General features: G+C 71.2%; 64 protein-coding genes (2 of these 64 cut by a window edge). 33 read left to right on the plus strand and 31 right to left on the minus strand.

Translation table 11 applies throughout. The features are described from left to right. From fliF to ACZ6S4_RS23940, 23 genes are all read left to right on the plus strand, one after another. A protein-coding gene (gene fliF, locus ACZ6S4_RS23830) for a flagellar basal-body MS-ring/collar protein FliF (protein WP_465477017.1) crosses the window boundary here: on the plus strand, positions 1-182 show its end. The gene continues 1,420 nt to the left of window position 1, outside the view; only the last 182 of its 1,602 coding nucleotides appear in the window; its start codon lies beyond the left edge, outside the window; the stop codon is at positions 180-182. Between the two features lie 42 nt (positions 183-224). Next, complete coding sequence (gene fliG, locus ACZ6S4_RS23835; protein ID WP_360545739.1) at positions 225-1,250, plus strand: flagellar motor switch protein FliG; 1,026 nt, start codon at positions 225-227, stop codon at positions 1,248-1,250. Next, entirely contained in the window at positions 1,234-1,908 is a 675-nt protein-coding gene (locus tag ACZ6S4_RS23840; protein ID WP_465477018.1) for a FliH/SctL family protein, read from the plus strand. The genes fliG and ACZ6S4_RS23840 overlap by 17 nt, the downstream gene beginning before the upstream one ends. A 13-nt stretch (positions 1,909-1,921) precedes the next feature. Beyond that, the gene (locus tag ACZ6S4_RS23845; protein WP_465477019.1) at positions 1,922-3,229 is read left to right on the plus strand and encodes a FliI/YscN family ATPase; all 1,308 of its coding nucleotides are present in this window, start codon (positions 1,922-1,924) and stop codon (positions 3,227-3,229) included. Positions 3,230-3,318: 89 nt separating this feature from the next. Next, positions 3,319-3,993 (plus strand): flagellar export protein FliJ, encoded by a 675-nt coding sequence (locus ACZ6S4_RS23850; protein WP_465477020.1) that lies wholly within the window; start codon positions 3,319-3,321, stop codon positions 3,991-3,993. Further along, entirely contained in the window at positions 3,990-4,943 is a 954-nt protein-coding gene (locus ACZ6S4_RS23855; RefSeq protein ID WP_465477021.1) for a transglycosylase SLT domain-containing protein, read from the plus strand. The genes ACZ6S4_RS23850 and ACZ6S4_RS23855 overlap by 4 nt, the downstream gene beginning before the upstream one ends. A gap of 27 nt (positions 4,944-4,970) precedes the next feature. Further along, positions 4,971-6,947 carry a flagellar hook-length control protein FliK gene (locus ACZ6S4_RS23860; protein WP_465477022.1) on the plus strand — a complete coding sequence of 659 codons (1,977 nt, stop codon included), beginning with the start codon at positions 4,971-4,973 and terminating at the stop codon, positions 6,945-6,947. 84 nt (positions 6,948-7,031) lie between these two features. Continuing rightward, on the plus strand, positions 7,032-7,523 hold the full coding sequence (locus tag ACZ6S4_RS23865) for a flagellar hook assembly protein FlgD (RefSeq protein ID WP_465477023.1): 492 nt from the start codon (positions 7,032-7,034) through the stop codon (positions 7,521-7,523). Between the two features lie 3 nt (positions 7,524-7,526). Continuing rightward, positions 7,527-8,753 (plus strand): flagellar hook protein FlgE, encoded by a 1,227-nt coding sequence (locus ACZ6S4_RS23870; protein WP_465477024.1) that lies wholly within the window; start codon positions 7,527-7,529, stop codon positions 8,751-8,753. Between the two features lie 248 nt (positions 8,754-9,001). Further along, entirely contained in the window at positions 9,002-9,295 is a 294-nt protein-coding gene (locus ACZ6S4_RS23875; protein WP_451913470.1) for a flagellar FlbD family protein, read from the plus strand. Beyond that, a complete protein-coding gene (locus ACZ6S4_RS23880) occupies positions 9,295-10,083 on the plus strand; it encodes a flagellar motor protein (protein WP_360545757.1) in 789 nt (262 codons plus the stop codon). The genes ACZ6S4_RS23875 and ACZ6S4_RS23880 overlap by 1 nt, the downstream gene beginning before the upstream one ends. 91 nt (positions 10,084-10,174) lie before the next feature. Beyond that, positions 10,175-11,191 (plus strand): flagellar motor protein MotB, encoded by a 1,017-nt coding sequence (locus ACZ6S4_RS23885; protein ID WP_465477025.1) that lies wholly within the window; start codon positions 10,175-10,177, stop codon positions 11,189-11,191. A gap of 20 nt (positions 11,192-11,211) precedes the next feature. After that, positions 11,212-11,676 (plus strand): flagellar basal body-associated FliL family protein, encoded by a 465-nt coding sequence (locus ACZ6S4_RS23890; RefSeq protein ID WP_465477026.1) that lies wholly within the window; start codon positions 11,212-11,214, stop codon positions 11,674-11,676. A gap of 109 nt (positions 11,677-11,785) precedes the next feature. Further along, positions 11,786-12,718: a flagellar motor switch protein FliM gene (locus ACZ6S4_RS23895; protein ID WP_465477027.1), complete on the plus strand. Its 933-nt coding sequence runs from the start codon at positions 11,786-11,788 to the stop codon at positions 12,716-12,718. Then, complete coding sequence (fliN, locus tag ACZ6S4_RS23900) at positions 12,715-13,467, plus strand: flagellar motor switch protein FliN (RefSeq protein WP_465477028.1); 753 nt, start codon at positions 12,715-12,717, stop codon at positions 13,465-13,467. Before ACZ6S4_RS23895 ends, fliN begins: the two co-directional genes overlap by 4 nt. A 3-nt stretch (positions 13,468-13,470) precedes the next feature. Then, on the plus strand, positions 13,471-13,893 hold the full coding sequence (fliO, locus tag ACZ6S4_RS23905; protein WP_465477029.1) for a flagellar biosynthetic protein FliO: 423 nt from the start codon (positions 13,471-13,473) through the stop codon (positions 13,891-13,893). A gap of 1 nt (position 13,894) precedes the next feature. After that, a complete protein-coding gene (fliP, locus tag ACZ6S4_RS23910; protein ID WP_465477030.1) occupies positions 13,895-14,746 on the plus strand; it encodes a flagellar type III secretion system pore protein FliP in 852 nt (283 codons plus the stop codon). Continuing rightward, complete coding sequence (locus ACZ6S4_RS23915; protein WP_465477031.1) at positions 14,743-15,507, plus strand: flagellar biosynthetic protein FliR; 765 nt, start codon at positions 14,743-14,745, stop codon at positions 15,505-15,507. Before fliP ends, ACZ6S4_RS23915 begins: the two co-directional genes overlap by 4 nt. 3 nt (positions 15,508-15,510) lie before the next feature. Next, positions 15,511-16,602 (plus strand): EscU/YscU/HrcU family type III secretion system export apparatus switch protein, encoded by a 1,092-nt coding sequence (locus ACZ6S4_RS23920; protein ID WP_465477032.1) that lies wholly within the window; start codon positions 15,511-15,513, stop codon positions 16,600-16,602. Between the two features lie 77 nt (positions 16,603-16,679). Further along, positions 16,680-18,722 (plus strand): flagellar biosynthesis protein FlhA, encoded by a 2,043-nt coding sequence (flhA, locus tag ACZ6S4_RS23925; protein ID WP_465477033.1) that lies wholly within the window; start codon positions 16,680-16,682, stop codon positions 18,720-18,722. Continuing rightward, entirely contained in the window at positions 18,700-20,286 is a 1,587-nt protein-coding gene (locus ACZ6S4_RS23930; RefSeq protein ID WP_465477034.1) for a hypothetical protein, read from the plus strand. Before flhA ends, ACZ6S4_RS23930 begins: the two co-directional genes overlap by 23 nt. 3 nt (positions 20,287-20,289) lie before the next feature. Then, positions 20,290-20,547 carry a hypothetical protein gene (locus tag ACZ6S4_RS23935; protein WP_465477035.1) on the plus strand — a complete coding sequence of 86 codons (258 nt, stop codon included), beginning with the start codon at positions 20,290-20,292 and terminating at the stop codon, positions 20,545-20,547. 71 nt (positions 20,548-20,618) lie between these two features. Continuing rightward, complete coding sequence (locus ACZ6S4_RS23940) at positions 20,619-21,668, plus strand: sulfotransferase family protein (protein ID WP_465477036.1); 1,050 nt, start codon at positions 20,619-20,621, stop codon at positions 21,666-21,668. Here ACZ6S4_RS23940 and ACZ6S4_RS23945 read toward each other — a convergent pair. The 11 genes from ACZ6S4_RS23945 to ACZ6S4_RS23995 all read right to left on the minus strand — a co-directional run bounded on the left by ACZ6S4_RS23945 (position 21,621) and on the right by ACZ6S4_RS23995 (position 30,975). After that, positions 21,621-22,679, minus strand: coding sequence for a winged helix DNA-binding domain-containing protein (locus ACZ6S4_RS23945; RefSeq protein ID WP_465477037.1), 1,059 nt, complete (start codon positions 22,677-22,679; stop codon positions 21,621-21,623). The genes ACZ6S4_RS23940 and ACZ6S4_RS23945 overlap by 48 nt on opposite strands. Positions 22,680-22,775: 96 nt before the next feature. Beyond that, entirely contained in the window at positions 22,776-23,261 is a 486-nt protein-coding gene (locus ACZ6S4_RS23950) for a hypothetical protein (RefSeq protein WP_433722563.1), read from the minus strand. Between the two features lie 7 nt (positions 23,262-23,268). Beyond that, complete coding sequence (locus ACZ6S4_RS23955) at positions 23,269-23,631, minus strand: response regulator (RefSeq protein WP_433722565.1); 363 nt, start codon at positions 23,629-23,631, stop codon at positions 23,269-23,271. Further along, the gene (locus tag ACZ6S4_RS23960; protein ID WP_465477038.1) at positions 23,628-24,104 is read right to left on the minus strand and encodes a chemotaxis protein CheX; all 477 of its coding nucleotides are present in this window, start codon (positions 24,102-24,104) and stop codon (positions 23,628-23,630) included. Before ACZ6S4_RS23960 ends, ACZ6S4_RS23955 begins: the two co-directional genes overlap by 4 nt. Further along, a complete protein-coding gene (locus tag ACZ6S4_RS23965) occupies positions 24,101-24,478 on the minus strand; it encodes a response regulator (protein WP_246595167.1) in 378 nt (125 codons plus the stop codon). Before ACZ6S4_RS23965 ends, ACZ6S4_RS23960 begins: the two co-directional genes overlap by 4 nt. 15 nt (positions 24,479-24,493) lie before the next feature. Further along, positions 24,494-25,339: a CheR family methyltransferase gene (locus ACZ6S4_RS23970; RefSeq protein WP_465477039.1), complete on the minus strand. Its 846-nt coding sequence runs from the start codon at positions 25,337-25,339 to the stop codon at positions 24,494-24,496. Beyond that, positions 25,336-26,517, minus strand: a complete 1,182-nt coding sequence (locus ACZ6S4_RS23975) for a protein-glutamate methylesterase/protein-glutamine glutaminase (protein WP_465477040.1) — start codon at positions 26,515-26,517, stop codon at positions 25,336-25,338. The genes ACZ6S4_RS23970 and ACZ6S4_RS23975 overlap by 4 nt, the downstream gene beginning before the upstream one ends. Before the next feature lie 16 nt (positions 26,518-26,533). After that, on the minus strand, positions 26,534-27,406 hold the full coding sequence (locus tag ACZ6S4_RS23980) for a hypothetical protein (RefSeq protein ID WP_465477041.1): 873 nt from the start codon (positions 27,404-27,406) through the stop codon (positions 26,534-26,536). Further along, on the minus strand, positions 27,406-27,843 hold the full coding sequence (locus tag ACZ6S4_RS23985; RefSeq protein WP_125812421.1) for a chemotaxis protein CheW: 438 nt from the start codon (positions 27,841-27,843) through the stop codon (positions 27,406-27,408). The genes ACZ6S4_RS23980 and ACZ6S4_RS23985 overlap by 1 nt, the downstream gene beginning before the upstream one ends. A gap of 1 nt (position 27,844) precedes the next feature. Then, positions 27,845-30,187 (minus strand): chemotaxis protein CheW, encoded by a 2,343-nt coding sequence (locus ACZ6S4_RS23990; RefSeq protein WP_465477042.1) that lies wholly within the window; start codon positions 30,185-30,187, stop codon positions 27,845-27,847. 89 nt (positions 30,188-30,276) lie between these two features. Continuing rightward, entirely contained in the window at positions 30,277-30,975 is a 699-nt protein-coding gene (locus ACZ6S4_RS23995) for a response regulator transcription factor (protein ID WP_465477043.1), read from the minus strand. Between the two features lie 223 nt (positions 30,976-31,198). Between ACZ6S4_RS23995 and ACZ6S4_RS24000 the strand changes: the two genes are divergently transcribed. Both ACZ6S4_RS24000 and ACZ6S4_RS24005 read left to right on the plus strand, forming a co-directional pair. Then, positions 31,199-31,912: a sensor histidine kinase gene (locus ACZ6S4_RS24000; RefSeq protein WP_465477044.1), complete on the plus strand. Its 714-nt coding sequence runs from the start codon at positions 31,199-31,201 to the stop codon at positions 31,910-31,912. Between the two features lie 119 nt (positions 31,913-32,031). Next, positions 32,032-32,544, plus strand: a complete 513-nt coding sequence (locus ACZ6S4_RS24005) for a CAP domain-containing protein (RefSeq protein ID WP_465477045.1) — start codon at positions 32,032-32,034, stop codon at positions 32,542-32,544. Positions 32,545-32,548: 4 nt separating this feature from the next. Here the strand turns inward: ACZ6S4_RS24005 and ACZ6S4_RS24010 are convergent, their stop codons facing one another. Continuing rightward, on the minus strand, positions 32,549-33,634 hold the full coding sequence (locus tag ACZ6S4_RS24010; RefSeq protein ID WP_465477046.1) for a UDP-N-acetylmuramate dehydrogenase: 1,086 nt from the start codon (positions 33,632-33,634) through the stop codon (positions 32,549-32,551). 66 nt (positions 33,635-33,700) lie between these two features. Here ACZ6S4_RS24010 and ACZ6S4_RS24015 point away from each other — a divergent pair, with 66 nt between their 5' ends. The 3 genes from ACZ6S4_RS24015 (at position 33,701) to ACZ6S4_RS24025 (ending at position 37,091) form a co-directional block, all read left to right on the plus strand. Beyond that, entirely contained in the window at positions 33,701-34,462 is a 762-nt protein-coding gene (locus ACZ6S4_RS24015) for a maleylpyruvate isomerase family mycothiol-dependent enzyme (RefSeq protein WP_465477047.1), read from the plus strand. A 180-nt stretch (positions 34,463-34,642) separates the two neighbouring features. Then, positions 34,643-36,070 carry a GH1 family beta-glucosidase gene (locus ACZ6S4_RS24020; RefSeq protein ID WP_465477048.1) on the plus strand — a complete coding sequence of 476 codons (1,428 nt, stop codon included), beginning with the start codon at positions 34,643-34,645 and terminating at the stop codon, positions 36,068-36,070. A 4-nt stretch (positions 36,071-36,074) separates the two neighbouring features. Next, entirely contained in the window at positions 36,075-37,091 is a 1,017-nt protein-coding gene (locus tag ACZ6S4_RS24025) for a LacI family DNA-binding transcriptional regulator (RefSeq protein WP_465477049.1), read from the plus strand. A gap of 6 nt (positions 37,092-37,097) precedes the next feature. Here the strand turns inward: ACZ6S4_RS24025 and ACZ6S4_RS24030 are convergent, their stop codons facing one another. After that, positions 37,098-37,907 carry an EI24 domain-containing protein gene (locus tag ACZ6S4_RS24030; protein ID WP_465477050.1) on the minus strand — a complete coding sequence of 270 codons (810 nt, stop codon included), beginning with the start codon at positions 37,905-37,907 and terminating at the stop codon, positions 37,098-37,100. Between the two features lie 11 nt (positions 37,908-37,918). Then, complete coding sequence (locus tag ACZ6S4_RS24035) at positions 37,919-38,341, minus strand: hypothetical protein (protein ID WP_465477051.1); 423 nt, start codon at positions 38,339-38,341, stop codon at positions 37,919-37,921. A 189-nt stretch (positions 38,342-38,530) separates the two neighbouring features. On the opposite strand from ACZ6S4_RS24035, the gene ACZ6S4_RS24040 reads away from it, so the two are divergent. After that, positions 38,531-39,565, plus strand: a complete 1,035-nt coding sequence (locus ACZ6S4_RS24040) for a PKD domain-containing protein (protein WP_465477052.1) — start codon at positions 38,531-38,533, stop codon at positions 39,563-39,565. Here ACZ6S4_RS24040 and ACZ6S4_RS24045 read toward each other — a convergent pair. From ACZ6S4_RS24045 to ACZ6S4_RS24080, 8 genes are all read right to left on the minus strand, one after another. Next, positions 39,555-40,454 (minus strand): alpha/beta fold hydrolase, encoded by a 900-nt coding sequence (locus tag ACZ6S4_RS24045; protein ID WP_465477053.1) that lies wholly within the window; start codon positions 40,452-40,454, stop codon positions 39,555-39,557. The two genes, ACZ6S4_RS24040 and ACZ6S4_RS24045, sit on opposite strands and share 11 nt — an antisense overlap. After that, the gene (locus tag ACZ6S4_RS24050; protein WP_360545822.1) at positions 40,451-40,774 is read right to left on the minus strand and encodes a DUF2516 family protein; all 324 of its coding nucleotides are present in this window, start codon (positions 40,772-40,774) and stop codon (positions 40,451-40,453) included. The genes ACZ6S4_RS24045 and ACZ6S4_RS24050 overlap by 4 nt, the downstream gene beginning before the upstream one ends. 70 nt (positions 40,775-40,844) lie before the next feature. Further along, positions 40,845-41,297, minus strand: coding sequence for a hypothetical protein (locus ACZ6S4_RS24055; protein ID WP_465477054.1), 453 nt, complete (start codon positions 41,295-41,297; stop codon positions 40,845-40,847). Beyond that, positions 41,294-41,836 (minus strand): helix-turn-helix domain-containing protein, encoded by a 543-nt coding sequence (locus ACZ6S4_RS24060; RefSeq protein WP_465477055.1) that lies wholly within the window; start codon positions 41,834-41,836, stop codon positions 41,294-41,296. The genes ACZ6S4_RS24055 and ACZ6S4_RS24060 overlap by 4 nt, the downstream gene beginning before the upstream one ends. 69 nt (positions 41,837-41,905) lie before the next feature. Next, positions 41,906-42,841 carry an asparaginase gene (locus tag ACZ6S4_RS24065; protein ID WP_465477056.1) on the minus strand — a complete coding sequence of 312 codons (936 nt, stop codon included), beginning with the start codon at positions 42,839-42,841 and terminating at the stop codon, positions 41,906-41,908. Continuing rightward, a complete protein-coding gene (locus ACZ6S4_RS24070; RefSeq protein ID WP_465477057.1) occupies positions 42,838-43,671 on the minus strand; it encodes a beta-keto acid cleavage family enzyme in 834 nt (277 codons plus the stop codon). Before ACZ6S4_RS24070 ends, ACZ6S4_RS24065 begins: the two co-directional genes overlap by 4 nt. 27 nt (positions 43,672-43,698) lie before the next feature. Beyond that, a complete protein-coding gene (gene ygfZ / locus ACZ6S4_RS24075; RefSeq protein WP_465477058.1) occupies positions 43,699-44,760 on the minus strand; it encodes a CAF17-like 4Fe-4S cluster assembly/insertion protein YgfZ in 1,062 nt (353 codons plus the stop codon). Further along, positions 44,757-45,155, minus strand: coding sequence for a Fur family transcriptional regulator (locus tag ACZ6S4_RS24080; protein WP_360547078.1), 399 nt, complete (start codon positions 45,153-45,155; stop codon positions 44,757-44,759). Before ACZ6S4_RS24080 ends, ygfZ begins: the two co-directional genes overlap by 4 nt. A gap of 62 nt (positions 45,156-45,217) precedes the next feature. On the opposite strand from ACZ6S4_RS24080, the gene ACZ6S4_RS24085 reads away from it, so the two are divergent. Then, entirely contained in the window at positions 45,218-46,009 is a 792-nt protein-coding gene (locus ACZ6S4_RS24085; protein WP_465477059.1) for an aminotransferase class IV, read from the plus strand. Positions 46,010-46,100: 91 nt separating this feature from the next. Here ACZ6S4_RS24085 and ACZ6S4_RS24090 read toward each other — a convergent pair whose 3' ends face one another. Next, complete coding sequence (locus ACZ6S4_RS24090) at positions 46,101-46,700, minus strand: heme-binding beta-barrel domain-containing protein (protein WP_465477060.1); 600 nt, start codon at positions 46,698-46,700, stop codon at positions 46,101-46,103. Beyond that, complete coding sequence (gene mtfM, locus ACZ6S4_RS24095; protein ID WP_281420991.1) at positions 46,697-46,801, minus strand: small membrane protein MtfM; 105 nt, start codon at positions 46,799-46,801, stop codon at positions 46,697-46,699. Before mtfM ends, ACZ6S4_RS24090 begins: the two co-directional genes overlap by 4 nt. A 14-nt stretch (positions 46,802-46,815) precedes the next feature. On the opposite strand from mtfM, the gene ACZ6S4_RS24100 reads away from it, so the two are divergent. From ACZ6S4_RS24100 to ACZ6S4_RS24110, 3 genes are read left to right on the plus strand one after another with little or no spacing between them, the layout of a single operon-like run. Then, positions 46,816-47,190 (plus strand): DsrE family protein, encoded by a 375-nt coding sequence (locus ACZ6S4_RS24100; RefSeq protein WP_465477061.1) that lies wholly within the window; start codon positions 46,816-46,818, stop codon positions 47,188-47,190. Between the two features lie 41 nt (positions 47,191-47,231). Further along, the gene (locus ACZ6S4_RS24105) at positions 47,232-47,747 is read left to right on the plus strand and encodes a SigE family RNA polymerase sigma factor (RefSeq protein ID WP_465477062.1); all 516 of its coding nucleotides are present in this window, start codon (positions 47,232-47,234) and stop codon (positions 47,745-47,747) included. Next, positions 47,728-48,348, plus strand: a complete 621-nt coding sequence (locus ACZ6S4_RS24110; RefSeq protein WP_465477063.1) for a hypothetical protein — start codon at positions 47,728-47,730, stop codon at positions 48,346-48,348. Before ACZ6S4_RS24105 ends, ACZ6S4_RS24110 begins: the two co-directional genes overlap by 20 nt. Here ACZ6S4_RS24110 and ACZ6S4_RS24115 read toward each other — a convergent pair. The 7 genes from ACZ6S4_RS24115 to ACZ6S4_RS24145 all read right to left on the minus strand — a co-directional run. Beyond that, positions 48,345-51,167, minus strand: coding sequence for an RICIN domain-containing protein (locus ACZ6S4_RS24115; RefSeq protein WP_465477064.1), 2,823 nt, complete (start codon positions 51,165-51,167; stop codon positions 48,345-48,347). The two genes, ACZ6S4_RS24110 and ACZ6S4_RS24115, sit on opposite strands and share 4 nt — an antisense overlap. 124 nt (positions 51,168-51,291) lie before the next feature. Beyond that, positions 51,292-52,155: a hypothetical protein gene (locus ACZ6S4_RS24120; RefSeq protein ID WP_465477065.1), complete on the minus strand. Its 864-nt coding sequence runs from the start codon at positions 52,153-52,155 to the stop codon at positions 51,292-51,294. A gap of 69 nt (positions 52,156-52,224) precedes the next feature. Next, positions 52,225-52,554, minus strand: a complete 330-nt coding sequence (locus ACZ6S4_RS24125; protein WP_465477066.1) for a DUF1416 domain-containing protein — start codon at positions 52,552-52,554, stop codon at positions 52,225-52,227. A 2-nt stretch (positions 52,555-52,556) separates the two neighbouring features. Beyond that, positions 52,557-53,405 carry a sulfurtransferase gene (locus ACZ6S4_RS24130; RefSeq protein ID WP_465477067.1) on the minus strand — a complete coding sequence of 283 codons (849 nt, stop codon included), beginning with the start codon at positions 53,403-53,405 and terminating at the stop codon, positions 52,557-52,559. Between the two features lie 172 nt (positions 53,406-53,577). Next, positions 53,578-53,706, minus strand: coding sequence for an Ms5788A family Cys-rich leader peptide (locus ACZ6S4_RS24135; RefSeq protein WP_465477068.1), 129 nt, complete (start codon positions 53,704-53,706; stop codon positions 53,578-53,580). 18 nt (positions 53,707-53,724) lie between these two features. After that, a complete protein-coding gene (locus ACZ6S4_RS24140; protein WP_465477069.1) occupies positions 53,725-54,513 on the minus strand; it encodes an LmeA family phospholipid-binding protein in 789 nt (262 codons plus the stop codon). Positions 54,514-54,578: 65 nt separating this feature from the next. Further along, on the minus strand, positions 54,579-54,687 hold the final stretch of the coding sequence (locus ACZ6S4_RS24145) for a hypothetical protein (RefSeq protein WP_465477070.1). 911 nt of this gene lie beyond the right edge of the window; 109 of the gene's 1,020 nt are visible here — the last part of the coding sequence; its start codon lies beyond the right edge, outside the window; it ends in the stop codon at positions 54,579-54,581.

Raw genomic sequence — 54,687 nt, forward strand, 5'->3', positions numbered from 1 at the left:
CCGCGCTGGAGCAGCAGCGGCTGGCGCAGCTCAACGCGGCGATCCCCTCGCCCGCGATCGAGGCGGCGAACGCCGACCTGGAAGCCCTCGAGGAGCGCCAGCGCGAGATCGAGCAGATGGTCGAGGACCAGCCCGAGGAGATGGCCGCGCTGCTGCGGGGCTGGCTCGCCGCCACCCGGTAGCCATCCCGGAATGTCCACCCCCTGGTTCAAGGAGGAACCGCGTTGACCACACCCGGGCTGACCACGACGTCGATGACCGGTCTGCGCAAGGCCGCCATCCTGATGGTCCGGATGGGCAAGGAGTACTCGACCCGGGTGCTCGCCAACATGAAGGAGAACGAGGTCGAGGAGATCTCCGCGGAGATCGCCCGGCTGGGCAAGCTGGAGCCGCAGGTCGTCGGCGACGTCATCGACGAGTTCTACGCCCTGGCCACCACCAAGCACGCCGGCGCCGGCGGCATGGCCTACGCCCGTGAGCTGCTGGAGGCCTCGCTGGGCACCGAACGGGCCCAGCTGATCCTGGACCGGCTGCAGGCGTCGATGACCGACATGCCGTTCAACTTCCTCAGCCACGCCGATCCCCGGCAGCTGCTCTCCTACGTGCAGTACGAGCACCCGCAGACGATCGCGCTGGTGCTGGCCCACATCCCGTCGGCGCTGGCCAGCTCGATCCTGTCCGGGCTGGCGCCCGAGGTGCAGTCGGACGTCGCACACCGGATCGCCGTCATGGACCGCACCTCCCCGGACGTGATCCGGCAGGTGGAGGTGGCCCTGCAGCGCAAGCTCTCCACCGTGCTCCAGCCGGACGAGCTCTCCACGGTGGGCGGCCTGGATCCGCTGGTCGACATCATCAACCGGGCCGACCGCACCACCGAACGCCTCATCCTGGAGGCCCTGGAGGCGCGCAACCCGGAGATCGCCGAGGAGATCCGGCGGCGGATGTTCATGTTCGAGGACATCGTCAACCTGGACGACCGCTCGGTGCAGCTGGTACTGCGCCAGGTCGAGCCCTCCGACCTGGCCACCGCACTCAAGGGCGTGGCGGAGGAGGTCCGCAACAAGGTCACCCAGAACCTCTCCGAGCGGGGCCGGGAGAACCTGCTGGAGGAGATCGACCTGATGGGCCCGGTCAAGGTCAAGATGGTCGAGGAGGCGCAGACCAAGATCGTCGCGGTGATCCGCGCGCTGGAGGACTCCGGCCAGATCGAGATTCAGCGTGGTGGCGAGGCCGATGAGCTCATCGACTGACGACGGGCCGGTGCTGCGGGGCAGCGTCGCCGAGGCGGCCACCGCGGCCCGTTTCGGCGTGGACCTGCGCCGCGGCGTACCCCCGGACAGCGCGCCGGTCGAGCGGGCCAAGCAGCAGGCCCGGACCACCGGTTATGCCGAGGGCTGGGCGCAGGGCCAGCGGGCCGCGGCGCTCGCCGCCGAGGCGGCCGCCGAGCGGGCCCGGGCCGTGGAGCAGGCGCACGACCAGCGGCGCGCGGCCGCCCTGGCCCAGGCCGTCAACGCGCTGGGCCGGGCCGTGACCAACCTGGAGACCCAGCTGATGCCCACCCTGCACGAGTTGCAGGAGGCGGTGCTGGCGCACGCGTTCGAGCTGGCCGAGGCCATCGTCGGCCGGGCCATGGACGACCCGGAGGGCCGGGCCGCGGCCGCGCTGCGGCGGGCCATGAACGCCGCGCCCGAGCAGGGCGACATCGTGGTGAGCCTGCATCCCGACGATTTCCGCAATCTGGTCGGTACGGCAACCGACGCCGACTACAACTACGAGGGCCGGCCGGTGCATCTGCGGCCCGAACCGGCGTTGCACCCCGGCGACGCGGTGGCCGAGACCGGCACCACGACCGTCGACGCCTCCATCGCCGCCGCCGTGGCGAGAGCGCGGGCCGCGCTGAGACTGTGAGAGGCCCCTACCGGTGACCGATGTCTTCCGCAATCGCATCAACGCCGCCCTGACCGCCGCCCAGCCGCTGAGCCGCGGCAAGGTCACCGGCGCGGTCGGCCTGCGGGTGACCGTCAGCGGGCTGGAGGCCCGGGTCGGCGAACTGCTGCAGATCGGCGAGGGCGACGAGGCCGTACTGGCCGAGGTCGCGGCCATCGACGGTGAACGCCTCTCCTGCCTGCCGCTGGGCCCGATCGCGGGCATGAGCACCGGCAGCCCGGTGGTCTCCACCGGTGGCCCGCTGCGCGTCGCGGTCGGCCCGGATCTGCGCGGCCGCATCCTGGACGGCCTGGGCCGCCCGATGGACGGCGGCCCGCCGCTGAAGGGCGAGATGGTCAGCATCGAGGCCGCACCGCCTTCGGCGATGGAACGCCAGCTGGTCGACGCGCCGATGCCGCTGGGCGTACGGGTGCTCGACACGCTCGTGCCCTGCGGCCGCGGTCAGCGCATCGGCATCTTCGCCGGGTCGGGCGTGGGCAAGAGCACGCTGATGTCCATGATCACCCGGGGCACCACGGCCGAGCTGAACGTCGTGGCGCTGGTCGGCGAGCGTGGCCGGGAGGTCCGCGAGTTCATCGAGCACGACCTCGGCCCCGAGGGGCTGGCCCGTTCGGTGGTGGTGATCGCCACCTCGGACACGCCGCCGCTGGTCCGGCTGCGGGCCGGCTCGGTCGCCACCCGGATCGCCGAGTACTTCCGCGACGAGGGCGGCGACGTGCTGATGATGATGGACAGCGTGACCCGCGCGGCGATGGCCCAGCGCGAGGTCGGCCTGTCCGTCGGCGAGCCGCCGGCCACCCGCGGTTACCCGCCGTCGGTCTTCGCGATGCTCGCCTCGCTGCTGGAACGGGCCGGGCCCGGCGCCCGGGGCAGCATCACCGGCCTCTACACGGTGCTGGTCGAGGGCGACGACCACAACGAGCCGATCGCCGACGCGGCCCGCTCGATCCTGGACGGGCACATCGTGCTCGACCGCAAGCTCGCCACGGCCGGCCACTTTCCGAGCATCCAGGCGCTCGACTCGATCTCCCGGGTGGCCAACCGGATCACCACGCCGGAGCAGAAGAGCGACGCCGCGGAGCTGCGCCGGCTGATGGCCGCCCACCGCGACGTCCGCGAGCTGGTCGAGATCGGCGCGTACGTGCCGGGCACCAACCCGGACGCCGACCGGGCCACCGCGATCTGGCCGCAGATCACCGCCTTCCTGCGCCAGGGCCTGGACGAGAAGGCGAGCGCGGCCGATTCGTGGCAGGCGCTGCGGCAGCTCATCGCCGCCTCCTGACGGGTGCAGCTCGGGTGCAGGCGCTCAGCCGGTCCGGGCCCGGGCCGAACCAATGGTGAGGGAGTCGCCTCGACGCATCGGGAGGTCTCGTGAATCGCCTGTTCCGGCTCGGACCCGTCCTGCGGGCCCGCAAGGCTCAGGAGGACGCCGCCAAGGGCGCTGTCATCCAGTCCCGCCAGGAGATCCGCGACGCCCAGGCGCTGGTCAAGCGCCGTCAGCTCGACCTGGCCGGCGCGGACGCGCCGACCGAGGGCACGGCGCGGGCGATGGTCGCCTCGATGGTGGCCCGCCAGTCGATGGCCGCCACCCTCTCCGGCGCGCACCGGATGGTCGCCGACGCCGAGGACCTGGCCCGGGAGAAGCAGGCCGAGCTGGCCGACGCGGCCAAGCGGCGCCGGGCGGTGGAGTCGATGGCCGAACGGCACGCCGCGGCGGTCAAGGCCCACGACCTGCGGACCGAGCAGCTCGCCATCGACGAGATGGCCGTGACGGCCAAGGCCCGCAACGCGGCCCGGGGCATCGACGCGACCAGCGAGGAACGGGCCAACACCCTGCGCCACGGCAACGGCACCGCCGCCGACCGCGAGGACGCGGCCCGGGAGACGGCGAACTCGGTGGCCGCCCGGCGGCCCGCCGTCGACCTGGCGAACGCCCGGCAGGCGATCGACGCCGCCCGGGCCACTCTTTCGCTTGCCGCTAAGCGCGACGGCGAACCCGCCGAACTCACCGACGAGGGCAACGCCGACGACGGGAGCCACGCATGATTGGTGTGCAGGGAGTCATGTCCCGCATCTCCGAGCTCAAGTCCCAGCTCGGGATCGCCACCCCGGCCACGCCGGACGCCGCCTTCGCCAGCGCGCTCACCCAAGCCACCGGCACCACGGGCACCACCGGTGTCACCGGGCAGGCCGTGGTCGACGCCGCGAAGAAGTACCTCGGCACGCCGTACGTCTTCGGCAGCACGAACGCCGCCAAGGGGCTGGACTGCTCGGCCCTGGTGCAGAAGGCGTACAAGGACCTCGGCATCGACCTGCCGCGCACCTCGGGCGAGCAGGCCCGGGTCGGCACCAAGGTCGACAGCATGCGCGACGCGAAGCCCGGCGACATCCTGGCCTTCGACTCGCCGGTCGACCACGTCGCCATCTACCTGGGCGACAACAAGATGATCGCGGCACCCAAGCCCGGCGACCACGTCAAGATCCAGTCGGTCTACGAGACGCCCACGCACATCCGCCGGGTCGTCGGCACCGACCTCGCCGCCCGCGCCGCCACCGGCGCCGGAGCCGCGGCGGCCGTACGCCCGGCCAGCCTGCAGAACTCCACCTCGCTGGCCGGCGTCCCGTACGCGGACATGTTCCTCAAGGCGGGCGCGAAGTACGACGTGTCGCCGAAGCTGCTGGCCGCCGTGGCCAAGGTCGAGTCCGGCTACAACCCGAAGGCCGTCAGCAAGGCCGGCGCGCAGGGCCTGATGCAGCTCATGCCGGCCACCGCACGCGGCCTCGGCGTCGACAACTCGTTCGACCCCCAGCAGGCCATCAACGGTGCCGCCAAGCTGCTCTCCAGCCACCTCAAGGAGTTCAAGTCGCTGCCGCTGGCGCTGGCCGCGTACAACGCCGGCGGCGGCAGCGTGCACAAGTACGGGGGCATCCCGCCGTTCGCGGAGACCCAGGCGTACGTGCCCAAGGTCCAGAAGGCGCTGGCCGCGCTCGGCTGAGCGCCGTACTCAGAGGGGAACCGCCGCATGACGAGCTCCGTCACCGGGCCGGACCGCAAACCCACGACCGACGCCGGGCGCCGTACGGGCCCCCGAGCGGGCGAGGGCGCGGACGCCTTCGGTTCGGCGCTCTCGGCCGAGCTGGACCGGGCCCCGGCGGACCAGGCGCAGCACCGCGCGGACCGGCAGCGCCAGCACCAGGCGAGCCAGGCGGCGCAGAGCCGGACGGCTCAGCAGCGGGCGCAGGACCAGGCCGCGTTGCACCGTTCCGCGGCCGCGAACCGGGCGGCGCTGGCCCAGGCCGAGTCCCGCTCGGTCGACGCCCGGCTGCAGAACCGCGCCGCCCAGCACCGGGCCGTGCCCAACCGCGCCACCGACCAGCGTGCCGTGCCGCAGCGGATGTCGCAGGCCAGGCCGGCCGCGCAGCGCGCCGGCGCCGCGCAGCCGGAGACTCAACCCACGCCGCCTCGGGCGGACGAGCTCCGGCCGCAGGGTGAGGAGGTCGAGTTCACGGCGGGGCAGCAGACCGCGCGTCCGGAGCAGGCCGTCGCCGGGGAGACCCAGCCGGTGGCGACGAAGCCGGCTGAGACCGGGTCAGTGGAGACCAAGTCAGTGGAGACCGAGCCGGTGGAGACCGAGACCACCGAGCCTGTACCGCCGACACCCCCGGCCCTGCTGGGCCAGGCCGCGCTGCCCGCCATCGGCCCGGTGCTGACCGGGCCGGTCGCCACCGAGCCGACGGCTACGCCGGCGGTCACGGCTGCATCGGCAACAACGACAGCTGCACCCGGCACCGCCACTCCCAGCATCGCTACGTCCAGCACCGCTACGCCCAGCACTGCGGCCACCGGGCAGGCGCAGGTCGCTCCGGCAACGCCGGGGACCGACGCCGGCCTCGCGGCTGGGACAGGCGGCGCCGGCGGCGCAGCGGGGACTGGCGGCGCGGATGGAGCTGGCGGCGCTGGTGGAGCTGGCGGCGCTGGTGGGGCCGCCGGGTTCGGCGGCGCCGGTGGTGCCGGCGCGCAGGCGACCCCCGCGACGCAGGCCGCGGGCGAAGCCGCCACGCAGACCGGCTTCTCCGGTACAGCACCCACCCCGAGCAGCGCCACCCAGGCCGCGGCCCCGCAAGCACAGCCGACCGCCGCTGCCGCTCCTGCCACTCCGGCGGCAGCCGGCACCACTCAGGTCGTGGCCGAGGGCGCCGATCCGGCAGCTCCGGCACCCGCCGCAGCCACACCCGCCACCACCACAGCCGTCACTCCGGAGACCACAACTGCTCCGGTCACGGAGGCTGCGCCTCAGGCCGCCGACACTGCCATCACCGAAGCGGCCAAGGCCGACGCCCCGCCGGCCGAGGCACCTCCGCTCGGCGAACAAGGGAGCACCGGCGGCGACACCGCTGGGCAGAACCCGGACGGACAACAGCCGGGCACCGGTACGAATACCCCGCAGCCACCCACCACCACCGCCCCGGGTGCCGAACAGCCTTTCGCCGTACCCGGAAATGCCGGAGTGGCCGCAACCGCACCCGCCGCACCCACCGCCCCGGTGGCGGACGCCGCGCCGCCGGCCCCGGCCGCACCCAGCCCGCAGGCCACCCAGCTCGCCGCCCGCATCATCCCGCTGCGGCTGGACGCGGACGGTGTGCACCGGCTCACCGTCAACCTGCACCCCGCCGACCTGGGCCCGGTGCAGGTCGTCGCCGAGATCCGCAACGGCGAGATCAACGTGCAGTTGTCCAGCTCGACCGACGCGGGTCACGAGTCGCTGCGCAACGCCCTGGACGACCTGCGGCGGGAGCTCCAGCAGTCCGGCTTCGGCAACACCTCGCTGGATCTGCGTCAGGGCACCGGCCAGGACCAGGCGCGGCAGCAGTTCGCGTTCATGGGCAGCAACAACGGGACCCGCGGCGGGAACGGCGACACCGCCGAACCGGCTCCCGTACCGGCCGAACCCGGTCCCCCGGGCACCAATGGCAACAGCCGGCTCGACATCCGGGCCTGAGCCGGAAACAGGGGCTAAGTGAATCGGCGAACCCGCCGAAACTGAGGGCGAGGGCCACCGACTCGAACTCTGGAGGACTTGTTCATGACGTCACCGATCGGCGGAAACGTCAGCAAGGAATTCGACGCCAAGAACGTCACCGCGACGTCGATGTACACGAACAAGACCGGCAAGGACGCCGGCAGCAGCAAGTCGGTGGCTGACCAGGACACGTTCCTGAAGCTGCTGGTGGCGCAGCTGAAGTACCAGGACCCCAGCAACCCGGCCGACTCGACGCAGTTCCTCGCCCAGACGGCGCAGTTCACCCAGGTCGAGAAGCTCGGCCAGATCGCCGAGATGATGCAGGCCCAGCAGTTGATCGGCGCCAGCGCGCTGGTCGGCCGCACGGTCACGTATCAGGACGGCAACGGCATGACCCAGACGGGCGTCGTCACCAAGACGAAGCTCAACGGAGACAGCGAACCGACGCTCGTGGTCGGGAACACGGATGTGCAGCTGTCCAAGGTCACGGAAGTCCAGCAAACCGCAACCGGACCAGCGACAACCACCGATCCCGCTACCCCGAAGGACACCTGACCTATGCTGCGTTCTCTCTTCTCCGGCATCAGCGGCCTGCGCGCGCACCAGCAGATGATGGACGTCACCGGCAACAACATCGCCAACGTCAACACCACCGGTTACAAGTCGAGCCAGACCGTCTTCCAGGACACGCTCTCGCAGATGGTCAACGCGGCCGGCGCCCCGCAGAACGGCTCCGGTGGCACGAACCCCGCCCAGGTCGGCCTGGGTGTGCGGACGGCCAGCGTGAACGCCAACTTCAGCCAGGGCGCCGCGCAGACCACCGGCAAGTCCGGCGACATGATGATCCAGGGTGACGGCTTCTTCATCACCAAGAGCGGCGGCGAGACGGTCTACACCCGGGCCGGCTCGTTCACCTTCGACGCCAACGGCTCGCTGACCACGCCCAACGGCCAGATCGTGCAGGGCTGGAGTGCGGACGACGACGGCGTGGTCAACCCGGCCGGCGCGCCGGGCGACATCAAGCTGCCCATCGGCATCAGCCTGGAGCCGACCCAGACGGAATCGTTCACGCTGACCGGCAACCTCTCCTACGAGGCCACGGGCGTCAGCAGCGCCAAGACGATTCCCATCCCGACCATCGACGCTCAGGGCCGTTCGGGAACCCTGGACGTCGTGCTCACCCGGGGCGCGGACGACGCCGACGGCTACCCGGTCTGGGAGATGACGATGCCGGGTCTGGTCCCGGCTCCGGTCCCGGCGACGCAGCCGATCTCCTTCCCGGGCGGCAAGGCCCGCGGCGAGCTGGACGTGGACGGCAAGGACACCGGAAAGATCACCATGGGTGGCTACGAGATCGACATCCACGACCTGACCACGTACGCCGGCAACACCGAGGCCCGGGTGAGCGCGTCGGACGGTTCCGCCGCCGGCATCCTGAGCTCCTACACGGTGTCGAACACCGGCCAGATCGTCGGTGTCTTCTCCAACGGCCTCAAGCAGACGCTGGGTCAGCTCGCGCTGGCCAACTTCAACAACGTCAACGGCCTGGAGAAGATCGGCGACTCGATGTTCCGCAGCACGGTGAACTCGGGCCTGGCCCAGGTCGGCTCGGCCGGGTCGGCGGGCCTCGGCCTGATCACCAGCGGCGCGCTGGAGATGTCGAACGTCGACCTGGCCCAGGAGTTCACCAACCTGGTCATCGCCCAGCGCGGCTTCCAGGCCAACAGCCGGATCATCACCACCTCCGACGAGATCCTGCAGGAGCTCGTCAACCTCAAACGGTGAATCGGATGCATGGTCCGGCTTAGGCGGGGGCTGAGCAGAAGCACCGGCTCAGGCCGGGGTCTGAGAAGAAAGACCGGCTTAGGCCGGGGCCGGGTACGTCTGCCGGCCCCGGCTTCGCTCTTTCCGGGGCGGCTCGCACCCGGAAAGTGACCAGGTCGCCCTCATCGGCAACCGGCACCACGCCGAAGTGATTAAGGACGGGCCATGGACGGCCCACCAGCCAATGAGACGCCCCAAGGACGGATGTCGTGATTCTCGTAACCCGCCTCAACGGAGCCGTGTTCGCCCTCAACCCCGACCTGGTCGAGCGTGCCGACTGCACGCCCGACACGGTCATCACGCTGGTGGACGGCACCAAGTACGTCATCGCCGAATCGGTGCCCGAGTTCATCGACTCGGTGCGCCACTACCGCGCCTCGCTGATCGCCCAGGCGAGTCGCATCGAGTCCGAGCCGGCCCTGCTGGCCGAGCCCGCGCCCGCTGACCACGACGACGAGACCGCTGCGACGAACGTGCTGCAGCTGCACCGGAAGGACCGCTGATGGACCTCGCCACCATCCTTGGTGTAGTCATCGCACTGGCCATCGTCTTCACCGTGCAGATCCTGGAGGGCGGCAGCCCGGCCTCCATCATCCTGATCCCGTCCATGCTGCTGGTCTTCGGCGGCGCGTTCTGCGCCGGCATGGCCGGTGGCGTGCTCAAGGACGCCCTCGGCGCCGGCAAGCTGCTGCAGAAGGCCTTCCTGGCCAAGGTGACGCCGCCGAACAAGCTCGTCGACGACATCGTCAAACTGGCCGAGCGGGCCCGCCGCGAGGGCCTGCTGGCCCTCGAGGACGCGGTCAAGACGGTCGAGCACCCGTTCCTCAAGCGTGGCCTGCAACTGGCCATCGACGGTACGGACCCCGAGGAGCTGCACGACATCCTGCACGCCGAGGTCGGCGCCAAGAAGAAGGCCGACAAGGCCGGCATGAAGATCTTCGAGAACATGGGTGGCTACGCCCCGACCGTCGGCATCATCGGCACGGTCATGGGCCTGGTGCACGTGCTCGAGAACCTCGACAAGCCGGAGACGCTCGGTCACTCCATCGCCGCGGCGTTCGTCGCGACGCTCTGGGGCGTGCTGTCCGCCAACCTGATCTTCCTGCCCGTCGCGGCCCGCCTGACCCGGCTCTCCGGCATCGAGGCCGAGGAGATGGAGCTGGTCATCGACGGTGTGCTCGCGATCCAGGCGGGCTCCAACCCGCGCCTGGTCGCGCAGAAGCTGCGCAGCCTGCTGCCGCCGGACGCCGCCAAGGCGGCCGAGGCCGCGTCCACCAAGAAGGCGGCCTAGGCATGACCGACTGCACCGAGCCACGCCGGGAAGGCGTGCGCCGCGACAGTGACGGCGAGGGCCACGAGGGCATGCGAAAGGTGGGCACAGGATGAGCTCGGGCGGCGGGGGGCGCAGGAAGAAAGGCGGACACGAGGAGCACGAGGAGCACGTCAACCACGAGCGCTGGCTCGTGTCGTACGCCGACATGCTCACGCTGCTGTTCGTCCTGTTCGTGGTGCTGTTCAGCATGAGCAACGTCGACAAGAAGAAATTCGCCGAGCTGGCGGCCGGCCTCTCCGAGGGCTTCGGTGCCTCCAGCGTCGCGATGACCGGCAACGTCTCGAACCTGGAGGGCGCCGGGCAGAGCACCAACGTCGTCCCGATCGACCCGGGCACCAACCCGGGCGACGGCGGCAGCGGCACGGAGGGCATGACCAAGGAGCAGAAGGACGCGGTGCAGCGGGCCCTGCTCGCCGCGAGCCGCAAGGAGGCCTCGGCCAACGCGAAGGCGGCCACCAAGGAGGCCGAGAACCTCAAGGAGATCGAGCGGAAGATCGCCGACGCGCTGGAGGCGGCCAAGCTGCTCAACCAGGTCAAGTTCACCATCAACGAGCGCGGCCTGGTGGTCACCGTGGTCACCAACGAGGTGGTCTTCGCCGGTAACCGGGCCGAGCTGCGGGCCGGCGGGCGCAAGATCCTCGACGCCATCGCGCCCACGCTGGCCAAGCTGCCGAACAACATCGAGGTCGACGGCAACACCAACCAGCTCAAGGCGACCACCACGTACTACCCCAGCGGCTGGGAGCTGTCCGCGGCGCGGGCGTCCACCACCGTCCGGTACCTGATCGGGCACGGCCTGCCCAAAGACCGGATGAGCGCGGTGGGCTTCTCCGACACCAAGCCGCTGATCGACCCCAAGGACCCGCGGGCGGTCACCATGAACCGCCGGGTGGACGTCGTCGTGCTCACCCAGCTCAACGCCGAGCAGGCCGCGCTGCTGCCGGCGGCAGCGGGCGACGACGCGAAGCTGCACACCGGAACTACCACCAAGCAGGCCGCCGCGGAGGCTAAAGCAACCGCCGGTACGACCGAATCAACCACCGAGTCCACCACCCCGCACGACTGACCACGACAGGAGGAGTTCCGATGAGCAAGGACGACAAGGACGCTACGGCGGAAGCGCCGAAGAAGAAGTCCAAGAAGATGCTGATGATCATTATCCTCGCCGTGGTGCTGCTCGGCGGAGGCGGCGCCGGTGGCTGGTTCTTCCTCAAGGGCGACGCGGCCGAGGCCGCCGAGCCGGAGCCGGTGAAGGGCGCGGTCGTGGCGATCGAGGACACGATGACGATCAACCTGGCCGACGCGCACTACCTCAAGCTCGGCTTCGCCCTGCAGATGACCGAGGAAGCCGGCGAGGAGGAGGTCGACCTCGCGGAGGCCCGGGACCTGGCGATCGACAAGTACACCGGCATGGAGCTGGCCGAGCTCGAGACCGAGAAGGGCCGGCTCAAGGCCAAGGAAGAGCTGCTCGAGAAGATCGAGAAGGCGTACAACCACGACGACAAGCACCTGGTGATGGGCATCTACTTCACCTCCTTCGTCACCCAGTGACCCCCGCGATGGGCAGGTCCGCTCCCGGCGGACCTGCCCATTTCGCGTAGCCGGGGACAAAGCACGCCCGGCGGCTCAGCGGTTCCGCAACCCGGCCGATCAGGACGACGTGACCACGTCTCCGACCCGACCCCCCGGCAAGATGGCCCGGCGCGGCAACGCCGGCCCCACCACGTACGACTTCCGCAAGCCGATCAAGCTTTCCCGCGAGCACATCCGCACGCTGCAGATCGCCTTCGAGACGTACGCGCGCAGCTGCGGAACGCTGTTCACCACCCGGCTGCGCGTGGTCAGCAGCGTGTCGCTGGTCTCCATCGAGCAGCTGAACTACGACGAGTACATCTCCTCGCTGGCCAACCCCACCGTGATCGCGGTCGTCTCCATCGAACCCCTGTCCGGCACGGTGCTGCTGGAGCTCGCCTCCTCGGCCGCGATGACCGCTATCGACCATATGCTCGGTGGCCCCGGCGGAGCCCAGCCGGAGCGGCCGCTGACCGAGGTCGAGATGCCCCTGCTGCGCGGGCTGATGGAACGGATGCTGGGCGAGCTGCGGTACGGCTTCGAGCAGCTGGTCGACATCTCCCCCAAGCTCAAGGAGATCGAGTACAACGCCCAGTTCCTGCGGGCGCACCAGCCGGGCGACGCCGTGGTGATCGCCTCGTTCGAGGTCAAGATCGGCACCGAGGAGTGCGTGGCCAGCATCTGCCTGCCGTTCAGCACCATCCTGCCGGTGCTGGAGAAGCAGGAGACGATCGAGCTCACCGCGGCCGAGCGGATGGTACGCGACACCTCGCTGCGCAACATCACAGCCGGACTTTCCGCGGCGCCGATTGACGTAGCTGTCCGATTCCAGCCCATCCGCATGCGTACCGATGACATTGTGGATCTACGACCCGGTGATGTCGTGCCGCTGGCCCACCCGACCAGCGTGCCGCTCGAGGTCACCGTCAACGAGACCGTTTTTGCACACGCAGTGCCCGGTAACCAGGGTGCCCGGCTGGCCTGCCTCGTCGTGCCGTCGCCCAAGGAGGAGCGCCGATGACCGCGCCCACGATCACCGATCCCCAGCTCGCGCTGGTCCGCAGCGCGGCCGAGGCAGCCCTGGCCGTGCTGCCGACGAGCCGGGAGCTCATGGTCGGCGCGCCGGTGAGCGCGAGCGGCGACATGCTGACCACCGGGCAGGCCGTCACCGCCAAGTTCAGCGGGGCGGCGACCGGCGAGGTCGTCGTCGTGGTCGGTCAGGACCTGGCCGACGCGCTGAAGGAGAGCCCGCTCGGCGAGCTGGACCTGACCGCGGCCATCCGGCCGGCGCTGGAGGCCGCGGCCCGCGCGTTCGGTCCGGTGGTGCTCGACCCGGGCCAGCTCATGGACTCGGGCGTGGCGCTGAGCGCGATCGCCGCCAAGAACGACGCCGTCGCCGTGCCGCTGCTGGACGGTGGCGACATCCGGGCGGTCATCGCCATGACGCTGACGCCGTGGCCGTCCGACGGGGCGCCCGGTGGCGTGGCCCGCCGGGGCGAGGGTGGTGCCGCGCCCATGCGCGGCGGGCTGGACATGCTGCACGACGTCGAGATGGAGGTCTCGGCCGAGCTGGGCCGCACCCGGATGAGCGTGCGGGAACTGCTCTCGCTGATCCCGGGCGCGATCGTGGAGCTGGACCGGGCCGCCGGCAGCCCGGCCGACCTGCTGGTCAACGGCCGGTTGATCGCCCGCGGCGAGGTCGTCGTCATCGACGAGAACTTCGGCATCCGGATCACCGAGATCGTCGCTCCCGGCAGCGAACGGGAGTAACCCTTGTTCGAGCTCGTGCTGCGGATCGGCTTCTCGCTGCTGGTCGTCTTCGGCCTGATGTGGGGACTGGCCAGGGTGGCGCGGCGCGGGGGCGTGGGCCGGCGCGGATCCGGCAACCTGTCGGTGCTCAACCGGCAGTCGCTGAGCCGCGGCTCGTCGGTGGCGGTCGTCCAGGTCGCCGACCGGGCGCTCATCCTCGGCGTCACCGACACCCAGGTCAGCCTGCTGGGCGAGACCGCCCTGGACGCGTTCGGGCCCGAGCCGCACGTCCGGCCCGAACCGGTGGCCGAGGCCGACGGCGTGCTCCCGGCGGTGCATCCGACCGTGCTGCCGCATCACGGCGGCAAGCTGGACGGCTCGCTGCTGTCCCCGCGGACGTGGAGCTCGACCCTGGATTTCCTGCGCGACCGGACGACGAGGCGCTGACATGTGGCGTCGTACCCTGCTGATCCTGCTCTTCGCGCTCGGCGCGCTGGTGCCGGCCGCCGCGGCGCAGGCCGCGCCGCCGCAGCCCACGCCCGCGCCCGCCGCCGTCACGGTCGGCTACGAGCTGCCGCGCGCGCCGGGCCCGACGGCCCCGGTCGCGCCCACGGTGACCCCGAGCGGCGGCAGCATCAACTTCAACATCAACGGTACGAATCCCGACGGCAGCAAGCCGGCCTCCTCGCTGGTGATCGTGCTGGGCCTGACGCTGCTCTCGGTCGCCCCGGCGGTGCTGCTGCTGTGCACCTGCTTCACCAAGGTGTTCATGGTCCTCGGGATCACCCGTAACGCGCTGGGGCTGACCAGCCTGCCGCCCAACCAGGTGCTCGCCGGGCTGGCCCTGTTCATCAGTCTGTTCATCATGAGCCCGGTGGTGTCGCAGGTGAACGAGGTGGGCGTGCAGCCCTATCTGGCCGGCGACAAGACCCAGTCGCAGGCGTTCGCCGACGGGGTGCAGCCGCTGCGCGAGTTCATGCTCAAAAGCACCCGCGAGGACGAGCTGGCCCTGCTGGTCAAGGTGTCCGGGCAGGAGAAGCCCGCGACCCCGGCCGACGTGGAGCTCACCACGCTGATTCCGGCGTTCGTGCTGTCCGAGCTGCGCGCGGCCTTCATCATCGGCTTCGTCATCTTCATCCCGTTTCTCATCATCGACATGGTCGTCTCCGCGTCGCTGATGTCGCTGGGCATGATGATGCTGCCCCCGGTGACCGTGGCGATGCCGTTCAAGCTGCTGCTCTTCGTGCTGGTGAACGGCTGGGGGCTGATCATCACGGCACTGGTGGGGTCGTACCAATGAACTGGAACCTGCCGATCGCCGAGCTGGTCGCCGTCATGCTGGGTGCGGCCCGGGCCGGCGCGTGGCTGATGCTGTGCCCGCCGTTCAACTCCCGGCTCATCCCCGCGCAGGTCAAGGTGCTGCTCTCGATCGGGCTGGCGCTGCCGATGGCGCCGTACCTGACCGCCTCGGTGCCCTCCATCCAGACCACGGCGATCATCGCCAGCTCGGTGCTGCAGGTCTTCGTGGGCGCGGCGCTGGGCTTCATCACGTACCTCTTCTTCGCCGCGGTGCAGGCGGCCGGTGACCTGCTGGACGTGTTCGGCGGCTTCACCCTCGCGTCCGCGTACGACCCGTTGTCGCAGAACCAGAGCTCGGTCTTCGGGCGCTTCTACAACCTGGTGGCGGCGACGCTGTTGTTCGCCAGCGACGGCCACCAGCTGGTGCTGCGCGGGTTCCTGCAGTCGTACAAGACGCTGCCGCTGGACGCCAGTTTCTCGCTGGAGACGCTGAGCCGGCTGCTCACCACCGGGATCGGGGAGATGGTGGTGGCCGCGGTGCAGATCGCCGGTCCGCTGATCGCTGTGCTGTTCCTCACCGACGTCGCGTTCGGCCTGCTGAACCGGGTGGCGCCGGCGCTGAACGCGTTCCAGCTCGGCTTCCCGGCGAAGATCTTCCTGCTGCTGACCCTGTCCGGGACCGCCATCGCGGTCCTGCCGCGGGCCCTCGACAGCCTGATCGACAAGGCTGTCATCGCGGTCGTCCGGTTGAGCGGGGGGTGACCCGTGAGCGGCGAGAAGACCGAACAGCCCACTCCCCAGAAACTCAAGAAGGCCAGGGCGGAAGGCCAGATCGGGCGCAGCCCGGACATCGGCGCCTGGGTCGGCATGCTGGCCGCCAGCATCGTGCTGCCGCGCACGCTGAGCTCGACGATGGAGCACTCGCGGGAGCTGATGGCCAAGATCCCGGACGTCATCGCGGACCCCGATCCGCAGGTGGCGATGGGCATCCTCAAGGACGGCCTGATGAGCGCCGCCTGGGCCGTGCTGCCGCTGGCGCTGACGATGATGGCGGTGGGCATCGCGGCGGCCGGCGCCCAGGGCGGCATCCGGGTCGCCACCAAGCTGTTCATCCCGAAGTTCAACCGGCTCAACCCGCTGCCCGGCATCAAGAAGATGTTCGGCACGCAGTCGCTCTGGGAGGGCACCAAGGCCCTGGTCAAGACCGGAGTGCTGGGCGGCGTGCTGTACCTGACGATGAAGGACATCGTGCCGCTGCTGATGACCGCGGGTCAGTTGCAGATCGGCTCGCTGCTCGGCGTCATCAACGACGCCGTGCTGTCGCTGATCCGGGCGGCGGCGGTGGCCGGCATCGTGATGGCCGCCGCCGACTACTTCGTGGTGCGCAAGCGCACCAACAAGCAGCTGCGGATGAGCAAGGAGGAGGTCAAGCAGGAGCACAAGAACACCGAGGGCGACCCGCACGTCAAGGGCCAGATCAGGGCCAAACAGATGGCCATGGCCCGCAACCGGCAGATGGCCGACGTACCCACCGCCGACGTGGTGCTGGTCAACCCGACCCACGTCGCCGTCGCCCTGCGTTATGAACCGGAGCGCGGCGCCCCGCGGGTGATCGCCAAGGGCCAGGGCAACACCGCCCAGAAGATCCGCGAGCTCGCCACCGAGCACCGCATCCCGATGGTGCAGGACGTACCGCTGGCCCGGGCGCTGGAGCAGAGCGTGGAGGTGGGCATGGAGATCCCGGCCGAGTTCTACGCCACGGTGGCCAAGGTGCTGGCGTTCGTGATGAGCCTGAAGGCCAAGGGATCGGCGGCCGGGGTCCATCGCAACCCGAACCCGACCCCGGCGGCCGCATAGGACCATAGCCACAATCTGGGAGATTTACTCACATCACGCGCGCCACTGCGGGAGTATCAGCAAGTGGAGGGGGTGCTGTGAAGAACCGCAACCTCAGCAAGTTCGCCGTACCCATCGGGGTCATCGGCATCATCGTCATGATGGTCGTGCCGCTGCCGACCTTCCTGCTCGACCTGCTCATCGCGCTCAACATCACCGGCGCCCTGCTGATCCTGCTGGTCGCCATGTTCGTCCAGCGGCCGCTCGACTTCTCCGTCTTCCCGGCCCTGCTGCTGGTCGCCACCCTGTTCCGGCTGGCCCTCAACATCAGCGCCACCCGGCTGGTGCTGCGCGACGGCGACGCCGGCAAGGTCATCCACGCGTTCGGCAGCTTCGTGGTCGGCGGCTCCCTGGTGATCGGCCTGGTGATCTTCATGATCCTGATCATCGTGCAGATCGTGGTGGTCACCAAGGGTGCCGAGCGGGTCGCCGAGGTCGGGGCCCGCTTCACCCTCGACGCGATGCCCGGCAAGCAGATGGCGATCGACGCCGACCTCAACGCCGGCCTGATCGACGAGGCCGAGGCCAAACAACGCCGCGCCGACGTCGCCGCCGAGGCCGACTTCTACGGCGCGATGGACGGTGGTTCCAAGTTCGTCAAGGGCGACGCCATCGCCGCCATCATCATCACGGTCATCAACCTGGTCGGCGGCTTCGCCATCGGCATGCTCCAGGAGGGCATGTCGCCCGCCGAGGCGATGAACCACTACAGCCTGCTGACCGTCGGCGACGGCCTGGTCTCGCAGATCCCGGCCCTGCTGCTCTCGGTCGCCACCGGTCTGATCACCACCCGCTCGGCCACCACCGGCGACATGGGCAGCAGCGTCACGGCCCAGCTCAGCCAGAACAAGCTGGCCCTGCGCATCGCGGGTGGCGCCGCCCTCGGGCTGTGCGTGATCCCGGGCCTGCCCAAGATCCCGTTCCTGTTGATCGGCGGCACCGTGATGCTGATCGCCCAGCGGATCAAGGACCCGGAGCCGGAGGCCGTCGGCACCCCCGCGGCCGAGCTTGAACGCCCCGCACCGGACTCGCCCGAGCAGCTGCTCGGCGAGATGCGCGTCGACCCGTTGGAGCTGGCCCTGTCGCCCGACCTGGTCGACCTGGTCGACACCAACGGCGGCGACCTGCTGGACCGGGTCCGGGCCCTGCGCCGCAAGATGGCCCTGGAGCTGGGCATGGTGATGCCGCCCGTGCGCACCCGGGACGACCTGGACCTGCCGCTCTCCTCGTACGCGATCCGGATCAGCGGGGTCGACGCCGGCACCGGCCAGGCCCCGCCCGGCACCGTGCTGGCGATCGGCGACGGCCTGCAGGCGCTGCCCGGCCGGGCCGGTGTCGAGCCGGTCTTCGGGCTGGCCGGCAAGTGGGTCCCGGCCGAGCTGCACTACCAGGCCGAGCTCTCCGGCGCGACGGTCGTGGACCGGGCGTCCGTGATCATCACCCACCTGGCCGAGATCGTCCGGCAGAACGCCAGCCGCCTGCTCGGCCGCGAGGACGTGCGGTCGCTGACCGAGATGGTCAAGCGCACCCACCCCGTCGTGGTCGAGGAGCTGACGCCGTCGCTGCTCAGCCTGGGCCAGATCCAGCGGGTGCTGCAGGCGCTGCTGGACGAGGGCGTACCGATCCGCGACCTGGTCCGGATCTTCGAGTCGCTGTCGCTGCGGGCCAAGGTCTCCGTCGACCACGACGGCCTGGTCGAGGCGGCCCGCGCCGCGCTGGGCCCGGCCATCGCCGCCCAGTACGCGGCCGGCGGCCGGCTCACGGTCATCACGCTGGACCCGATGCTCGAGCAGAACCTGCTCGAGTCGCTGCGCCCGAGCGAGACCGGTGCCTTCATGGCGATCGACGGCATGCGGGCCGAGGCCATGGTCACCGAGGCCGGCCGGCTGGTCGAGGCGGCCGAACAGCAGGGCATCACCCCGGTGCTGGCCTGCTCACCGCAGCTACGGCTGCCATTGATGCGTCTCCTGCGCGCGGGTTCCCGCCGGGTGCAGGTGCTGTCCTATTCCGAGATCTCTGGTTCCACCGCACAGATCGAGACCATGGGGGTGGTGAACGGTGCCTACGCGGGTGCTGCTTGAGGGGCCGGCCATCGAGCCGTTGCTGGCGCAGGTGCGCGACGAGTACGGCTCATCGGTCCGGATCATCTCGGCCGACAAGGTCCGTAGCGGTGGCTTCGGCGGTTTCTTCGCCAAGCAGCACTACGAGCTGTCGGTCGAAGTTCCGGACGCCGATGAACGTGACGTACCACGCCGGCCACCGGCGGCCGAGGAGCCGCCACAGACGCTGGAACAGTTGCTGGCGCGCGCCGAGTCCCGGGACCGGATCGTGCCGGACGGCGGCCCGGCCGTCGCGGACCGGCTGAGCGGCCGGGACGCGGGGATGGGGGACGCCGAAGCCGCAGTCGGCCGGCCCGGATCGGGAGCCGGCCAGTTGGGCGCCGGTCAGCCGGGCGCGGCCGGGCGGGCCGCGGCCGATCCGGGCGCCGCTTTCGCGGAGCTGATGGCCGGCCTGGACAAGGCCGACACCAACCCGTGGGGCCGGCCGGGGCCCCGGCCCAAGGCCACCGACGAGGACCGGCCGGAGGGCCCGACGGTACGGCCGTTCCGCCCCGCCCAGGCCACCGGCTCCCCGGTCAACGGCGGCGGCTCCGGCAGCACGCGGCCGCTGCCGCCCGTACCGTCGCTGGCGGAGCTCATGGGCGGTCTCGGGGTCAACGACGCGCCGGCCTTCCCGACGAACGCCGCCGCCAACCGGGCCGCGCAGAACCCGGCGCCACCGCGTACCGCCGCCGCGGCGTACGGGCTGGTGCCGACCTCCCCGGCGCCGGCCGGCAACGGGCTGGCCGAGACGCTGGCCGGGCTCGGGCTGGGGGTGCCCGCGACCGCACCGGCGCCGGCGGTGCACGCGACGACGACGTCCCAGCCACCGGCGGTGCTGCGGCAGTTCCAGGGTGATCCGGTGCAGCTGAACCTGATGAAGGTCGGCATGCCGGAGGAGATGGCCGCGCAGATCGTCGGCGGGGACACGTACGCCGGGGTCCTCAGCGTGCTGGCGTCGCGGCCCGGCGCACCGCCCGTGCCGGACGCACCCGGCGAGATCCTGGTGCTCTGCGGGGATCTGGACCACGCCCTGCCGATCGGCCGCAAGCTCTGCGAACAGGCCGGGATCGACCAGGCGCACCTGATGCTGGGCGGCCCCACCGCGGCCGGCACCGGCATGCACTCCTCGCGGGTGCTCGGCGACCCGCCGGCCGCCGCGGCCAAGGCGGACCGGCTGCAGAGTGCCGACCATGCCTGGATCGTGGTGGTCGACGCCCCGGTCGGCGGGACGGACCCGATCTGGGTCAGCGACATGTGCGACGCGCTGGGGGCCACGGCGGTGTGGGCGGTCGTCGACGCCACGCGCAAGACCGCCGACACGGCCCGGCACCTGCGGACGCTCGGTGAGGTGGAGGCGCTGGTGGTGCACAGCGTCGACATCACCTCGGACCCGGCCACCGTGCTGGGCCTGGACCGGCCGATCGTCTCGCTGGACGGCAAGCCCGCCACCCCGCACGCCTGGGCGGCGATGCTGTGCGCCCGGATCGCCGCGGACGTGGTGCCGATGGCCGCTCTCCCGCGGCGGCCCGCACGGGGCAGGTAGTCCGTGATCCGTCCCTCCGTCCTGCTGTTCGCGCTGCTGATGAGCGCACCGGCGCTGTACCGCTATCTCACCGATGAGGTCGACATCAGTCAGGTGCTGATCCGCTTCCTCATCGCCGTGCCGATCGCCGCGGTCCTGCTCGCCGGCCTGCGTTTCGTCACCGCCGGGTACGGCAGGACGGAGGAGCCGGGCACGCCCACGTCACCCACGCCGGGAGCGCCCGATTCGTCAGGTTCTACAGGGATTCACGACACGCCTTGACAGTTCGTTAACATTTACCTTTTGTTGGCATATGTTACTTCCGGTGATCGACTGCCGACCGGAGGTGAACTGTGCCCGCTGACCGCCCGGTCATCGTCGTCGGCTGCCCACGCTCGGGCACCACGATGCTGCAGCTCATGCTGCACGCCCATCCCCGCATCGCGATCCCGCCCGAGACCCGGTTCGTGCTGAACGTGTACCGCGAGCGCCGCGACTTCGGCGACCTCTCGGTGCCGGCCAACCGGCGCGCCCTGGCCCGCCGGATCGTCGACCACCAGGAGACCCGCTTCTGCGACCTCGGCCTCGACGCCGAGGAGGTGGTCGAGCGGATCACCGCCGGGCCGGGCACGCTCGGCTCCGCGCTGGGCACGGTCTTCCAGCAGTACGCGGCCCGCTTCGGCAAACCGCGCTGGGGCGACAAGCGACCGGCCTACCTGCACAACATCGACATCCTGCTGCGGCTCTTCCCGGACGCGCAGTTCATCAACATCGTGCGCGACGGCCGGGACTGCGTGGCCTCCCTCAAGGAGATGTCCTGGCACCGCAAGGACATCTACGCGACGGTCGCGGCGTGGGCCCGGGCCGTCGACGATGGCCGGCGGGCTGCCCGGCGCCTGGGACCGGGGCAGTGGCACGAGGTGCGGTACGAGGACCTGGTGGCCGATCCGCACGGCCGGCTCGCCGCCATGTGCGCGTACCTGGGTGAGGAGTACCACCCGGCGATGGCCGAGCCGTCCGCGGTGGCGCAGGTGGCGGTGCCCTCGTTCAAGACCTGGCACGCGCTGACCCACGCACCGGTGACCACCCAGCGGGTGCAGAGCTGGCAGACCCGGCTCGACCCGGAGGAGATCGCCCTGTGCGAGGCGGCGCTGGGCTCCCGGCTCGTGGCCAGCGGATACGAGCTGTCCGGCACGGTCCGGCCGGCCCCGGCCGAGTTGCTGCGCTACGGCTGGACCGCGGCTCCGCAGCGGCTGATCCCGGCCCGGCGCGGTCTGAGCCGGGCCGCGAGCCGGCTGCGTCCCGACCGGGGGCTGGCGTACGTGCCGGGGATGACGCTCACGCAGCGGATCGCGTCAGAGCCGCACGAGACGAACGGCCGGGTCGACGCCGGCCAGCCGTGACAGCTCGGCTCCTTCCCGGTACACCTCAGCACGTTCCGCCGCGCTCAGCGGGGCGAAGAGCCGTACCTCCAGCACCCCGGCCCTGATCTTCCACAGGCCCCGCACCATCCCGTCGACGGTCAGCGCGGCGTCCGCCACTAGGTACGGACGCCGCTCGGCGGCCACGATGCGCGACCGGTCGGCGTGGCCGAACAGCACGTTGTCGAAGCCGGGCAGGAACCGTACGGGCGCCGGCACGTCCGGTCCCGGGCGCGGTGCGTCCGGCAGGTCGAAAAGCTCCGCGCCGGAGTCATCGCGAAAGACGCGCAGCCGCGGGCGCAACGCCTCGAAGACCTCGCGCAGCCGGGTCATGCCGCTCCACGCCTGCATGTCCCGCGCCGACGCGGGGCCGAACGCGGCCAGATAGCGCCGGACGAGTTCCTGGACGTCCCGGATCTCGAGCGGCTGCCCCAGCAGTTGCTCGGCGTGCGCGAAGGGGGTGGCGCCCCGCCGGCCCCAGGTACCGTCGGGTGCGGGATGCACGATCGGCAGCAGCCCCTGCACCGAGCGGGCCAGCCATTGCGGATCGCACTGCGGCCACCGCTGGGCCAGCGCCCGGCCGAGCTCGGACCGGGTCAGCGTCCGGGCGCCCAGCACGTCACGGGCCACCGCGGCCAGCTCGGCCGCCGCGATCCCGGCCGTGTACCGCCCGAACGCCCCGCGCTGCCAGACGTCCAGCATGGGCTGCAGCAGCGGCCGCACCCAGAGATAGTCGGACGTGGCCAGCAGGTGCTGCGTCCCCCGGAACAGGGTGGCCCGCAGCACCAGTCGCTCCTCGAGCAGCCGGGTCAGATCGGTGAGCGCGAACCCCTCGATCCGGTTCCACAGACCGAAATAGGGCAGCTCCGGGTCCTGGCCCTGCATCCCGACGAGGTGCTCCACAACGGACAGTGCCGGCTTGCGGACCCGGGAGAGCAGGAGCTGCCGGGCCAGCGTGGCCCGGCCCAGCTCGCGCGGGGAAAGCACATCCATGTGGCCAGCCTGGCCGCCATTGCGGTCAGGAACTGACCGTTGCGAGCGCGGGGATCGGCTCGTGAGTGCCGAGCAACTGGATCCCCGCGCCGCTGCCTAGACGAGGGAGAGCGACAACTTTCCCTTGCCGTAGCGGGCCACCTCGACGGTCAGGTCCAGGCGCTTGCCCAGGGCCAGCAGGTGCGCACGGGCGTCGTTCGGGATGTCCATGCCCGGGTAGATCACCTGGTAGAGCTTCACGTGCGGGGCGCCCTCGCGGTTGAGCAGGCTGGTCAGCACGTTGCAGAGCTCGAAGACGTTCTCGGCCAGGTTCGGGAAGAGCTTCTTCTCCTCGATGCTGTCTTCCGCGGCGCCGGCCGGGAGCAGGCCCAGGGCGGCGCCCGCGTTGGCCGCCAGCGCCAGTTGCATGCCCAGGACCGCGTAGAGCTGCTGCGACGTGTCCGCGTAGACGGCGATCACGGCGGTGGGCAGGTCGGCGGCGGTCATGGGGTCGCCCGGCGAGACGTTGACGTCGCGGCCGAGCAGGTCCTCGAAGAGATTGCGAACGGTGAGGGCGACGGGGATAACCGAGGTGTCAGACATAGCTATATCATCCCAAAATAGGAGAGAAGACCTCGTCAAAACGTTCCGCAGTGAACGGCTTGACGATGAAGAAAGCGGAACCGGCGGCCTCCGCCGCCTGCTGCATCTCGGCCGTGCACTCCGAGGTCACGAAGCCGAACTTCACGTTGTTGCCGGCTGCCCGCAGTTGCTGCAGCACCTCGATGCCGGTCATCTCCGGCATGTTCCAGTCCGAGATCACCAGGTCCGGCTTCTCGGCCACCGCCATGTCCACGGCCTGCTTCCCGTCGGCCGCCTCGACCAGGTCGTGGTCGCCGAAACCGGCCTGCCGCAGGGTCCGGGTGACGATCTGGCGCATCACCCGGCTGTCGTCCGCGATCAGGATCTTCATGCGCTTGCCTCCTGCTTCACGCTCTGCCACATCGAGATGGACACCGGCTCGCCGTCCCAGATGCCGTACAGGCCGCTGATCCGTTCGGCCGCCGGGTAGTACGAGGCCGTGTCCGGCGCCAGCACCACCGTCGGCAGCGACAGGAAGCAGCCCGCCGGCAGCATGGCCTTGACGTTGCCGCCGACGATGTTGGCCAGCTCGCCGAGCACGTCGGAGATGTCCTCCTGGCCGACCTCGTCGGGCTCCATGGCCAGGAACGCCGCGGCAGCCTTGCGGGCGGCGTTCTGCGAGGACGCGTAGACCAGGTGGCCGTGCCAGGAGCCGGTGATGGACACCGTCGAGTGCACCTCCGACACCTGTTTCACGTCACCGTGCGGCACCAGCGGACTGACCCCCTCAGGGTCGAGGTAGGAGACCCACACCTGTTCCACCATCTCGGCGAGGTCTCCCTCAGTCACCACGGGTTCGCTCATGAGTTCGCTCCGGTCGGGACAAGGCCCAGCAGGGCCAGCTTTTCGATCATCGCGCCCTCCGTGAAGGGCTTGATCACGTATTCGTGGGCGCCCGCGGCCAAGGCCCGGACGATCTGGCTCTGCTCGCTCTCGGTCGTGACCATGACCAGCGTCATCTCGCGCAACCGGGGTTCGGCGCGCACCTTCGTCACGAACTCGAGGCCGTTCATGTTGGGCATGTTCCAGTCGATGAGGGCCAGCTCCGGCACCTCGGTCATCGTGGCCAGCAGATCGAGGGCCTCCTGGCCGTCACCGGCCTCGACCGCCTCGAAGTTCAGCTTGGCGACGATGCGCTTGAGAATCATCCGCATCGCCCGGGAATCGTCGATCACCATGGCACGCACCGCAGCTCACCCCTTCCTCGCGGTACCGGCCGGCACCGCGCTCCGCACTCGGTAGGCAGAGGTCCGGCCGGCCGCCACCCGTTCGTAGTTGTCGTCGATGCCGATCGTGGTCTCGGCGGCTCCGAGGAACAGCCAGCCGTCGGGACGCAGCAGCCGGGCGACGTTGCGCAGCACCGATTTCTTCGTCGCCACGTCGAAGTAGATGAGCACGTTGCGCAGGAAGATCACGTCGAACGGCGGCAGCGCCGGCAGCGGCGCGGTGAGGTTCATCAGCTTGAACGACACGTTGCGCCGCAGTGCCGGGGTGATCCGCCAGTGCGCGCCGGCCCGCTCGAAGTACTGGACCAGCTGGGTCGCGGGCAGTCCCCGGTTGACCTCGACCTGGCTGTACTCGGCCGCCTCGGCGCGCTTGATCATCTCGGTGGAGATGTCGCTGCCCATGATCTCGTACGACCACCCCGCCGGCAGGTTCTCCTGCAGCGTGATCGCGAGGCTGTAGGCCTCCTGACCGCTGGAACTCGCCGCCGACCACAGCCGCAGCTTGCGGTTCGTCCCCCGGGTGCGGACCAGCTCGGGCAGCACCACGTCGGTCAGCGCGGAGAACGGCTCCCGGTCCCGGAACCACGACGTCTCGTTGGTGGTGAGCGCGTCAATGATCCGGCGCTGGTCGGCCGGGTTGGGCCGGCGCTGCAGGTTGGCCAGGAACTCGGCCACGCTGGCCGCGCCCACCTGCCGGGCCACCGGGATCAGCCGCGCCTCGACCAGATACTCCTTGCCCGGGGCGAGGACGATGGCCGCCTCCCGGCGGACCAGGGCCGAGACGAACGCGAAGTCGGCTGCCGAAAGGGTCATCGGGTCACCGCCGTCGGACGCGCGACGCGACCGGTCTGAACTCGCTGGATCAGTGCGGCCGCGATGCGGTCCAGCGGCAGGATCTCGTCCGCCAGCCCCGCGCCGACCACGGCACCGGGCATGCCCCAGACCACGGAACTGGCCTCGTCCTGCGCCAGGATTTCGGCACCTGCCTCACGCAGCACCTTCGCACCACCCCGTCCGTCGTATCCCATGCCGGTCAGCACCGTGGCGAACGCCGAGGCTCCGAAGAGCGCGGCCACCGAACGGAACATCACATCGACCGCCGGACGGCACGAGTTCTCCGGCGGCGCGCCGCTGAGCTGGGTCAGCGTCGCGGTGCTCCGGCGTTGCAGCACGAGGTGCTTGTCGCCGGGAGCGATGTAGACGGTGCCGGGTGCGAGCTCCATGCCGTCGCCCGCCTCGACGACGTGCAGCGAGGTGCTGCGGTCGAGGCGCTCGGCGAACATCCGGGTGAAGACCGGCGGCATGTGCTGGGTGACCACGATCGGCACCGGCAGGTCGGCGGGCAGCGCCTGCAGCACCTTGGTGAGCGCGTCCGGGCCGCCCGTCGAGGAGCCGATCGCCAGGATGTCGACACGGCCGGGTGCGCCCGCTCGGCGTACCGGGCGGGCCGGACCGGCTGCCGCGGGACGCAGCGGCGCCAGGCCGGGACGACCTGGCACCGGTCCACCGGGACGTCCGGCTGCCGGTGGGCTCAGTCCCGGCCGGCCCGGCGGAGGGCCGGGCCGCGCTGGTGGGCCGGGCGGCGGGCGGCGGCCGGCCAGCGCATGGATCTTCGGTACGAGCTGTTCACGCACGGCCGCGATGGATTCCGCGATCGACCCGACGTTGCTCGGCTTCGTCACGTAGTCGGTGGCGCCGGCGGACAGCGCCTCCAGCGTCGCGCTCGCCCCGGCGGCCGACAGCGTGCTGAACATGATCACCGGCAGCTGCTTGTGCCGCTTGCGCAGCTCGCGTACGGCGGCGATACCGTCCATCTGCGGCATCTCGATGTCCATGGTGACCGCGTCCGGCTTGAGCTGATCGATCTTCGCCTGGGCCAGCAGGCCGTTGGCGGCGGTGCCGACCACCTCGATGCCGGGTGCGCCGGTCAGCGAGTCCACGATGAGCCGGCGCACGACCACGGAGTCGTCGACGACCAGGACTTTGATCATGAAGTCACCGCGCCCTTCACCCGAGCCACGCCGGGCCGAGCGCCGCGACCACCGGCGCGAGCAGCCGGTGAGCCGTGGCGGTGTCCAGCAGGTCCCGCACGACGAGGGCCTGCACCGCGCCGCTGAGCATGTTCCAGACCCCGCCCGCGCGATCGGCCAGCGGAATCGCCGCCGTGTCGATCGCCTGCACGAGCAGCATCTGGGCGGCCGCGGCGGTCCGGACCCGGTCGGACAGGTACGCCGCCCAGGACGCCGAGTGCACCGCCGGGGACCACCCGCCGGCGTTGCGCCGGGCGTCCTCCGCGGACTGCATGAGCCGGGCCAGGTCGTTCGCCCGGATCGAGCGCAGCCGGTCCAGCAGGGCCGACACCGCGTAGTGGTGCGGGCCCAGGTCGATCGGCTTGCCCGCGGGCAGCTTGCGCAGTGCGGCCACCCAGCCGGCACCGAGCATCCGGCGGGTCGAGTCGTCCAGCACCTCGCGCAGATAGCTGGCCACGGCCGCGTCGCAGAGCAGGGCTGTCGCCGAGGCGGCTTCCTCGCTCTGCTTGGCGTCGCGTCCGGCGCCCTGCCAGGTCCAGGCCATCACGTCGTAGCGCAGGCAGGTGAGCAGCGAGTCCACCGACCCGATCGGGGCCCGCTCGACCAGGGCCAGCGAGCTGGCCGGGTCGTCGGCCTTGAGGCCCTTCAGCGTCGGCATCTTGCGGGCCGCGCTCTCCACCTCGACCCAGAGCGGCCCGCGGACACCCTCGTCGGGCAGCCGCTCGGCCAGTACCGGCAGGTCCCCGACGCTGAGGCGCAGGGCGCGCAGCAGCACCTCGGCGGTCGCCGACCCGCCACCGAGGCGGGTCAGGTCGAAGCCGAGGACGGGGGCGCTGACGAGGCTGTACATCAGGTGGTGGCTCGATAGGTGTCGACGGCCTGGTTCACGTCCAGGGCCAGCATCAGCCGTCCGTCCATCTTGAAGGTGCCGGTGACCAGCTCCCGGGTCGGGCCGCTGAGCGTGTCCGGCGGGCCCTCGAAGGCCTCGTCGTCGAGGTCGACGACCTCGCCGATGCGGTCCACGAGCAGGCTGACCGGCTCGCCGTCGCCGCGCAGGATCACGTTCATCACCGGACCCTGCATGGCCTGGCGGACCAGGCCGAGCTGCACCCGCAGGTCGACCGCGGCGATCACCTGGCCGCGCAGGTTGAACAGGCCGCCGACGGCCGGCGGAGCCAGCGGTACGGGGGTGTACTCGTTGTAGGAGAGCACCTCCTGCACCGTGTGCACCTCGACCCCGAACAGCTGGTCGGCCACCTCGAAGGTGGCGAACTGACGACTCGCCATGTCAGGCCTCCACCAGCATCTCGTCGGTCACCTCGGTGTAGAAGTTCGGATCGGCGGCCAGGATGGCCCGGCGCACGTCCAGCAGCTCGGTCACCCGTTGCTGGATGACCGCGGTGCCGACCAGGCCGTCCTCCTCCGCCTCGCGGCGCGCCGTGGTGGAGTTCTCCGCGATGTCGACGATCCGGTCGACGACCAGCGCGACACTGCGCTCGCCCTCGCTGTAGACGACCACGGACACGGTGTCGCCCTCCTCCGCCTCGCTGTACGCCCCGAGCAGGTGCGACAGGCGCACGAGCGGCAGGATCTGGCCCCGGTACTGCACGACCTCGCGGGAACCGGCGTGCTCGATGCGATCGCGGGGAAACTCCTCGAGCCGGGTGACCGCGTCCAGCGGGATCGCCACCCGGCGTTCACCGACGGCCGTGACCAGCAGGCGCTCGCCGTTGGCGGGTCCGCCACTGGCCCGCGAGGTGCCGACCAGGTTTCCCCGGTCGGACTCGGCGGTCAGCTGCGAGCGCCGGGCCAGCGACGAGACGTCGAGGATCAGGCCGACCTTGCCGTCGCCCAGGATGGTGGCGCCGGCGTACAGGCCGATGTCCTTGAACCTGCTGTTGAGCGCCTTGACCACGACTTCCTCGGTGTTGAGGACGCGGTCGACCACCAGGCCGAAGCGGCGGCCGTCGGCGTGCAGCACCATGATGTAGACACCCTGGTCGCCGCCGACGTCGAGCCCCAGCGTCCGGTCCAGGCGGACCAACGGGAGCAGCTTGCCGCGCAGCCGGTAGACCGGCGCGCCGGAGGCGTACTCGATCTTCGTGGACTGGCCGTCGATGAAGACCAGCTCCAGCACGGCCACCTGCGGCACCACGTACCGCTGGTCGCCGCAGTCCACGGTCAGCGCCTGGATGATCGCCAGGGTCAGCGGGATGGTGAGGCGCCAGACCGTACCCTGGCCCAGCGTCGAGTCGACGCTGACCGCGCCGCCGATCCGCTCGATATTGGTCTTGACGACGTCCATGCCGACCCCGCGGCCGGACACGTTGGTCACCTTGGCCGCGGTGGAGAAGCCGGGCTGGAAGACCATCGCCATGATCTCGCGCTTGTCCATCGTGGCGACCTGCTCGGCGCGCAGCAGGCCCTTCTCGATCGCCTTCGCGGCGATCCGGTCGACGTCGATGCCGGCGCCGTCGTCCGCAACATCGACCGCGACGTGCCCGCCCTCGTGGTACGCCCGCAGCGTCAGCGTGCCCACGGCGGGCTTGCCCGCGGCGACCCGCTTGTCGGCCTCCTCGATGCCGTGGTCCACCGCGTTGCGCACCAGGTGCGTCAGCGGGTCCTTGACGGCCTCGAGCAGGCTGCGGTCGAGCTCGGTCTCCTTGCCCTCCATCACCAGCTCGACCTGCTTGCCGAGCGACTGGCTGAGGTCCCGGATGACCCGGGGCAGCTTGGACCAGATGTGCTCGATGGGCTGCATCCGGGTCTTCATGATGCCCTCTTGCAGCTCACTGGTGATCATGCCGAGTCGCTGGGCGACGCGGACCAGGCCGGAGTCGCCGGTCTCCATCACGCCGCGGACCAGCTGGTTACGGGCGAGCACCAGCTCGCCGACCAGGTTCATCAGGCCGTCCAGCAGATCGACGTCGACCCGGATCGCGCTGTCCGCGACGCTGCGTTTCGGTGCCTGCTGCTGCAACGCCTCGTTGACCGCGGCGGGCTGGGCCTTGCCCTCTTCGAGCAGGATCGCGCCGAGCTTGCGCTCGTCCCCTTCGAGCTGCTGCTGCAGCGCGGAGCCGACGTCGCTGGGCGCCGCGGCGCCGGACTCGACGAGCATCTCGCCGAGCGGCTTCCGCTGCCCCTCCACGGGCTCGGGCGCCGGACGGACGGGCTTCTCCTCCAGCGGCTCCGGCGCCTCGACCGGTTCGGCGGCCGCGGCGGGCTGCGCCGGTGCGGCGGCCTCGGGCGCGTTCATCTGAGCGTGTACGGCGGTGATGATGCTGTCGACCTCGACGTCACCCTCGTTGCCGTCCTGCTCGATCGCCTCCAGCAGCGACCGGACCCCGTCGATCGTGGCCAGCAGGGTCGTGATCGTGGTCGGCGTGACCGGCTGGACGCCGTCCCGCAGCCGCGAGAGCAGTGACTCGCCGGCGTGGGCGAGTGTCTCGAGCCGGCTGAAGGCCAGGAATCCACTCGTTCCCTTGATCGTGTGGATGGCCCGGAAGATGCGTGAGATCAGATCACGCGATCCCGGTTCCTGTTCGAGGGCGACGAGATCCCGGTCGATCTGATCCAGGTTCTCGTGGCTCTCCATCAGGAATTCGCCGACGATCTCGCCAAGGTCTTCCACGGACTACCTCCTGCTCGGTTCCCATGCTGCTCATCGACCTCCCGGGTCCTCACCTGAGGACACCCGGACTGCTACCGCCGCCGGTCGGCTCAGGCGTCACCACCCGGCCGCCGGTAGCGGTAACCGAAGCCGCGCACGGATTCGATCGGGGAATCCTCGGGGTCCGTCCAGCCGAGCTTGCGGCGCAGCCGCAGGACCGCGAACTTGACCCGTTCCTGGCCGATGCCGGTCGGGTCGTCCCAGGCCTGGGTCAGCAGCTGGTTCGGGCTCAGCACCGCGCCCGCGTGCCGGACCAGCGCGTTGAGCAGCCGGAACTCGGTCGGGGTGAGGCGCTTCTCGTCACCCTTGACGTAGACCCGGCGTTTGGTCGGGTCCAGGTGCACCAGGCCGTCGTCGTAGATCTGGCTGGCCCAGCTGTTCTGTGCGCCGTTCGAGCGCCGCAGCAGGGCCTCGACCCGGGCCAGGAGCTCGTTGTTGGCGAACGGCTTGGTGAGGTAGTCGTCGGCGCCGCCGCGCAGCCCGCGCACCTTCTCGGCCTCCTGGCCGTGCGCGGTCAGCACCAGCACGGGGACGTCCGAGACGTCCCGCAGCCGTTCGAGCACCTGCCAGCCGTCCATCTCCGGCAGGCCGACGTCGAGCACGACCAGGTCGGGGTGCTCGGCGTAGGCCTCCTTCAGGCCGGTACGGCCGTCACCGGCGTGCGCCACCTCGTAGCCGGCCCGGCTGAACAGCAGCCGCAGGGCCAGCGCGATGTCCGGGTCGTCCTCGACCACGAGCAGCCTGCTCATGCTCCCACCACCATGACCCCCCAACGCTGCGTCGCCAGACGCGGCTGCCCGGGCCGGCACGGCACATGCCCGACATCGGTCAGCGTCTTGCTTGCGCCCCCCGCGACCGCGGGCGGCGAAGATGAAATGTCCAAAACCACGATAGCGTGACGTGTCGGTTCATATACGGAAAGTTATAGTTCAGCGTGCGCTTCCGCTTCCGGAGCCGATCGGTGGTCGACCGATGAGCCCCGTCCCCGCTCCCGCACCTCCGACGCTGTCGGGTGGCGCGCTGCAACCCCGCTTTCTCACGGTCATCTCGCACGAGCTGCGGACGCCGCTGACCACCATCGCGTCGTTCACCGAGAGCCTCGACACCGACGACCTGGCCCCGGCCGAGCGCTCGGTGGCGCTGGCCGCCGTACGGCGCAACACCGACCGGATGCTCACCCTGGTCGAGGACCTGATGCTGGTGACCCGGCTGCAGACCGGCGACCTGGAACTGCGGCCGGCGCTGGTGGACCCCGGCGCGCTGATCCGCGAGGCCGCCGAGTTGCTCGCGAGCCGGGAGCCGTACACGGCGGCGACGGTCCGGGCGGGCGAAGGGCCGGCGTTGTCGGCGGACGCCTCGCTGCTGCGGGACCTCTTCTATGCGGTGGTCGGCACAGTGGCCAGCGGGGCCGCCGACCGGTCCGCCACGGTCAGCGCCGAGGCCGGGGCCGAGGGCTGGACCGTGCACGTCACCGCGCGGCAGGCCGAACAGCTCACCGACGAGCACCTGATGGCCGGGATGCTGGCCACTCCGGAACCACCGCACCGGCGGCGCAGCACCGCCGTCTGGATGCTGCTGGCGGAGGCCATCGCGGCCCGGCACGGCGGCTCGGTCCGGCTGACTTTCGCCCCGGAAACGGGCGCCGGTGCCGAGATCGGGCTTCCGCTGACCATCCCCTCAGATTGACACAGACCTCGCACCGTTCACCCGGAAACGGTCAAAGAAGGGACGTACCCCCAAAAAGCCGGTCCGATTACGGTGCCGGGCGGCAGGCGCCCGGCCGTGGACCGGGAGGCAGCACCTTGTTGGAATCCGTACGTCGTCTCGCCCTTGTCGCGGCCGCGCCGATCGCCCTGCTCGGGCTGACCGCCGCGCCGGCGCACGCCGTGCCCGCGGTCCCCGCGACCGGCCCGGCGCGGACCGCCCCGACGACCTCGCAGGTGCTCGGGGCCGAGGTGGTCACGCTCACCAACGAGGAACGGGCCCGGTACGGGTGCCCGGCACTCACCGTGGACGAGGAACTGACCGTCGCGTCCGTACGGCAGAGCCACTACATGGCGGCCACCAGCGACTTCGGCCACTTCGGCTGGCGCGGCTCGACCTTCCTGACCCGGTCGCGGGCGGCCGGCTACCACGCGGTGGCGGCGGAGAACGTGGCCTACGGCTTCTCCAGCTCGGCCGAGGTGATGGCCGCCTGGATGGCCAGCCCGCCGCACCGCCGCAACATCCTCAACTGTGACGTCAAGTCGTTCGGCGCCGGCGTGCAGCAGGCTGTGAACGGCACCTACTACTGGACGCAGGTCTTCGGCTGGCGCTGAGCCGTCAGAGCGAGCAGTTGATCAGGACCGGTTCGGGATGCAGGACGACACCGAACCGGTCCCGTACGCCGTCACGGATCTCGCGGGCCAGCTCCAGCAGGGCCGTCGTGGTGCCGCCGCCGCGGTGGGTCAGGGCCAGGGTGTGCTTCGACGAGATGGCCACCGTGCTGCCGCCGTACCCCTTGGCGAAGCCGGCCTTCTCGATCAGCCAGGCCGCCGGCACCTTGACCGTGCCGTTCGGGGCCGGCCAGCTCGGCGGCTCGCCCGCGTCGACCAGCCGGTCCTGCACCCGGGCCCACTCCTCGGCGGACAGCACCGGATTGGTGAAGAACGAGCCCACCGAGCGGGTGTCCGGATCCTCCGGGTCGAGCACCATGCCCTTGCTCGCGCGCAGCTTCAGCACGGTCTCGCGGACCCGCGCGGCGCTGACCCGCTCACCGACCTCGATCCCGAGGTGGCGGGCGAGCTCGGCGTAGCGGATCGGCGCCGACTCCGCCGACTCGGGGAGCCGGAAGTCCACGTCGAGGACCAGCCAGCGGTCGCTGTGCTTGAAAATGCTCGACCTGTACGCGAAACCGCACTCCGGCAGCGACAGCACCCGCATCTCGTCCTCGTGCCGGTCGTAGACGTGCACCGCCTCGATGGTGTGCGCGACCTCCTGGCCGTACGCCCCCACGTTCTGGATCGGCGTCGCGCCGGCCGAGCCCGGGATGCCGGAGAGCGCCTCCAGCCCGGACATCCCCCGTTTGAGGGTGTCGGCGACGAGGTCGTCCCAGGGCTCACCGGCGGCCACCCGGACCAGCGCGCCGCGGTCGTCGCGATCGATCAGCCGTACGCCCCGGGTGCGCAGCAACAGCACCGTCCCGGGAAACCCCTGGTCCCCGATGACGACGTTGCTCCCGCCCGCGAGGACCAGGACCGGTTGCCCCTTTCGGGCAGCACCCCGTACGGTTGCAACCGCTTCGTCCGGTTCGGACACCACGGTCAACGTGCTTGCCGGACCGCCGAGGCGTAGCGTCGTGTACGCCCCCAGCGAACTGGCATGCGCAGCGGATGCGTCGGTTGGGTGGTCAGCACTAACGTCAGGCACGACGTCCACCCTAGGCCGCGGGCCCGGGGTGGAAACCGGTGGACCTCCTCGAGCGGGAGAAGGCTGATGAACAGGCTGCACGCGACCAAGGACTTCTGGCTCGCCGCACTGCGCGCCGACGGGCCGGCTTTCCAGGACGCCGTCACCGAGACGGGTCCTGACGCCGTCGTGCCCTCGTGTCCCGGCTGGACGGTCGCCGATCTCACCGAGCACCTCACCGTGCTGCTGCACTGGGTGCGTGAGCTGACACCGCGGGGCGTGGTCGACCGGCCCGCCGACCGGGTCGTCCCCGAGCCGCGGCCCCCGTGGCCCGAGGCGCTCGACGGCCTGCGCCGGGAGCTGACCGGCACGATCGAGACCCTCGACGCGCTCGATCCGGACTTCCCCAGCTGGACCTGGCCGGCCCAGGCCCGCAAGGCCGGCTTCTGGCAGCGCCGGATCGCCCACGAGGTCTCCGTGCACCGCTGGGACGCCGAGTCCGCGGCCGGCCGGGCCACCCCGATCGAGACCAAGCTCGCCGCCGACGGGGTCAACGAGGTCCTCGACACCTGGCTGCCCGCCGGCCGCCGCAAGGGCCCCACCGACCTGCACGGCGTCGTGCACCTGGTGGCCACCGACGCCAGCTACGAGTGGTTCGTCCGGCTCCGCGGCGCGGGCATCGCGCTGCTCGACACCGGCACCATCCTCGACAGCGATGACCACCACGCGCGGGCCGAGGCCACCGGCACGGCCAGCGACCTTCTGCTGGCTCTGATGGGCCGGATCGATCCGGACAATCTGGTCGTCACCGGCGACCGTCGCCTGTTCAGCGCATTGCAGGCCGGTTGAGCATCTCCTCCCCCGAACGGGATTCCGCAACTTTCGGATGGCTCCCGGAAAGGTGAATGGCTCTACGCTGTACCGGTTAAGGGCGATCGCTTCCGGTCGCCCGTCATAGTCTCGCCGCTGATCAGACCGGTCGGCGCGGCCCGGCACGGCAGCGGCGGATCACGCAGGGAGCGGTGAAGGATGACGGCAACCGTCTCGGTGGAATCGAGCGACGATCCGCTGGCATCGGGGGTACGGTTCCCGGACGGCTTCGTCTGGGGCGCCGCAACGGCGTCGTACCAGATCGAAGGCGCGGTGAACGAGGACGGGCGGGGCCCGTCCATCTGGGACACGTTCAGCCGCGAGCCCGGCCGGGTGCACGCCGGGCACACCGGCGACGTGGCCTGCGACCACTACCACCGGTATGTCGAGGACGTCGCGCTGATGGCCGACCTGGGCCTGGCCTCGTACCGGTACTCGATCGCCTGGCCGCGCATCCAGCCCGACGGCACCGGCCCGGTCAACACCCGGGGCCTGGACTTCTACGACCGGCTGACCGACGAGCTGATCGGCAAGGGCATCGACCCGGTGGTCACGCTCTACCACTGGGACCTGCCGCAGAGCCTGCAGGACCGGGGCGGCTGGACCGTCCGGGACACCGCCGAGGCCTTCGCCGAGTACGCCCAGATCATGCACGCCCGGCTCGGCGACCGGGTCCGCACCTGGACCACGCTGAACGAGCCGTGGTGCTCGGCCTACCTCGGCTACGCCAGCGGCGTGCACGCTCCCGGCATCCGGGACGCGGCGTCGGCGTTCAAGGCGGTGCACCACCTGCTGCTCGGCCACGGCCTGGCCGCGCGGGCGCTGCGGGAGGCCGGCGCGCAGAGCGTCAGCATCACCCTCAACCCGTCGGCCGTCTTCCCGCTGGACGAGAACAACCCGGGCGACGTCGACGCCGCCCGGATCGTGGACGGCCTGAGCAACCGGATCTTCCTCGACCCGCTGCTGCGCGGTCAGTATCCGGACGACATGCGCGAGCACATGGCCCGCTTCACCGACCTGAGCTTCATCCGCGAGGGTGACGAGGCGATCATCAACGCGCCGATCGACGTGCTGGGGATCAACTTCTACACCCCGTCGTACGTCTCGGCGAAGCCCGGCCAGCCGGCCTCGCCCGACGCACCCGGCACCGAGGGCATCGCCTTCCGCAAGCCGGTCGGCCCGATCACCGACATCGGCTGGCAGATCGAGCCGGCCGCGCTGACCCGGCTGCTGGACCGGATCCACCGGGACTACCCCGGCACGCCCATGATGATCACCGAGAACGGGGCCGCGTACCCGGACGGCCCGGCCGAGGACGGGCAGATCCACGACACCAACCGGATCGAGTATTTCGACGGGCACCTGCGCGCCTGCCTCGATGCCATTTCCCACGGCGTTGACCTTCGGGGATACTTCGCCTGGTCGTTGATGGACAATTTCGAATGGGCCGAGGGGTACGCCAAGCGGTTCGGCATCGTGCACGTGGACTACACCACGCAGCGCCGGGTGCCCAAGGACAGCGCACGGTGGTACCAGGAGGTGATCCGGCGTAACGGTCTCACCGACCAGGGCCGGATCGGGGAGTGAGCTGATGGTGACGCGGGAGCGACCGACCCTCGAGGCGGTGGCGAGGCGCGCCGGCGTCTCGAGGGCGACCGTCTCCCGCGTCGTCAACGGGTCGACCACGGTCGCCGTGGCGATCCGCGAGGCCGTGCACCAGGCCGTCGCGGAGCTGGGCTATGTGCCCAACCAGGCCGCCCGCAGCCTGGTCACGCAGCGCACCGAGTCGATCGCGCTGATCCTGCCGGAGACCGCCAACCGGGTCTTCTCCGACGACCTGTTCTTCCCCGCGGTGATCCGCGGCGTGAGCATGGAGCTGGACGCGGCGGACAAACAGCTCGTGCTGATGATGGCAGGCTCGGCCGCCAGCCACGACCGGGTCGAGCGGTACGCGATGGCCGGCCACGTCGACGGCGTCATGTTCGCCTCGATGCACGGCGCCGATCCGCTGCCCGGCGCCCTGGCCCGGCTCGGCATCCCGGTGGTGTGCAGCGGCCGCCCGATGACCCCGGCCGAGCTGCCGGTCCCCTACGTCGACGTGGACCACGTCGGCGGCGTGGGCCAGGCCGTGCGCCACCTGATCAGCACCGGCCACCGCCGGATCGCCACCATCGCCGGGCCGCAGGACATGATCGCCGGCGTCGACCGGCTCACCGGTTACCAGGACACCCTGCGCGACGCCGGGCTGACCGAGCACGTGGCCTTCGGCGACTTCACCCGCGACTCCGGGCTGCGCGCGATGCGCCGGCTGCTCACCGAGGACCCGCAGCTCGACGCGGTGTTCGTGGCGTCGGACATGATGGCCCACGGCGCGCTGCAGGCGCTCAAGGACGCCGGCCGGCGGGTGCCGGCGGACGTGGCGGTGGTCGGCTTCGACGACTTCGAGATCAGCCGGCTCAGCGACCCGCCGCTGACCACGGTCCGCCAGCCGATCGTCGACATGGGCCGCACGATGGCCCGGCAGATGCTCGGCCTGGTCAACGACAGGCAGGACGTCCCGGACGCCGTGGTGCTGCCCACCGAGCTGGTGGTGCGGGCCTCGGCCTGAGGGCGCTCAGCCCTCGATCGGCAGGCCCAGCACCTTGCGGGAGAGCAGCGTGCCACCGACGACCGCCGCCGGCATCAGCAGCACGGCGCCGAGCGGGATCAGGAAGCAGGCGAAGACCGCGACGCCGAAGCCCAGCGCCGTCGCCCGGTCGCCGCGCAGAGCCGCCCGGCGGTGTCGCAACCGCCGGCCGCGACGCTGGAACGGGACCCCGGTCAGCTCCACCGCCAGCAGCCAGCCGGCGATCGCCCCGCCGACCACCGGCACGACCGTCTGGCCGACCACCGGGATGAAACCGGCCGCGAACAACGGGATGCCGAAGAGCACCGACAGGCCGATCAGGCGCAGCGAGTCGACCAGGCTCCGGGCCAGTGAACGGCCCAGCGACACCTCGACCTCGTCCGGCACACCCCCGAAGCGGGCCTCCACCATCCCGGAGATCTTCTCGTAGAACGGGTCGCCGATCAGCAGCGTGACCGCGGTGAAGGTGAGCACGCCGATCAGCCCGCTGAGCCCGATCAGAGCCGCGCCCGCGACGATCCGGATCACGTCCCGCCAGGCGGTCGACCAGTCGTCGGCGAACCAGGTGACCCCGGCCGACAGGTCGTCGATGAAGACGATGAGGGTGATCAGCAGGGCCGCGTACAGCACGCCGGAGAGCACCGCGGGCAGGAGGCCGAGGCCCAGCATCCGCGGATTGCGCAGGACCAGGCCGAGGCCCCGGGCCAGCAGGCCGGCCCCGGTGGCGAACCGGCGTACGGCGCCGCCGGTCGCCGCGGCGCCCCGGCCGGCCGCGGACCGCAGGTGAGTGTCATCCACGTTGCGGGAGCTTAGGACCTGCGGACCAGCCCTGCTCCGCCGAGGCCGAAGTCCGGTGCGGTGCTGCCGGACGGCACCGTCGCCGACGGGCTCGGCGGCGTGCTGACGATCTGGGTGGGCGTGGGCACCGGCGGCAGCAGTGTCAGGGTCGGGTCCGGTGAGCCGGACGTGACGATGACGGCCGGCGTGGACGCGCTCGGTGCCGTACTGGCGGCGGGCGCGCCGGGCAGGCCGGGCAGCGAGGACTCCACCGCCACCGGCTCGGGCGGCCGGGGCGACCAGTCGAGCACCGGCGAGGTCGTCGCGGTGGTGGGCTTCGGTGGCGCGGCGCCGATCCCGCCGGCCCCGCCGGGTGCACTCACCGGCGGTGGGGCGGGGGGCGGCGTACCGAGGGTCCAGCCGACGGTGACGGCGAACGGGAGGCCGAGGGCCACGACGCTGAAAAAGATGGATCTGGGGGAGTACCGCACGTCCTCAACACCGGATCAGCAGCCCGAAAAAGTTACGGCGTAGCCGGATTCGCCCCGAAGTACCGCTCCGGGAACAGCTTGATCGACGCCGATCCGGCCCGGTACTGTCCATCGGCTCGCATCGAATGCGAGCACTTTTCCACGGGGAGATTCATGAATACCGGACGACCTCGCGGTCTCGCCGCGATGCTCACCCTCGCGCTCGGGGCCGGCACGGTGGCCGGCGCGGGTCTGCTCGGCTCGCCCGCCTGGGCCGCCGGCGGCCTGACCGGCACCTACACCCTGGACAGCACCAGCATCTGGACCGGTCAGCAGGTCACGCTGACCGAGGGCGAGCTGGTCGACGAGACCCCGGACTCGGTCGCGGAGCGCACAGTCGACTGGGGCGACGGGTCGCCGGTGCAGACCCTGGCCGCCGAGGCCAAGAAGGTGACCCACAAGTACGCGGCGGTCGGCAGCTACCCGGTCAAGGTGCAGCTGAAGGACACCGACGGCGAGGGCGCCGCGACGATCACCAACGCCACCACGACGGTGCAGGTGACGACCGTGGTCGCCGGCTACAAGTTCAACGTGGCGTCGAACTGGACCTGGGAGGGCGGCGGCGCCACGGCCAAGCTGCTGCTCTCGGGCATCCCGGCCGCCGCGACCCGGGTGTGGGTGGACTGGGGCGACGGCAAGACCAGCCTGCTCGGCCCCACCACCGGCTCGACGACGCACTACTACCCCGTCGGCACACACGCCGCGAAGATCACCCTGGAGAACGCCCAGGGCAGGACGACGCCGGTGACCACCCGGGCGTACACGGTGAAGGTCGACTACACCGCCCCGAGCAGCACGCTCACGGTGCCGCGCAAGCCGGCCCGGGCCTCGTACTGGAAGACGATCCAGGGCACGGCCAAGGACGGCCAGATCGGCATGGACTCGGTCGGCGTGCAGCTGTGGAAGTGGACCGCCACCAAGGACTACTACTTCAACTTCTCCACCCGTAAGTGGGTCCGCTACACGCCGGGCAAGACGAAGATCCCCAACGCGGCCGTCTCCTGGCGCGGCGTGGACTCCAAGGGCGTCTGGAAGGTGCCGGTGCCCGGCCTCTCGAAGGGCTACTCCTTCGAGGTCGACTACGTGGCGGTGGACCGGGCCGGCAACGACAACGGCTGGAAGTACCGGGTGCAGAAGCTCACGAGCTGAGCTCCGCGTTCAGGAAGGTCGAGATGCGCTCGCGCAGCTCCTTGCGATGGGTCCACAGCAGCGTGGGCCTGTCGTAGACCTGCAACTCCGCGCCCGGCAGCAGGCCGGCCAGGCGTTCCGCGACCGACACCGGGTGCACGTCGTCGCCGACACAGCCGATCACCAGGGCCGGGCCCCGGAACGCGGCCAGCACCGACTCGTCGGGCACCGCGGGGGCGCGCCACAGCGTGTCCAGCTCCGGGGCGAGCCCGTCGGTCAGCAGCTGCTCGACGCGGTGCCGCAGATAGCTCCAGCCCGTCGGCGTGTTACGCACCGCCGGCGGCAGCTCGGGCTCGACCGCCTCGGCGACCAGTGCGGCCTCGCCGGTCTCCACCGCGGTGAGCAGCCGGGCCAGTCGCCCCTCGGCCACCGGCGGCCGTACGCCGTCCAGCGGCGCGGGCAGATAGAGCACGATCCGCTCGAAGCGCTCGGGAGACTGCGCGAGCAACCGGCACAGCGCGCCCGCGCCCATGCTGATGCCCAGCGCCCGGGTCGCCCCGGCCCGATCGGCGACGGCCCGCAGGTCGTCGGCGAGATCGGCGAAGCTCCAAGGGCCGGGCGGCGCGTCGGAGCGGCCGTGCCCGCGGAAGTGGAAGAACACCCGGCGGCCGAGGACGCCGCTGCCCAGCGGGCGGGTCCCGGCGATGTCGCCGGCCAGCCCGTGCGCGAAGACGGTGACCGGCTCGCCGACGCCGGTGACGAGCTGTTCGAGCCGGCCGCCGTGCGGGGTCTCGATCAGCTGGGTCGGCGGCATCGGCAGGGTGGGCCGGCCACTGCGGGGCGCGCTGGGCCCGGGGCCGGAGCTCCGCGGGCCGCCGTCCGGAGGCGGCGGCCAGCGGAGGCGCTTCACCAGAAGCCCTTGCCGTCCGACAGGTCACGCAGGCCGGGCCGGACGTCGAGCAGGTAGATAAGGGCGGCCGCGACCCCGATGAGGCCGAACAGGCCGGTGGCGCCGCCGCCGACGCCGAGCAGCGTCAGGATGATGCAGACCGCAAGGATGGCCAGCCAGGCGCCCTTGGGCAGGGTGCCGATGGCCTGGAACCCGTCGCCGCGCTGGGTCACGCAGTGGATCAGTGCGACTGCCTGCACCACCAACGACAGGATCAGGACGGCGAACGAGATGAGGCTCGCGACGTCGTCGTAGAAGATGGGTGTCGCGCTGTAGGCCATGACCGCCAGTCTATGCCGCGGGCCCCGGCTGACGCCGAGGCCCGCTGATCAATCAGTCGCAGGTCGTTACTTACTTGTCGTCGGCGGGGCGGGTGACGCGCTTGCGCGGCTTCGGGGCCGGGGTGGCGGCAGCCTCGACGGCCTTCGGCTCCTCGGTGGTCTCGATGTCGGCGTTGACCACGTCGGCGGCCTCGACCACACCGGTGCCGACCACGCGCTCGCCGTGGGCGACCAGCGAGGTGTAGACGGCGAGGGCCCGCTCCTGCGCGGCCTGGGCGAACGCGACGGCGCCCGCGGTGGCGGTCTCGCGCAGCTTGTCGAAGTCGGTGCTGCTCGCGGTGCTCTTCAGCGTGGTGGCGGTGCTGCTCGCCGTGTCGTTCGCGGTGCGCAGCGAGGCGACCGCGCGGTCACCGAGCTCGGTGACGACGGCCGGCAGCTTGCGCAGCTGCTGGTAGGCCAGGTCACCGGCGCCGGCGGCGGCGTAGAGCGGAGCGGGGAAACGGGTCTTGGTCTGCTCGGTCATGACTTCTCCTCGGGCTTCGTGGTCTTGGGTGCGGGGGCGGCGCCGCCTTCGACGACTGCCACGTCCTGGACGACAGCCCGCAGGGCCTCGTCCTCGTCCGGCACGTCCGCGGCGGGCAGGCCGCTGGGCGTGCTTTCATCGGGCGTGCTTCCGCTGGGCGTGCTCTCGCCGGGCGGGGTCGCCGCCGGCGTCTGCCGGGCGGTCTCGTTGCGGAACGTCTCGTAGATCTGCGACAGGGACTGCTTCTGCGCGATCGTCAGCTCGGGATCGGCCGCGATGGCGGCCAGCACCCCCTGCTGACCCTCGCCGTCGAGCAGGCCGGCCCGCAGGTACATCGCGGGCGTCGACACCCGCAGCGCGCTGGCCAGCTGCTGCAGCACCTCGGCGCTGGGCTTGCGCAGGCCGCGCTCGATCTGGCTGAGATAGGGATTGCTCACGCCCGCCCGGTCGGCGAGCTGCCGGAGCGAGATCTTTGCGGTCTGCCGCAGGTCACGGATGAATTCACCGATGTCCTGGGGCAGGTCCTTGGGGGCGGCCATGCATTCGACGGTAGCCGGAGGTGCTAGCTGTTGCAAGCAGAACGCTAACAAAAGCTAGCGTGAACCCGGTCACCAGGCCGTGCGGACCTCGCCGACCTGAACCCCGCCGCCGAGCACCGGCACCGTCTCCAACTCGTCCAGCACGGGCGCGGAGACGCCGAGCCGGCGCAGCGCGGACACCAGCACCGGCATCCGGGCCCGCATGGCGCCGTCCGCGACCTTGATCGCCACCGCGCCGAGACCCTCGACAGCCACCGCCACCACGCCCTCGGCCCCGCCCTTGGCCAGCAGCCCGGGCACGCCGTGCATCAGCCGGGTGTCGTCCTGGCCGGTGCCTGCCACCAGCTCCGGATCGGCCCGCATGGTGTCGGCCACCAGCCGCTCGAAGGAGGTCGGCGGCGCGTCCACCAGCCGTTGGAAGCCCCGCGCCAGCGCGGTCAGCGACACGGCGAACACCGGCGCGCCGCAGCCGTCGATGCCGGTGGCGGCGATCGGCTCCCCGGCCAGATCGCTCACCGCCGCGGCCAGCGCCACCTGCAGCGGGTGCTTGGCGTCCCGGTAGTCCGCGAGCGACCAGCCGTTGACCACGCAGGTCGCGAGCATCCCGGCGTGCTTGCCGGAGCAGTTCATCAGGACCGGGGTGGCCCCGCCGCCGTCCCGCAGCACGATGTCGCGCTCGTCCTCCGACAGCGGCAGCGACGGCGGGCAGCGCAACGCGGACTCGTCCAGGCCGGCGGTGGCCAGGATCCGGCGGACCCGCGCCACGTGGAACGGCTCGCCGAAGTGGCTGCCGCTGATCAGCGCGAGATCGGCCGGGTCGGCGGTGCGCAGGCCGGCCCGCAGCATGCCGACGGTCTGCAGCGGCTTGTTGGACGAACGCGGCAAGAACGGGCCGGTGACGTCACCGGCCGCCGCGATCGTCGCGCCGCCGGCGTCCAGCACGACCACCGAACCGTGGTGCACGGACTCGACAAAACCGGAGCGCACGACTTCGGCGAGGATCATCGGGCCGCCATCCCGAGCAGCTCACGGGCCTCGGCCGTGGTCAGCGGCGGGCGCTGGGCCAGCTGGGCGAAGCCGACCGCCCGGGCCACCAGCTGCATGTTCGACTCGACGGGACGGCCCTTCGCGTACGTGACGGTGTCCTCCATGCCGACCCGCAGGTGCCCGCCCGTCGACAGGGACGCCAGCATCACGGGGATCGTGCTGCGGCCGATGCCGGTGGCCGAGAACGTGGTGCCCGCGGGCAGGTCCCGGGTCGCCTGGTGGCACGCGACCAGCGCGGCGGCGGTGCCGGGCATGCCGCCGGGCACGCCCATCACCAGGTCGACGTGGACGTGGCCGCCGTACGGCAGGCCGTGCTGCGCGAGCAGGCGCTGCAGGGTGGTGAGCTGGCCCAGGTCGAAGATCTCGTACTCGGGCACGATGCCTTTGTCCTGCATCCGGGTGTGCAGGTCGACGATGAACTCCCAGCGGTTCAGGAACACGCCGTCGCCGAAGTTGACCGTGCCCATCGTGCAGGAGGCCATCTCCGGGCCCGCGTCCAGCACGGCCAGCCGGTCGGCCTCGGGATCGGTCACCGCCCCGCCCGAGGAGAGCTGCACGATGAGGTCCGTCGACTGCCGCAGCGCGGCCACGGTCTCGCGCAGCCGGCCCTGGTCCAGGGTCGGCTCGGCCGCGTCGTCGCGGATGTGGACATGCACGATCGCGGCGCCGAGCGCCTCGCACTCCTTGGCGGTGGCCACGAGCTCGTCGATCGTCACCGGCAGCGCGGGTACGGCTGCCTTACTGCTCTCCGCGCCGGTGGGCGCGACAGTGATGAGGGTCCCGGTCATGCCGCGATCCTGCCATGCCGCCCCTGCTCAGGAGATGTCGATGGCCGCGGCCGACTCCCCCACCAGCAGGGCCGCGTCGTCGGCGACGTTGCGCTTGAGGACGGCCAGCGCGATCATGCCCAGCTCGTGGTGGCGCACGGCGGTGCCGACGAAGCCCACGGCCCGGCCGTCCAGTGTCACCGGCGTGCCCTGCGCGGGCGGCTGGTCGGTGGCGATCCCGTCGAGGTGCAGCAGCACCAGCCGGCGCGGGGGCTTGCCCAGGTGATGTACCCGGGCGATCGTCTCCTGGCCCCGGTAGCAGCCCTTGTCGAGGTGCACGGCCGGGGCCACGAAGCTCGCCTCGGACGGGATGGTCCGGTGGTCGGTCTCCCAGCCCAGCCGTGGCACCCGGTGCGCCACCCGGACCGCCTCGTACGCCCACAGCCCCGCCTTCGGCACGTCGGCCAGCAGCGCCAGCACCTCCTCCAGCGAGGAGCGCGGCACCAGCAGGTCGACGCCCAGCGGCACCCGGCGCGCCAGGGCACCGGAGCCGAACGGCCGCACGTCGTAGAGCGTGGTCGGTGCGGCCGGCACCGCCCCGGCGGCGAACTTGGGGCCGGGCACCTCGAAGATCCGCGGCTCGCCGAGCTCCACGCCCAGGTGCTCGCGCGCGGCCGCCACGGCCTGTGGACCGACCAGGGACAGCACCGCGATCTCGGCGCTCGCGTCGCGCGGCTCGACCTTGGTGAAGAAGCGCATCATCTCGAGGTACTTGAGCAGGCCGGCGCCGGCCCCGGGCTCGGTGTCGAGCCACGCGGTGGTGCCGTCCTCGGCGACCAGGGCGTGCTGCTCGACGTGCCCGTGCGGGGAGAGCACGAGCAGCTCGGTGCCCTGCCCGGCGCGCAGGTCGCTGAGGTGCTGGGTGGTGAGGGTGTGCAGCCAGCTCGCGCGTTCCTCGCCCGGCACGGCGAGCACGTCGCGGTGGGAGCGGTCGACGAGGCCGACGGCGGTGTCGAGGGTGCGCTGCTCGCGCATCGGGTCGCCGTAGTGGGCCGGGACGCCGGCGTCGGCCGACGTGGGCTCCAGCTCCTCGATCAGGACGGTGGTCATGGCTGCTCCTTGCAGTCGCCGCAGACGCCGAACAGGGACACGTGCCCCACGTCGACCCGGAAGTTGCGGTCCCGCTGCAGCTGCTCGGTCACCGGCAGCATCACGCCCGGGTCGACCTCGTCGATCGACCCGCAGTCACGGCAGACGAGATGGACGTGCTGGTCCTCGCCGGCGCGGTGGTACGTCGGCGAGCCGTGCGACAGGTGGGTGTGGCTCACCAGCCGGAGGTCCTCGAGCAGCTCGAGGGTGCGGTAGACGGTGGTGATGTTGACGCCGGCGGCCCGCTCCCGCACGGTGTGGTGGATCTGCTCGGGGGTCGCGTGGCCCAGCTCGTGCACCGCCTCCAGGATCAGCTGGCGCTGCGGAGTCAGTCGCAGGCCGCGCTCCCGGAGCATCTCGGCGAGGGAAGAGGAGGACACGCTACGAGCATAGTTCGCACGGCATACCCTCTTCTCTGGTGAGCGACAGCTTGATGGTGATCCCCGGCTCAGGCGAGCTGAGTCCGGTGGACCGGGGCGTGCTGTACGGCGAGGGTGTCTTCGAGACGCTGCACCTGCGCCCGGACGGCCCGTGGCTGCTCGACGCCCACCTGGACCGCCTGGCCCGGTCGGCGGCGCTGCTCGAAGTGCCCCTGCCACCGCGCGCGGACCTCGCCGCCCTGGCCGCCCGAGCGGCGCAGGCCTGGACCGGCGGTGAAGGCGCCCTGCGGCTGATCGTCACCCCGGCGACGTTCTATGCCACGGTCGGCGCGGTGCCGGCCACCGCCCGCCGCCAGCGCCGGGAGGGCATCAGGCTGATCACCGCGGACCTGGGCGTGACGTCCCGCCCACCCTGGTCGCTGGCCGCGGCCAAGACCATCTCGTACGCGGAGAACCTCGCCGCCACCCGCTGGGCCAGAAGCCAGGGCGCCGACGACGTCCTCTGGCTCCGCGCCGACGGCCACGCCCTGGAAGCCCCGACGGCCAGCCTGGTCTGGCTCACCGGCGACACCCTGTGCACGGTCCCCGCCGCCGGGACCGGCATCCTCCCCGGCACCACGGCGGCCCACCTGCTCAGCAGAGCGCCGGACCTGGGTCTGCGCGCGGAAGAACGCATGATCACCGCAGCCGAGCTGGGCGCCACCGACGCGATCTGGCTGGCCAGCTCCCTGCGCGGCCTCGCGGAGGCCCGCACGCTCGGCGGCGCCGAGCGCGCGGCGTCACCGTGGACGCCGCGCCTGCTCACCCTGCTCGGCTTCGACGGCTCCTGACCGAGCACGGACCTCGCGTTCGGCGGGAGCGACGGTCAGCACCATGCAACCAGGCACGACATCCTGAATCTGATCTTGATCCTGGTGGAACTCAGCCACCCACCCGCAGCAACCTCGCCGACAGGTGTGGCACCAACGTCTCCCCCATGCCGGACATCTCGTGGGCGTAGAGCAGTGCCCCGTCGACGATGCCGAACAGCCGGTGCCCGGCCGTGACCTCCAGGGCGGACGGCGTCCGGACGACCGCGTCGGTCACCATCTCCAGCCGCGTGCCGCTGACCCGCCCGATGTAGAGCTCCATGACGCCGTCCGGCGTCATCATGGTGGCTTCCATCTCGTCGCCCGGCCGGTCGTTCACCAGCACGGGCCGCCACCAGCCGGTCTCCCGGTCGGCCATCCGCACCGGCTTGGAGTCCGCGTCCAGGATCCAGATCCGCGACTCGTAGGCCAGGAACGGCCGCCCGTCGTGGCTGATCCGGACCTCCTGCGCGAAGTCGAAGTCCTCCGGCGCCGGGAAGCCTCCCTGCCCGCGGCCGCGCCACAACCCGATGAACGGCAGCAGCCCCAGCAGCGCCGGGTGCAGATCCGGCCCCTTCCGCAGGTCGTGCGTCTCCTCGTACGGGTACGCCTCGACCGGCGGCGCGTTCAGCCAGGGCGGCGGGCCCAGCGGGTTTTCCGTCTCACTGCTCACCAGCGTCCCCTTGCAATGCGCATCGCCAGATAGCCCAAACCGCCTGCCAGCCCGCCGAACCCGGCGACCAGCAGACTCACGAACCCGATCTCGGTAACCATGACCGGCCCATCCTATGCTGACCCGCATGGCCCGCTTGCTCGTCGTCAAGGCAACCGCCGGCGCGGACGCCCCGGAGCGCTGCTCGCAGGCGTTCACCGTGGCTTCGACCGCCGCCGCGTCCGGGGTGGACGTCTCGTTCTGGCTGACCGGTGAGTCCACCTGGTTCGCCCTGCCGGGCCGGGCCGCGCAGTTCGAGCTGCCGCACGCCGCGCCGCTGCCGGACCTGCTCGACCTGCTGATCGGCAGCGGCCGGGTCACCGCCTGCACGCAGTGCGCCGCCCGCCGGGAGATCGGCCCGCCGGATGTCCTGCCGGGCATCCGGATCGCCGGCGCCGCGGTGTTCGTCGAGGAGATCATGTCCTCCGGCGCGCAGGCGATCGTCTACTGACCGGGATGCAACCGGCCCCGCCGCTGCGGGGTGTACCTGGTATGCAACCCAGCACCGCTGACTTCGACGCCTTCTACCAGGCGAGCGCCCGGCGTGTCGTGCTCTACCTGTACGCCGTCTGCGGCGACCTGGCCGACGCGCAGGACATGGCCCAGGAGGCGTACGCCCGCGCCTGGCAGCACTGGCCGAAGGTCTCCGGTTACGAGAACCCGGAGGGCTGGGTCCGTGCGGCCGGCTGGCGGCTGGCGGCGAACCGGTGGCGGGGTCTGCGGCGCCGGTGGGCGGCCCAGGCCCGGATGGGTCCGCCCGAGCCGGCGGCGGCGAGTCCCTCACCGGACCGGGTGGCCGTGGTCGCCGCCCTGCAGCAGCTGCCCGCCGCCCAGCGCCAGGCGGTGGCCCTGCACTACCTGCTCGACATGTCGGTGAACGACATCGTGCTGCACACCGGCGCTCCCGCCGGAACCGTCAAAGCTCGGTTGTCCCGGGCCCGTACCGCGCTCGCCGGCCTGCTCGGCGACCACCCGCAGGAGGTCAGTGATGTCGCGTCCGGTTCGTGAACGTCTGGCGGAGTTGTCGGCCGATGTCGACCAGGTGCGGCTGGCCTCCGCGGCCGCCGTCCGGGCACGGGGCCGCAGCCGGGCCCGCCGCCGCCAGGTCGGCACCGCGGCGGCACTCGCCACGGTGGTCGTGGCCGGCGGATTCGGCCTGAGCTCGGTCGCCGGTGGTGACGCGCGCCCGGTCGCCACGCTGCCCGCCGGCCCGTCGTCGTCCCGTTGTTCGTTCCCCGTCGACCTCAAGCTGCCCGACCACCCCGGTGACGTGATCATCAAGGTCGTCGGCCGCTCCGACCTGGTCGGTGAGACGGCCATCGAGCTCGGGCATCGCGGCTTCGTCGCGAGCGAGCTGCGGTCGTTCGATCCGGATGCCGACAACGCGGGACCCGTGGCGGTGCTCCGGTACGGCCCCCAGGCGGTCGGCGCCGCCACCGTGGTGCGAGCACTGGTGAGCGGCGACGTCGCCATGAAGTTCCTGCCCGACCGGGGCGGCCGGACCATCGACCTGGCGCTCGGCACCGACTTTCGCCGGCTGGCCACCACGACCGAGGTGAACAGGGCCCTGGTGGAGTTCGGCGAGCCGGCCCGCCCGCCCGGCTGTTAACCCGGGACGATCCGCCAGCGTTGGTTCGCCCCGCCGAGGTCCGCCCACTGGGTGACGACCGCACCGTCGGCCGTGGACTGCCCGGAGACCTCCAGGACCTTGCCGCTGTGCCGGGCGACCAGCGCGAACGTTCCCGAGCCGGACCAGGCGAGCCGCCACTGCTGGTTGGCCCCGCCGAGGTAGTCCCACTGGGTCACCCGGGCGCCGTCGGTGGTGGCCGCGCCGCTGACGTCGACGCACTTGCCGGTCAGGTTGCTCACGATCCGGAAGTGGCCGCCGCCCACGTCCTCGAACTTCCAGACGTGGTCGGCGGTGCCGGTCGGCGGCCACTGGGTGAGCTGGGCGCCGTTGGCCGTGGACATGTTCTGGATCGCCAGCACCTTGCCGGTGTGGGTCACCTGGAGCTTGACCGTGCCGTCCGGGATCAGCTGCCAGTTGTGGTCGGCGGTGCCGGTGTCGGCGTACTGCACGACGTTGGCGGAGTCGGCGGTGGACATGCCGGCCACGCCGAGCACCTTGCCGGAGTTCTTGTTCCTGATCCGCAGGTGGCCGTCGCCGTTGTCGACCAGCTGCCACAGGTGGTCCGCGGTGCCGTTGTCGTCGTACTGCACCACCTGCGCCGAGTCCGCTGTGGACATCCGGTCCACGCCCAGCACCTTGCCCGAGTTCACGCAGCGGATCCGGACGTGGCCGTCGCCGTTGTCGACCAGCTGCCACAGGTGGTCGGGGGTGCCGCTGTCCGCGAACTGCACCACCCGCGCGCTGTTGGCCTGCGACATCTGGTCGACGCCGAGGACCTTGCCGCTGTGCTGGTTGCGGATCCGGAAGGCGACGCCGGGCGGCACCCACGGCCGGCCGGCGCCGATCGTCGGGAACGAGGTGATGCGCAGGCGGGCGGCACCCATCGGGATCAGGGTGATGGTCTCCACCGGCTCCGCGGACGGTGTCGGGCTGTCCTGCAACGGTGTGACGATCTCGTCGCTGTCGGCTGTCCAGGCGGGAATCTTGCGGGCCGGGGTGGTGATCCTGATCGGCGCGGCGGCCGGGGTGAACGGATCGGCCACGTTGCCCAGGCCGGTCGTCACTGCGAAGGACGTCGCGCCGTCGAGCCCGTAGTTCCACGGTGAGCCGGGCCGGACCTCGCTGGTCGGCCAGGTCTCCGTGCCGCCCGTGCGGGTCCACTGTTCGGTGATGGCCAGCGAGAAGGTCAGGGCGCCGAAGTCGACCGAGACGCTGTCCTGCATGGCGGTCCAGGTGCGGACCCGGGTCCGCATCGGCAGGCGCAGCACGACCCGGTCGCCGTTCTGCCAGGTCCGGCTGATCTTCGCGTACGCCGGGCCGGCGGTCACGACCGCAGCGGCGCCGTTGACGGTGAGCGTGGGGTCGGTGCACCAGCCGGGAACCCGCAGGTACAAGGGGAACGCGACGCTCGTCGAGGTGCTGACCGTGTACGTGATGGTGTCGCCGAACGGGTAGGCCGTGTCGGCGACGACCGTCACTGCCGTACCCCCGGCGACCGCGGCAGTGACCCGCGACGGGCCGTGCAGGTTGGCGACCAGCCCGGCATCGGGGGTGGCCGCCCACATCTCCTCGACGTAGTAGGGCCAGCCCATGCCGTAGTTGTGCGGGCAGCACCGGTAGTTGTCGATGCCCAGCATGTACGCCTGCATCGGGAAGCCGTTCTGGAACTGGCCCTGGCTGCCGGTCCGGTCGCGCAGCGCGATGCTGTTCGCGCTGGTGATGTAGTGGATGCCGCGCTGCTTCGGGTCCAGCGCCGCGGGCAGCGAGTTGAACGCCAGGTCCTCGACCCGGTCGAACCAGACCGGGTCGCCGGTGATCCGGCCGAGCATCTCGTGCCCGGCCATGAACTCGACGATGCCGCAGGTCTCGAAGCCCTGCCGGGGGTCGCCGAAGCCGGGCCGGGCGTTCTCGTCACCGGCGAACCCACCGCCGGGGAACTGCCCGTAGCTCTTCATGATCAGGTCGTAGTCGGCGTAGCTGGCCTGCCGGTGCGCGGCGTCGCCGGAGAGCACCGAGTAGACGGCCGGCTCGCGGAAACCCTGGGCCAGGTTGACGTTGTGCAGCGACGGCAGGTTGTTCAGATAGTTCGCGGAGTTCGCGTGGATCTTGCGGGCCAGGTCGAGCAGGAACGCGTCGCCGGTGCGGTTGTAGGTCCAGAACACCACCTCGAGCGTGTCGGCCCACCGGTAGCTGCCCCAGCTCTGCGAGAAGACGCTGGTCGGGCACCCGTTGACGTAGCGCAGGAAGCGGGTCAGGAACGGCACGACCCGGGCATCATCGGTGAACTCCTGGAAGGTGCGGATCGCGTGCAGCATCGGCATGTGCGGCCACAGGTCCGGGCCGTTGTCCAGGCTCGTCCGCAGCCGGGTGGGGCCGAAGTAGCCGTCCGCCGCCTGGGTGGCCAGCACGCCGTCGATCCAGCGCTTGGTCTCCGCGATGACCCGGGTGTCGCCGGTGACGTAGCCCAGGCTGCTGAAGCCCTTGAGCCAGTACGGCACCTCCTCCCAGCCGCCCAGCTCCGGACGGATCCAGCCGGTCTCGTCGTACCGCAGGAAGTGCGAGACCTCGGGCAGCCGGCCGTTGAGGCCGTCGAGCTGGTGGGCGAGCTGGGTGGCGAGCCATCCGCCGGCCCGGGTCCGGCCGGGTGTCAGCCGCAGGAAGGCGTCGGGGCGCAGCGGCGAGCGGTTGACGACGTAGCCGGGCGCGGCCGCTCGGGCCGGCGCCGCGGTGCTGAGCTCGGTGGCCGCCGCGACGGCGGGCACAGCGAGGGTTCCGGCCAGGAAGGTACGACGGTCCACAGCAGCCTCCGGGTGGGCCAGGGCGTGCAGTAATGGTGGATTATGTGCGATTGCTTGCGTTACGTGATCGTAAAACATTGATTCGCGCAAGTAAATAGATCGGCCCTGCTCGATGGAAAGTTTGTTAACGACAGCCGGTGGTGGCGTCCACCCGGGCCCGGCCCTCGCTGTCGCTGACCACCACCGACACGTTCCCGGCCCGGTAAGCCCACGCGTGCGGGTCGGACTGCACCACCACGGATCCGGCGACGACACCCCGCAGGGCTCGCCCCAGATCGGCGGGTGCGAACAGTTCGTCGGCGGTGACCGTACGGGCGACGCCGCCGCTCGGGCAGCTCACCTCACTGCTCGTGGCCTTCGCTGCCGTCGCCCCCAACGCCTGCAGCGCGGCCGTGAACGCGGGCGGCACGTCGGTGGCCGCCACGGGCGCCGGATCGAGATCCACACCGTCTGCCAGCGGCCGGCATCCCGTCGAGACCAGCAGCGTGAAGGCGGAGGCATCCGCGTCGGCGGTGGTGTCGACCCCCACGAACTCACCGGCATCGGCCCGCAGGCCGTAACGGGTGCGGGCCTCGTTGTGCCGGGCCGTGGCGGCGTACCCGGCCGGCAACGCCCGGGCGATCGCCTGCAGCACGCCGGGCACCTGACCCGGCTGGACCCGGACGGTGATCTCCCGGGTGGCCTCGATGCCCTCGCGCACCGGCGTGAGGGCGCAGTCGCGATCGAACCTCAGCTCGCCCAGCGTGACCACCCGTTCGGCGGCGTCGGCCGCGGCCATCGTCACCCCGGTGGCCCGCTGCAACACGGGCAGGGCCGCGGCGATGTCCCGCTGCTCCGGCACGGTCGGCGGATCATTGCGTACGGACCAGACGGCGAAGCCGGTCAGCACCAGCGCCCAGGCCACCACCACCCCGGTCAGCCACCAGCGCCGCCGGGGCCGCCGGGCAGCGGGCGGCGGGGCGACAGAGTGGTACCCGGGCGCGGTCACGGCAGCCATGCTCGCACGACGAAGGGCGGGACCCGGTGCGGGTCCCGCCCTTCGTGAACAGAGCGTGGGTCAGGAGCTGACGCTGAGGCCGACCTCGTTGACGCCGCGGGTCGCGTCCACGGCCAGGTCGCCGTTGCCGTGCCGGGACAGGGCGCGCAGCGTCCAGGAGCCCGGTGCGGCGAAGAAGCGGAAAACGCCCTGCGGGGACGTGACCACCTCCGCGGTGAACTCGCCGGTGGAGTCGAGCAGGCGGACGTACGCGCCGCCCACCGCCTCACCCTCGGCGTTGCTCACGACGCCCGTGATGACGGTTTCCTTCTGCAGATCGACACTGGCCGGGATGGGAGCCGACTGGTCGGGCGCGGCGCAACCGTCCGCGATGTTCGACGGAGACGTCATGGTCACGCCTTTCCCGGCTCGTCGCCGAGCGCGATCGGCACGCCGATGAGCGAGCCGTACTCGGTCCAGGAACCGTCGTAGTTCTTCACGTTCTGCTGGCCGAGCAGCTCCTTGAGCACGAACCAGGTGTGCGAGGAACGCTCGCCGATGCGGCAGTAGGCGATGGTGTCCTTGCTGCCGTCCAGGCCGGCCTCGCCGTAGATCTTGGCCAGCTCCTCGTCGGACTTGAAGGTGCCGTCCTCGTTGGCCGCCTTGCTCCACGGCACGCTGATCGCGGTGGGGATGTGGCCACCGCGCTGCGACTGCTCCTGCGGCAGGTGCGCCGGGGCCAGCAGCCGGCCCGCGAACTCGTCGGGGCTGCGCACGTCGACCAGGTTCTTCACGCCGATGGCCTGCACGACCTCGTCGCGGAAGGCGCGGATCGACAGGTCCGGGGCGGACGCCTGGTACTGCGTCGCGGCCCGGTTCGGGACGTCCTTGCTGTACGGGCGGGCGTCGAGCTCCCACTTCTTGCGGCCACCGTCGAGCAGCTTGACGTCGCCGTGCCCGTAGAGCTTGAAATACCAGTACGCGTACGCCGCGAACCAATTGTTGTTGCCGCCGTAGAGGATCACGGTGTCGTCGTTGGCGATGCCCTTGTCCGACAGCAGCTTGGAGAACTGCTCCTGGTTGACGAAGTCCCGGCGTACCGGGTCCTGCAGGTCCTGCTTCCAGTCGATCTTCACGGCGCCGGGGATGTGGCCGCCGTCGTAGGCGGTGGTGTCCTCGTCGACCTCGACGAAGACGACGCCCTGCGCGTCGAGGTTCTTCTCGGCCCAGTCGGCAGAGACGAGTGCGGTGTCGCGACTCATCGGAGTACTCCCTTGGTCAGGTGAGATGGGGGTGAGTCGGCGCGCGGAGATTCGGTCGCACCCCGCGCGGGACCCTTGCGGTACGGATCACGTTGGGTTGGGTGCGACGGCGCCACTGCCGGGCGGGGAGAATCAGATGAAGATCAGATCCTGCGCAGCGTGAATGGCCCCGTCAGATGACAGGGCGACACAGGCAGGCGGCCACGCGGCACAGGTCGACCGCGCGCCTTTTGGTGAGCAGAGGGCTCATGAACGCGACCTTACCAGCGGGCCCACCGGTCGGAACACCGTCGACCACCATCCGGGAACGTTGCCGGCGTCACAGGCCGCCCGAACTCAGAGACACGTTGCTGGCTCCGGTGGTCACGTACAAGCCGTCGGCGCGTGGCTCGACCTTCTGCACCTTCAGGCCCAGCGGCAGGGCCGGCACCTTGAGATCGAAGGCCAGCTGCTTCACGTAGTTGTCGACCAGGGTGCGCACCAGCGGGATGTTCGGCAGCCCCTCGGCGGTCACGTCGGCGAAGGTGACACTGACGACGCCGTCCTTGACCGCCAGGTTCGCCGTACCGGTGGCATTGAAGGTCTGGCCCAGCGCGTCGAACGGCGCGGCACCGATCAGCTTGCCGTCCCGCTCGCTGAGCTTGAGCCCTTTCTGGCCGATCAGGTCAGCCAGGTCGGGATAGCTCAGCGTGCCGACGCCGGTGACCGTGGCGGCCACGATGTCGCCGTTGCCGGTGCGCACGGTGTCCAGCGGCGCGTTCACGTCCTTGGCCCGGATGTCGAGCCGGTCCATCTTGATGTTCTGGCCGTTGCCGGCCGGCCCGGAGAAGTTGTTCAGCAGGATCTTGATCTCCTGGTAGTTCCCGGCGAGGACCTGGGTCAGGAACGGCACCCCCTCGATGGTCACGTCCGGCTTCTCGGCCGTGGCCTTCTGCTCGGTGAGCTGCTGGGCGACCCGGTCGCCGATCTCGCGCTCGGCGTAGGAGGCGCCGAACCGGTCGGCCACGACCAGCGCCGCCAGGATGATGAGCAGCAGCACCACGAAGGTGATCAGCAGACGCCGACCCCAGCGCTTGCGCGGCCGTGCGGACCCGTACACCTCAGCCACTACGGCCTCCCGTTCACGTCAGGATGGGGCACGGTATATGCCCGATGCGAGCTCTCCGGACACCCTCAACTGAGGAAGAAGGCTGTCAGGACGTACGCACCGGGCAGGGCCAGGGCGAACGCACCCAGCGGACCCTGCATGTGCCGGGCCACCCAGAAGGTCGGCGTGTCACCG

Source organism: Actinoplanes sp. NPDC051405, assembly GCF_055586185.1.

What these genes read in the sequence shown, in the direction of transcription:
- ACZ6S4_RS23840 (WP_465477018.1), top strand. Translation starts at nt 1,234, where the DNA reads ATGAGCTCATCGACTGACGACGGGCCGGTGCTGCGGGGCAGCGTCGCC.
- ACZ6S4_RS23855 (WP_465477021.1), top strand. Translation starts at nt 3,990, where the DNA reads ATGATTGGTGTGCAGGGAGTCATGTCCCGCATCTCCGAGCTCAAGTCC.
- ACZ6S4_RS23860 (WP_465477022.1), top strand. Translation starts at nt 4,971, where the DNA reads ATGACGAGCTCCGTCACCGGGCCGGACCGCAAACCCACGACCGACGCC.
- ACZ6S4_RS23865 (WP_465477023.1), top strand. Translation starts at nt 7,032, where the DNA reads ATGACGTCACCGATCGGCGGAAACGTCAGCAAGGAATTCGACGCCAAG.
- ACZ6S4_RS23870 (WP_465477024.1), top strand. Translation starts at nt 7,527, where the DNA reads ATGCTGCGTTCTCTCTTCTCCGGCATCAGCGGCCTGCGCGCGCACCAG.
- ACZ6S4_RS23880 (WP_360545757.1), top strand. Translation starts at nt 9,295, where the DNA reads ATGGACCTCGCCACCATCCTTGGTGTAGTCATCGCACTGGCCATCGTC.
- ACZ6S4_RS23885 (WP_465477025.1), top strand. Translation starts at nt 10,175, where the DNA reads ATGAGCTCGGGCGGCGGGGGGCGCAGGAAGAAAGGCGGACACGAGGAG.
- ACZ6S4_RS23890 (WP_465477026.1), top strand. Translation starts at nt 11,212, where the DNA reads ATGAGCAAGGACGACAAGGACGCTACGGCGGAAGCGCCGAAGAAGAAG.
- fliN (WP_465477028.1), top strand. Translation starts at nt 12,715, where the DNA reads ATGACCGCGCCCACGATCACCGATCCCCAGCTCGCGCTGGTCCGCAGC.
- fliP (WP_465477030.1), top strand. Translation starts at nt 13,895, where the DNA reads ATGTGGCGTCGTACCCTGCTGATCCTGCTCTTCGCGCTCGGCGCGCTG.
- ACZ6S4_RS23915 (WP_465477031.1), top strand. Translation starts at nt 14,743, where the DNA reads ATGAACTGGAACCTGCCGATCGCCGAGCTGGTCGCCGTCATGCTGGGT.
- ACZ6S4_RS23945 (WP_465477037.1), bottom strand. Translation starts at nt 22,679, where the DNA reads ATGGATGTGCTTTCCCCGCGCGAGCTGGGCCGGGCCACGCTGGCCCGG.
- ACZ6S4_RS23950 (WP_433722563.1), bottom strand. Translation starts at nt 23,261, where the DNA reads ATGTCTGACACCTCGGTTATCCCCGTCGCCCTCACCGTTCGCAATCTC.
- ACZ6S4_RS23955 (WP_433722565.1), bottom strand. Translation starts at nt 23,631, where the DNA reads ATGAAGATCCTGATCGCGGACGACAGCCGGGTGATGCGCCAGATCGTC.
- ACZ6S4_RS23960 (WP_465477038.1), bottom strand. Translation starts at nt 24,104, where the DNA reads ATGAGCGAACCCGTGGTGACTGAGGGAGACCTCGCCGAGATGGTGGAA.
- ACZ6S4_RS23965 (WP_246595167.1), bottom strand. Translation starts at nt 24,478, where the DNA reads ATGGTGATCGACGATTCCCGGGCGATGCGGATGATTCTCAAGCGCATC.
- ACZ6S4_RS23970 (WP_465477039.1), bottom strand. Translation starts at nt 25,339, where the DNA reads ATGACCCTTTCGGCAGCCGACTTCGCGTTCGTCTCGGCCCTGGTCCGC.
- ACZ6S4_RS23975 (WP_465477040.1), bottom strand. Translation starts at nt 26,517, where the DNA reads ATGATCAAAGTCCTGGTCGTCGACGACTCCGTGGTCGTGCGCCGGCTC.
- ACZ6S4_RS23980 (WP_465477041.1), bottom strand. Translation starts at nt 27,406, where the DNA reads ATGTACAGCCTCGTCAGCGCCCCCGTCCTCGGCTTCGACCTGACCCGC.
- ACZ6S4_RS23985 (WP_125812421.1), bottom strand. Translation starts at nt 27,843, where the DNA reads ATGGCGAGTCGTCAGTTCGCCACCTTCGAGGTGGCCGACCAGCTGTTC.
- ACZ6S4_RS23995 (WP_465477043.1), bottom strand. Translation starts at nt 30,975, where the DNA reads ATGAGCAGGCTGCTCGTGGTCGAGGACGACCCGGACATCGCGCTGGCC.
- ACZ6S4_RS24000 (WP_465477044.1), top strand. Translation starts at nt 31,199, where the DNA reads ATGAGCCCCGTCCCCGCTCCCGCACCTCCGACGCTGTCGGGTGGCGCG.
- ACZ6S4_RS24015 (WP_465477047.1), top strand. Translation starts at nt 33,701, where the DNA reads ATGAACAGGCTGCACGCGACCAAGGACTTCTGGCTCGCCGCACTGCGC.
- ACZ6S4_RS24020 (WP_465477048.1), top strand. Translation starts at nt 34,643, where the DNA reads ATGACGGCAACCGTCTCGGTGGAATCGAGCGACGATCCGCTGGCATCG.
- ACZ6S4_RS24025 (WP_465477049.1), top strand. Translation starts at nt 36,075, where the DNA reads ATGGTGACGCGGGAGCGACCGACCCTCGAGGCGGTGGCGAGGCGCGCC.
- ACZ6S4_RS24040 (WP_465477052.1), top strand. Translation starts at nt 38,531, where the DNA reads ATGAATACCGGACGACCTCGCGGTCTCGCCGCGATGCTCACCCTCGCG.
- ACZ6S4_RS24050 (WP_360545822.1), bottom strand. Translation starts at nt 40,774, where the DNA reads ATGGCCTACAGCGCGACACCCATCTTCTACGACGACGTCGCGAGCCTC.
- ACZ6S4_RS24055 (WP_465477054.1), bottom strand. Translation starts at nt 41,297, where the DNA reads ATGACCGAGCAGACCAAGACCCGTTTCCCCGCTCCGCTCTACGCCGCC.
- ACZ6S4_RS24060 (WP_465477055.1), bottom strand. Translation starts at nt 41,836, where the DNA reads ATGGCCGCCCCCAAGGACCTGCCCCAGGACATCGGTGAATTCATCCGT.
- ACZ6S4_RS24065 (WP_465477056.1), bottom strand. Translation starts at nt 42,841, where the DNA reads ATGATCCTCGCCGAAGTCGTGCGCTCCGGTTTTGTCGAGTCCGTGCAC.
- ACZ6S4_RS24070 (WP_465477057.1), bottom strand. Translation starts at nt 43,671, where the DNA reads ATGACCGGGACCCTCATCACTGTCGCGCCCACCGGCGCGGAGAGCAGT.
- ygfZ (WP_465477058.1), bottom strand. Translation starts at nt 44,760, where the DNA reads ATGACCACCGTCCTGATCGAGGAGCTGGAGCCCACGTCGGCCGACGCC.
- ACZ6S4_RS24080 (WP_360547078.1), bottom strand. Translation starts at nt 45,155, where the DNA reads ATGCTCCGGGAGCGCGGCCTGCGACTGACTCCGCAGCGCCAGCTGATC.
- mtfM (WP_281420991.1), bottom strand. Translation starts at nt 46,801, where the DNA reads ATGGTTACCGAGATCGGGTTCGTGAGTCTGCTGGTCGCCGGGTTCGGC.
- ACZ6S4_RS24100 (WP_465477061.1), top strand. Translation starts at nt 46,816, where the DNA reads ATGCTGACCCGCATGGCCCGCTTGCTCGTCGTCAAGGCAACCGCCGGC.
- ACZ6S4_RS24105 (WP_465477062.1), top strand. Translation starts at nt 47,232, where the DNA reads ATGCAACCCAGCACCGCTGACTTCGACGCCTTCTACCAGGCGAGCGCC.
- ACZ6S4_RS24110 (WP_465477063.1), top strand. Translation starts at nt 47,728, where the DNA reads ATGTCGCGTCCGGTTCGTGAACGTCTGGCGGAGTTGTCGGCCGATGTC.
- ACZ6S4_RS24125 (WP_465477066.1), bottom strand. Translation starts at nt 52,554, where the DNA reads ATGACGTCTCCGTCGAACATCGCGGACGGTTGCGCCGCGCCCGACCAG.
- ACZ6S4_RS24130 (WP_465477067.1), bottom strand. Translation starts at nt 53,405, where the DNA reads ATGAGTCGCGACACCGCACTCGTCTCTGCCGACTGGGCCGAGAAGAAC.
- ACZ6S4_RS24135 (WP_465477068.1), bottom strand. Translation starts at nt 53,706, where the DNA reads ATGGTGGTCGACGGTGTTCCGACCGGTGGGCCCGCTGGTAAGGTCGCG.